This window comes from Acinetobacter sp. CFCC 11171 (genome assembly GCF_003268405.1).
GTDB lineage: Bacteria > Pseudomonadota > Gammaproteobacteria > Pseudomonadales > Moraxellaceae > Acinetobacter > Acinetobacter amyesii.
Genome location: NZ_LQXP01000002.1, coordinates 1 through 57,671 on the forward strand (window position 1 = coordinate 1; position 57,671 = coordinate 57,671).

Annotated in this window: 48 protein-coding genes, 4 tRNA genes, 1 other RNA gene and 2 pseudogenes; 27 read left to right on the forward strand and 28 right to left on the reverse strand. The window is 40.3% G+C overall.

The window, feature by feature from the left end:
- Nucleotides 1-12: 12 nt before the first annotated feature.
- Nucleotides 13-486, reverse strand: a complete 474-nt coding sequence (smpB, locus tag AVJ20_RS01425) for an SsrA-binding protein SmpB (RefSeq protein ID WP_078191351.1) — start codon at nucleotides 484-486, stop codon at nucleotides 13-15.
- A 137-nt stretch (nucleotides 487-623) separates the two neighbouring features.
- Between smpB and coaD the strand changes: the two genes are divergently transcribed.
- From coaD to AVJ20_RS01445, 4 genes are all read left to right on the forward strand, one after another.
- A complete protein-coding gene (gene coaD, locus AVJ20_RS01430; RefSeq protein WP_078191350.1) occupies nucleotides 624-1,115 on the forward strand; it encodes a pantetheine-phosphate adenylyltransferase in 492 nt (163 codons plus the stop codon).
- Between the two features lies 1 nt (nucleotide 1,116).
- Nucleotides 1,117-1,380 (forward strand): YfhL family 4Fe-4S dicluster ferredoxin, encoded by a 264-nt coding sequence (locus tag AVJ20_RS01435; RefSeq protein ID WP_078191349.1) that lies wholly within the window; start codon nucleotides 1,117-1,119, stop codon nucleotides 1,378-1,380.
- Between the two features lie 26 nt (nucleotides 1,381-1,406).
- Nucleotides 1,407-1,786, forward strand: an RNA gene (gene rnpB / locus AVJ20_RS01440) — RNase P RNA component class A.
- Nucleotides 1,787-1,859: 73 nt separating this feature from the next.
- Nucleotides 1,860-1,936: transfer RNA gene (locus AVJ20_RS01445), tRNA-Met, on the forward strand.
- A 67-nt stretch (nucleotides 1,937-2,003) separates the two neighbouring features.
- On the opposite strand, the gene AVJ20_RS01450 is transcribed toward AVJ20_RS01445, so the two are convergent.
- Complete coding sequence (locus AVJ20_RS01450; RefSeq protein WP_228157139.1) at nucleotides 2,004-2,501, reverse strand: hypothetical protein; 498 nt, start codon at nucleotides 2,499-2,501, stop codon at nucleotides 2,004-2,006.
- Between the two features lie 243 nt (nucleotides 2,502-2,744).
- Here AVJ20_RS01450 and AVJ20_RS01455 point away from each other — a divergent pair, with 243 nt between their 5' ends.
- On the forward strand, nucleotides 2,745-4,193 hold the full coding sequence (locus tag AVJ20_RS01455) for a KAP family P-loop NTPase fold protein (RefSeq protein ID WP_111883886.1): 1,449 nt from the start codon (nucleotides 2,745-2,747) through the stop codon (nucleotides 4,191-4,193).
- Here the strand turns inward: AVJ20_RS01455 and AVJ20_RS01460 are convergent.
- The 5 genes from AVJ20_RS01460 to carA all read right to left on the reverse strand — a co-directional run bounded on the left by AVJ20_RS01460 (nucleotide 4,171) and on the right by carA (nucleotide 10,901).
- The gene (locus tag AVJ20_RS01460; protein ID WP_111883887.1) at nucleotides 4,171-4,791 is read right to left on the reverse strand and encodes a CatB-related O-acetyltransferase; all 621 of its coding nucleotides are present in this window, start codon (nucleotides 4,789-4,791) and stop codon (nucleotides 4,171-4,173) included. The two genes, AVJ20_RS01455 and AVJ20_RS01460, sit on opposite strands and share 23 nt — an antisense overlap.
- A gap of 74 nt (nucleotides 4,792-4,865) precedes the next feature.
- Nucleotides 4,866-5,738, reverse strand: coding sequence for a class I SAM-dependent methyltransferase (locus tag AVJ20_RS01465; RefSeq protein ID WP_111883888.1), 873 nt, complete (start codon nucleotides 5,736-5,738; stop codon nucleotides 4,866-4,868).
- Between the two features lie 192 nt (nucleotides 5,739-5,930).
- Nucleotides 5,931-6,407 carry a transcription elongation factor GreA gene (gene greA, locus AVJ20_RS01470; protein ID WP_078192164.1) on the reverse strand — a complete coding sequence of 159 codons (477 nt, stop codon included), beginning with the start codon at nucleotides 6,405-6,407 and terminating at the stop codon, nucleotides 5,931-5,933.
- 107 nt (nucleotides 6,408-6,514) lie between these two features.
- Nucleotides 6,515-9,745, reverse strand: coding sequence for a carbamoyl-phosphate synthase large subunit (carB, locus tag AVJ20_RS01475; protein WP_111883889.1), 3,231 nt, complete (start codon nucleotides 9,743-9,745; stop codon nucleotides 6,515-6,517).
- A gap of 13 nt (nucleotides 9,746-9,758) precedes the next feature.
- Nucleotides 9,759-10,901, reverse strand: coding sequence for a glutamine-hydrolyzing carbamoyl-phosphate synthase small subunit (carA, locus tag AVJ20_RS01480; RefSeq protein ID WP_078192162.1), 1,143 nt, complete (start codon nucleotides 10,899-10,901; stop codon nucleotides 9,759-9,761).
- Between the two features lie 309 nt (nucleotides 10,902-11,210).
- Here carA and AVJ20_RS01485 point away from each other — a divergent pair, with 309 nt between their 5' ends.
- Complete coding sequence (locus AVJ20_RS01485; RefSeq protein ID WP_111883890.1) at nucleotides 11,211-11,696, forward strand: hypothetical protein; 486 nt, start codon at nucleotides 11,211-11,213, stop codon at nucleotides 11,694-11,696.
- A 234-nt stretch (nucleotides 11,697-11,930) separates the two neighbouring features.
- Here AVJ20_RS01485 and AVJ20_RS01490 read toward each other — a convergent pair whose 3' ends face one another.
- Both AVJ20_RS01490 and AVJ20_RS01495 read right to left on the reverse strand, forming a co-directional pair.
- The gene (locus AVJ20_RS01490; RefSeq protein WP_111883891.1) at nucleotides 11,931-12,470 is read right to left on the reverse strand and encodes a DOMON-like domain-containing protein; all 540 of its coding nucleotides are present in this window, start codon (nucleotides 12,468-12,470) and stop codon (nucleotides 11,931-11,933) included.
- Between the two features lie 6 nt (nucleotides 12,471-12,476).
- Entirely contained in the window at nucleotides 12,477-12,800 is a 324-nt protein-coding gene (locus AVJ20_RS01495; protein ID WP_078191340.1) for a YhbY family RNA-binding protein, read from the reverse strand.
- Between the two features lie 195 nt (nucleotides 12,801-12,995).
- Between AVJ20_RS01495 and rlmE the strand changes: the two genes are divergently transcribed.
- From rlmE to AVJ20_RS01515, 4 genes are all read left to right on the forward strand, one after another.
- Nucleotides 12,996-13,646, forward strand: a complete 651-nt coding sequence (rlmE, locus tag AVJ20_RS01500) for a 23S rRNA (uridine(2552)-2'-O)-methyltransferase RlmE (RefSeq protein WP_078192159.1) — start codon at nucleotides 12,996-12,998, stop codon at nucleotides 13,644-13,646.
- A 136-nt stretch (nucleotides 13,647-13,782) separates the two neighbouring features.
- On the forward strand, nucleotides 13,783-15,681 hold the full coding sequence (ftsH, locus tag AVJ20_RS01505) for an ATP-dependent zinc metalloprotease FtsH (RefSeq protein WP_078191443.1): 1,899 nt from the start codon (nucleotides 13,783-13,785) through the stop codon (nucleotides 15,679-15,681).
- Between the two features lie 111 nt (nucleotides 15,682-15,792).
- Nucleotides 15,793-16,647, forward strand: a complete 855-nt coding sequence (gene folP, locus AVJ20_RS01510; protein WP_078192158.1) for a dihydropteroate synthase — start codon at nucleotides 15,793-15,795, stop codon at nucleotides 16,645-16,647.
- 87 nt (nucleotides 16,648-16,734) lie between these two features.
- Nucleotides 16,735-17,049 (forward strand): DUF5713 family protein, encoded by a 315-nt coding sequence (locus AVJ20_RS01515; protein WP_078191338.1) that lies wholly within the window; start codon nucleotides 16,735-16,737, stop codon nucleotides 17,047-17,049.
- A gap of 60 nt (nucleotides 17,050-17,109) precedes the next feature.
- On the opposite strand, the gene AVJ20_RS01520 is transcribed toward AVJ20_RS01515, so the two are convergent.
- The 3 genes from AVJ20_RS01520 to AVJ20_RS01530 form a co-directional block, all read right to left on the reverse strand.
- Nucleotides 17,110-17,778: a hypothetical protein gene (locus tag AVJ20_RS01520; protein WP_111883892.1), complete on the reverse strand. Its 669-nt coding sequence runs from the start codon at nucleotides 17,776-17,778 to the stop codon at nucleotides 17,110-17,112.
- Nucleotides 17,779-17,866: 88 nt separating this feature from the next.
- Nucleotides 17,867-17,952: transfer RNA gene (locus AVJ20_RS01525), tRNA-Leu, on the reverse strand.
- A gap of 169 nt (nucleotides 17,953-18,121) precedes the next feature.
- Nucleotides 18,122-18,856, reverse strand: coding sequence for a hypothetical protein (locus AVJ20_RS01530; protein WP_111883893.1), 735 nt, complete (start codon nucleotides 18,854-18,856; stop codon nucleotides 18,122-18,124).
- 196 nt (nucleotides 18,857-19,052) lie between these two features.
- On the opposite strand from AVJ20_RS01530, the gene AVJ20_RS01535 reads away from it, so the two are divergent.
- Complete coding sequence (locus tag AVJ20_RS01535) at nucleotides 19,053-19,559, forward strand: hypothetical protein (protein WP_111883894.1); 507 nt, start codon at nucleotides 19,053-19,055, stop codon at nucleotides 19,557-19,559.
- A gap of 107 nt (nucleotides 19,560-19,666) precedes the next feature.
- Here the strand turns inward: AVJ20_RS01535 and AVJ20_RS01540 are convergent.
- The 4 genes and pseudogenes from AVJ20_RS01540 to AVJ20_RS01555 all read right to left on the reverse strand — a co-directional run bounded on the left by AVJ20_RS01540 (nucleotide 19,667) and on the right by AVJ20_RS01555 (nucleotide 24,058).
- Nucleotides 19,667-21,009 (reverse strand): annotated as a pseudogene (locus AVJ20_RS01540) (CitMHS family transporter).
- A gap of 265 nt (nucleotides 21,010-21,274) precedes the next feature.
- Nucleotides 21,275-21,553 (reverse strand): hypothetical protein, encoded by a 279-nt coding sequence (locus AVJ20_RS01545; protein WP_078191333.1) that lies wholly within the window; start codon nucleotides 21,551-21,553, stop codon nucleotides 21,275-21,277.
- A gap of 54 nt (nucleotides 21,554-21,607) precedes the next feature.
- Entirely contained in the window at nucleotides 21,608-22,936 is a 1,329-nt protein-coding gene (locus AVJ20_RS01550; RefSeq protein WP_078192153.1) for a hemolysin family protein, read from the reverse strand.
- A 129-nt stretch (nucleotides 22,937-23,065) separates the two neighbouring features.
- Nucleotides 23,066-24,058, reverse strand: a complete 993-nt coding sequence (locus AVJ20_RS01555) for a LysR family transcriptional regulator (RefSeq protein ID WP_078191331.1) — start codon at nucleotides 24,056-24,058, stop codon at nucleotides 23,066-23,068.
- Nucleotides 24,059-24,742: 684 nt separating this feature from the next.
- On the opposite strand from AVJ20_RS01555, the gene AVJ20_RS01560 reads away from it, so the two are divergent.
- Nucleotides 24,743-26,347: an isocitrate lyase gene (locus AVJ20_RS01560; RefSeq protein WP_078192152.1), complete on the forward strand. Its 1,605-nt coding sequence runs from the start codon at nucleotides 24,743-24,745 to the stop codon at nucleotides 26,345-26,347.
- A 139-nt stretch (nucleotides 26,348-26,486) separates the two neighbouring features.
- On the opposite strand, the gene AVJ20_RS01565 is transcribed toward AVJ20_RS01560, so the two are convergent.
- Nucleotides 26,487-26,861 carry a diacylglycerol kinase gene (locus tag AVJ20_RS01565; RefSeq protein ID WP_078192151.1) on the reverse strand — a complete coding sequence of 125 codons (375 nt, stop codon included), beginning with the start codon at nucleotides 26,859-26,861 and terminating at the stop codon, nucleotides 26,487-26,489.
- A gap of 261 nt (nucleotides 26,862-27,122) precedes the next feature.
- Here AVJ20_RS01565 and AVJ20_RS01570 point away from each other — a divergent pair, with 261 nt between their 5' ends.
- Nucleotides 27,123-28,214 (forward strand): MBL fold metallo-hydrolase, encoded by a 1,092-nt coding sequence (locus tag AVJ20_RS01570; protein ID WP_162689710.1) that lies wholly within the window; start codon nucleotides 27,123-27,125, stop codon nucleotides 28,212-28,214.
- Between the two features lie 56 nt (nucleotides 28,215-28,270).
- On the opposite strand, the gene AVJ20_RS01575 is transcribed toward AVJ20_RS01570, so the two are convergent.
- Nucleotides 28,271-29,458 (reverse strand): glycerophosphodiester phosphodiesterase family protein, encoded by a 1,188-nt coding sequence (locus AVJ20_RS01575; RefSeq protein WP_111883895.1) that lies wholly within the window; start codon nucleotides 29,456-29,458, stop codon nucleotides 28,271-28,273.
- A gap of 277 nt (nucleotides 29,459-29,735) precedes the next feature.
- Between AVJ20_RS01575 and AVJ20_RS01580 the strand changes: the two genes are divergently transcribed.
- The 3 genes from AVJ20_RS01580 to AVJ20_RS01590 all read left to right on the forward strand — a co-directional run bounded on the left by AVJ20_RS01580 (nucleotide 29,736) and on the right by AVJ20_RS01590 (nucleotide 35,087).
- Nucleotides 29,736-32,846, forward strand: a complete 3,111-nt coding sequence (locus tag AVJ20_RS01580; protein WP_111883896.1) for a multidrug efflux RND transporter permease subunit — start codon at nucleotides 29,736-29,738, stop codon at nucleotides 32,844-32,846.
- Nucleotides 32,847-33,075: 229 nt separating this feature from the next.
- Nucleotides 33,076-34,416: a magnesium transporter gene (gene mgtE / locus AVJ20_RS01585; RefSeq protein WP_111883897.1), complete on the forward strand. Its 1,341-nt coding sequence runs from the start codon at nucleotides 33,076-33,078 to the stop codon at nucleotides 34,414-34,416.
- A gap of 80 nt (nucleotides 34,417-34,496) precedes the next feature.
- Nucleotides 34,497-35,087, forward strand: a complete 591-nt coding sequence (locus AVJ20_RS01590) for a DUF4112 domain-containing protein (protein WP_111883898.1) — start codon at nucleotides 34,497-34,499, stop codon at nucleotides 35,085-35,087.
- 160 nt (nucleotides 35,088-35,247) lie between these two features.
- Here AVJ20_RS01590 and htpX read toward each other — a convergent pair whose 3' ends face one another.
- Together htpX and AVJ20_RS01600 are read right to left on the reverse strand one after the other, a co-directional pair.
- Nucleotides 35,248-36,153, reverse strand: coding sequence for a protease HtpX (gene htpX, locus AVJ20_RS01595; RefSeq protein WP_067763362.1), 906 nt, complete (start codon nucleotides 36,151-36,153; stop codon nucleotides 35,248-35,250).
- Nucleotides 36,154-36,286: 133 nt separating this feature from the next.
- Nucleotides 36,287-37,150, reverse strand: coding sequence for a lytic transglycosylase domain-containing protein (locus AVJ20_RS01600; protein WP_111883899.1), 864 nt, complete (start codon nucleotides 37,148-37,150; stop codon nucleotides 36,287-36,289).
- 497 nt (nucleotides 37,151-37,647) lie between these two features.
- Between AVJ20_RS01600 and ttcA the strand changes: the two genes are divergently transcribed.
- Together ttcA and AVJ20_RS01610 are read left to right on the forward strand one after the other, a co-directional pair.
- Nucleotides 37,648-38,577 carry a tRNA 2-thiocytidine(32) synthetase TtcA gene (gene ttcA, locus AVJ20_RS01605; RefSeq protein WP_078192144.1) on the forward strand — a complete coding sequence of 310 codons (930 nt, stop codon included), beginning with the start codon at nucleotides 37,648-37,650 and terminating at the stop codon, nucleotides 38,575-38,577.
- A gap of 222 nt (nucleotides 38,578-38,799) precedes the next feature.
- Nucleotides 38,800-39,183 (forward strand): SCP2 sterol-binding domain-containing protein, encoded by a 384-nt coding sequence (locus tag AVJ20_RS01610; RefSeq protein WP_078190434.1) that lies wholly within the window; start codon nucleotides 38,800-38,802, stop codon nucleotides 39,181-39,183.
- A 75-nt stretch (nucleotides 39,184-39,258) separates the two neighbouring features.
- Here the strand turns inward: AVJ20_RS01610 and AVJ20_RS01615 are convergent, their stop codons facing one another.
- Complete coding sequence (locus AVJ20_RS01615; RefSeq protein WP_078192143.1) at nucleotides 39,259-40,371, reverse strand: transglycosylase SLT domain-containing protein; 1,113 nt, start codon at nucleotides 40,369-40,371, stop codon at nucleotides 39,259-39,261.
- Between the two features lie 365 nt (nucleotides 40,372-40,736).
- Between AVJ20_RS01615 and greB the strand changes: the two genes are divergently transcribed.
- The 6 genes from greB to epmA all read left to right on the forward strand — a co-directional run bounded on the left by greB (nucleotide 40,737) and on the right by epmA (nucleotide 44,802).
- The gene (gene greB, locus AVJ20_RS01625) at nucleotides 40,737-41,234 is read left to right on the forward strand and encodes a transcription elongation factor GreB (protein ID WP_078192141.1); all 498 of its coding nucleotides are present in this window, start codon (nucleotides 40,737-40,739) and stop codon (nucleotides 41,232-41,234) included.
- An 83-nt stretch (nucleotides 41,235-41,317) separates the two neighbouring features.
- Nucleotides 41,318-41,407, forward strand: a tRNA-Ser gene (locus tag AVJ20_RS01630).
- A gap of 229 nt (nucleotides 41,408-41,636) precedes the next feature.
- Nucleotides 41,637-41,726 (forward strand) — tRNA-Ser (locus AVJ20_RS01635).
- Nucleotides 41,727-41,892: 166 nt separating this feature from the next.
- The gene (locus AVJ20_RS01640; protein ID WP_111883900.1) at nucleotides 41,893-42,645 is read left to right on the forward strand and encodes a class II aldolase/adducin family protein; all 753 of its coding nucleotides are present in this window, start codon (nucleotides 41,893-41,895) and stop codon (nucleotides 42,643-42,645) included.
- 115 nt (nucleotides 42,646-42,760) lie between these two features.
- The gene (locus tag AVJ20_RS01645) at nucleotides 42,761-43,828 is read left to right on the forward strand and encodes a 4-phosphoerythronate dehydrogenase (protein ID WP_111883901.1); all 1,068 of its coding nucleotides are present in this window, start codon (nucleotides 42,761-42,763) and stop codon (nucleotides 43,826-43,828) included.
- Between the two features lie 5 nt (nucleotides 43,829-43,833).
- A complete protein-coding gene (epmA, locus tag AVJ20_RS01650) occupies nucleotides 43,834-44,802 on the forward strand; it encodes an EF-P lysine aminoacylase EpmA (protein WP_373423834.1) in 969 nt (322 codons plus the stop codon).
- A gap of 135 nt (nucleotides 44,803-44,937) precedes the next feature.
- On the opposite strand, the gene AVJ20_RS01655 is transcribed toward epmA, so the two are convergent.
- The 7 genes and pseudogenes from AVJ20_RS01655 to ahcY all read right to left on the reverse strand — a co-directional run bounded on the left by AVJ20_RS01655 (nucleotide 44,938) and on the right by ahcY (nucleotide 55,534).
- Nucleotides 44,938-45,411, reverse strand: a complete 474-nt coding sequence (locus tag AVJ20_RS01655; protein WP_111883903.1) for a hypothetical protein — start codon at nucleotides 45,409-45,411, stop codon at nucleotides 44,938-44,940.
- A 161-nt stretch (nucleotides 45,412-45,572) separates the two neighbouring features.
- Entirely contained in the window at nucleotides 45,573-46,814 is a 1,242-nt protein-coding gene (locus AVJ20_RS01660; protein WP_111883904.1) for a multifunctional CCA addition/repair protein, read from the reverse strand.
- A gap of 81 nt (nucleotides 46,815-46,895) precedes the next feature.
- Nucleotides 46,896-49,175, reverse strand: a complete 2,280-nt coding sequence (locus tag AVJ20_RS01665; protein ID WP_111883905.1) for an NADP-dependent malic enzyme — start codon at nucleotides 49,173-49,175, stop codon at nucleotides 46,896-46,898.
- A gap of 140 nt (nucleotides 49,176-49,315) precedes the next feature.
- On the reverse strand, nucleotides 49,316-52,192 hold the full coding sequence (locus AVJ20_RS01670; protein WP_111883906.1) for an EAL domain-containing protein: 2,877 nt from the start codon (nucleotides 52,190-52,192) through the stop codon (nucleotides 49,316-49,318).
- 183 nt (nucleotides 52,193-52,375) lie between these two features.
- Nucleotides 52,376-53,089 carry a 16S rRNA (uracil(1498)-N(3))-methyltransferase gene (locus AVJ20_RS01675; RefSeq protein WP_111883907.1) on the reverse strand — a complete coding sequence of 238 codons (714 nt, stop codon included), beginning with the start codon at nucleotides 53,087-53,089 and terminating at the stop codon, nucleotides 52,376-52,378.
- 32 nt (nucleotides 53,090-53,121) lie between these two features.
- Nucleotides 53,122-53,959, reverse strand: a pseudogene (metF, locus tag AVJ20_RS01680) (methylenetetrahydrofolate reductase [NAD(P)H]).
- Nucleotides 53,960-54,151: 192 nt separating this feature from the next.
- Nucleotides 54,152-55,534: an adenosylhomocysteinase gene (gene ahcY / locus AVJ20_RS01685; RefSeq protein ID WP_078192086.1), complete on the reverse strand. Its 1,383-nt coding sequence runs from the start codon at nucleotides 55,532-55,534 to the stop codon at nucleotides 54,152-54,154.
- A 236-nt stretch (nucleotides 55,535-55,770) separates the two neighbouring features.
- Here ahcY and AVJ20_RS01690 point away from each other — a divergent pair, with 236 nt between their 5' ends.
- The 3 genes from AVJ20_RS01690 to AVJ20_RS01700 all read left to right on the forward strand — a co-directional run bounded on the left by AVJ20_RS01690 (nucleotide 55,771) and on the right by AVJ20_RS01700 (nucleotide 57,645).
- On the forward strand, nucleotides 55,771-56,073 hold the full coding sequence (locus AVJ20_RS01690; RefSeq protein ID WP_111883908.1) for a hypothetical protein: 303 nt from the start codon (nucleotides 55,771-55,773) through the stop codon (nucleotides 56,071-56,073).
- Between the two features lie 34 nt (nucleotides 56,074-56,107).
- Nucleotides 56,108-57,055, forward strand: a complete 948-nt coding sequence (locus AVJ20_RS01695; RefSeq protein ID WP_111883909.1) for a DUF4424 family protein — start codon at nucleotides 56,108-56,110, stop codon at nucleotides 57,053-57,055.
- Between the two features lie 65 nt (nucleotides 57,056-57,120).
- A complete protein-coding gene (locus AVJ20_RS01700) occupies nucleotides 57,121-57,645 on the forward strand; it encodes a cysteine peptidase family C39 domain-containing protein (RefSeq protein WP_078192083.1) in 525 nt (174 codons plus the stop codon).
- Nucleotides 57,646-57,671 lie beyond the last annotated feature (26 nt).

Below are 57,671 nucleotides of genomic sequence, written 5' to 3' on the forward strand. Positions count from 1 at the left end.
TTTTTATTGACCTTATTTATGAAAAATACGGGCTTTATCGCGCTGCCAATCACGGTCTTTTTCCGTTGCACGCTTGTCGTGAAGCTGTTTACCTTTTACTAGGGCAATTTCAAGTTTGGCATGAGGACCTTTCCAGTAACATGCCAAAGGCACACATGAATAACCTTTTTGGTTAATTGCACCTTGTAGTTTTTCAATTTCACGGCGGTTCAGCAATAATTTACGAGTACGTGTTGCTTCAGGCACCACATGTGTCGAAGCACTCAGTAAAGGTTGCACTTGAGCGCCGAATAAAAATGCTTCACCATTTTTAAACGTAATATAGCTCTCTACGATAGTCATTCGACCCGCACGCATTGATTTGACTTCCCAGCCTTGTAATGAAAGGCCCGCTTCAAATTTTTCTTCAATGAAATAATCGTGACGCGCACGCTTATTTAGGGCAATCGTACTGCTACTATTTTTTTTAACTACTGCTTTCGTCATAATCAAAAACTTCCAAACTTAGCACTATTGTACCCGAACTTTGAATAAGATGAAGTTTTTAAATTTACAAGCTGACTTCACCTATAAATCAAGATTTTGTTAAAATACCCATCTACAAAATAACAGAGTACAACTGGATGTCTAAAACTCGTGTAATTTATCCGGGCACATTCGATCCAATTACTAATGGTCATATCGACTTAGTGACACGTGCATCACGCATGTTTGACGAAGTTGTCGTGGCAATTGCAATTGGACATCACAAAAACCCTGTGTTTAGTCTGGAAGAACGTGTTGCACTAGCGCAAGAGTCTTTAAGTCATTTGTCAAATGTTGAGTTTGTAGGTTTTGATGGGCTGTTGGTCAACTTCTTTAACGAGCAAAAAGCAACAGCCGTGTTACGTGGTTTACGTGCAGTTTCAGATTTTGAATATGAATTTCAATTGGCAAATATGAATCGCCGTTTGGACAGTAAATTTGAAGCCGTGTTCTTAACCCCATCAGAGCAATATTCGTTTATTTCATCTACGCTCGTGCGTGAAATTGCACGTTTAAATGGTGATGTCACTCAGTTTGTACCACAAGCTGTTGTGGAAGCCTTTAAGCGTAAACAACAGCAAGGTTGGTAGAGTGTCTTTATATATCACTGATGAATGCATCAACTGCGATGTCTGTGAACCTGTATGCCCCAATGAGGCGATTTTCATGGGGGAACTCATTTATGAGATTAACCCTGATTTGTGTACGGAATGCGTTGGGCATCACGATAAACCGCAGTGTCAGTTGTTCTGTCCGGTAGATTGTATCCCATTGGATCCGGCACATCCTGAAACTCAGGAACAGCTTCAACAAAAGTACGAAAAACTAACTGCTCAAAAAACATCAAGCAATTAGTTGTCAGATTTGTTAGAATGCGCCCCGAAGTGAACCAGACGATCGCTGCTGTGTATAGGTCTCCGTGACTAAAGCAGGGGAGGAAAGTCCGGGCTTCATAGGGCAAGGTGCCAGGTAACGCCTGGGCGGTGTGAGCCGACGGAAAGTGCAGCAGAGAGCAGACCGCCTTCATTATGGTTTTGAGCAATCGAAATCGGAGGTAAGGGTGAAAGGGTGCGGTAAGAGCGCACCGCATGACTGGTAACAGTTCATGGCATGGTAAACCCCACCGGAAGCAAGACCAAATAGGGATCCTTTAGGCATGGCCCATGCTGGATCCGGGTAGGTCGCTTGAGCGTATGAGTGATTGTACGCCTAGAGGAATGATCGTCCTCGACAGAACCCGGCTTATCGGTTCACTTCAACAAATTTTGATCAAATACGCGCATTATGGGCTTGACGATATTTAAATATCCCTCCATAATGCGCGCACAGTTTAAGGCTATGTAGCTCAGTTGGTTAGAGCACCGCACTCATAATGCGGGGGTCACAAGTTCAAGTCTCGTCATAGCCACCATATTCAAAAAAAGACCACTCCGATTGAGTGGTCTTTTTTTATGTCTCAATTTTCCAAATTTAAAAAATTAACGATAAACAAAACGACGCATACCTGCACGTAAGGCAAATGCGCCATGCATATATACGCCACCGAGCCAATACGGCACATTAAAAACTTCTGAATAGCGATATTTAACTAAAGCAAACTCAGCCAATAGTCCTTCAAAGAACATCCCACCAATGGCAAGCATAATAGCTAATATCAGTAGCCATGTACGCTCATAGCTAAATAACCAGCGAATAAAAAAGCTAATATAGAAAATCCAACACAATGCTTTTGGGTGGAAGTTACCAAAACCACTGAGTATGTAGACAATCGCAAAGAGCACCAAAGCCTCAATCAATGGAGCTGTACCGTCGTGATGGCAACTGAGCTGAGTCATTACATAGTGTTTAAGTAGTTGTGTAAGTTGAATATAGCTTAATGCCATGAAAGCAAAGGCAATAAAAAAGCCAGGGAATACCCACCAAGCTTGATGGAAAAATAAATGGGTTGGGATAACTAAGCGTCTGGGTATAGACATGAATCGCATCGCAAAAAGTTGCGACGACTGCTGCCAGTAGGGCAAGTATAAATATGCCTGAGAATTGAGTGGTTCTCGTCATCATTCATCCTGAAAAGTGTTTTTTTTTATTTTGTGAGTTCTTTATAGTCTGTATTTAAGGAAAAGGCTATGACAAGTTGCGAGACGCTCATGTGTTAAATGTTAATTTATAGCGCTACTGCTATACTCAATGCATAGTTAACTTGATGAATATAAATAGAAATGATGAATAACCAATTAAACTGGGCTAAAGATAATTTTGAGAATATTGAAACTGCATGGGAGGGTGATCTTTGGGATCGCCGCCGTTTAGGGGAACAGCTTACAAGTTATGTTGATCGCTTAAATTGTGGAGCTGTCCTTGCTGTGGATGCACGATGGGGTGAGGGCAAAACGTGGTTTGTCCGACATTGGGCAAAGCATTTAATGGATACTGAGCATAACGTCATTTACCTAGATGCATTTGCTAATGATTATTTGGAAGATCCATTTCTTGTTATAGCCTCTGAAATTGCAGCGAAACTAGATAAAACTGCTGATAAGCGTTTGGTACATAAATTTAAGAAAGCTACTGCGGTTATGCAACAAGGTCTTTTAACAATAGCTCCTACACTGATTGCATCAATGATCAGTTGTGCATTAACTGGTGGCGTTATTCCTTTTATAAAAGTGGATAGTGAATCAATCAAAGATAAAATAGATGATGCTATTGATGATGTGGCTAATAACATTGGTGAAAAAGTCACAGAAGCTATTCAAAATAAAATTGATAGTTATGAAGAGGAAAAACAATCTTTGCAGGCTTTTAAAAGTACATTAACTGAGTTAGCTGCAAGTTTAGAAAATCCCTTAGTTTTTATTATTGATGAGTTGGATCGTTGTCGCCCTGATTTTGCGATACGATTAATTGAGAGGGTTAAACATTTCTTTGATATTCCTAAAATTGTTTTTGTTCTAGTTATGGATAAAACACAGTTTTCAAGGGTGGTTTGTCATAATTACGGTTATGATGAAAAAATTGGGGAAGAGTATTTAGATAAATTCATTGATTTTTTTATTAAGCTAAATCCTACAAAAATTGAAAATAGATTGAGTTTTATACAGGATAAATTGCAGGAACTAGGCATTAGCATAAGAGTCGGACAGTTTAACAAAATTGACTACTTATTTTCATTTATGGCTTTGCATTGTAAAACTACAACGCGATCATTAATTAAAATAATTCATAGTTTTAACTTATTAGCTTTAAATGATTCTCTTAAAAATCAAATATTAGTAATTTATTTGTTTTTAGGTAAAAACTTAAAAGATAGAAAATCAACGGTAGATGTATACGAATACATTGTGCAATGGTTTAAGGAAATTATTGATGCAGATTTAGCATTAACACAGCAGCTATTAGCGTTTAAAGATGACATGGAGTCTAGGGGGAGAGTAATTAATACACATCAGTTATATGGGCAGGTATTAAATGACTTTCGAAGTGTACATATAGCTAGCATATTTATGCGATATTTTGATGAATACCAAAAAAATCCTGACAGTGACTATTATTTACAGAAGATAAGTATGCAGCCAATGAGTTCATATGAAGATGAAGATTCAGTGGACTTCAAAAAAAGAATGGGAATTTTACATTTCGAGTGGATTATCCATTTAAATAGGTTATGAGATTTTTAGCGTCATCCGTTTGCAATTTTTCCCGCATCTTTAAAAACTGCTTTTCATCTAAGTCATAGAGCTTAAGGGAAAGCAGTTTTTTGATATTTTCTTCAGAAAAGCGATATTTAATAATTTTAGCAGGGACTCCGCCTACAACAGCATAAGGCGGTACATCTTTGGTTACCACCGCGCCTGTAGCCACCACAGCACCTTCACCAAGAGTCACACCTTGCATAATCATCGCACGTGAGCCGATCCAGCAGCCATCACCAATGATTGTGTCACCCGCAGGGACAAAACTCCGTGTATCAAATGGAAAGGCTGAAATCCAGTCTGTGCGGTGGAGTTGGTTACCGCCCATCATAATCACGCATTCTGCGCCAAAACAGACAAAATTACCGATATGTAGCTGGTCTATCGGCTTCTCAGCTGTTGCAGGTTTATCATGCAGATAACGCACCACACAGCGCTCAAAACCCTGATCCCAATATGCAGAATAATATGAATAATTACCTTTGATGTGAATATTAGGGTTCTTCACTGTTTTAGAGATGAACTCAAACTCACACCAATGATTTACAGGTGAATTAATCAATTTTTCAGACATAAGGTTTAATAGCAATAATGATTCGCATGACTATTTTAGCTGACTCATTATAAATGTCGACTATAGATAAATGCTTAAGCTTGTTTTAAATGCAGCAAATGCGTGGCTTGAGTATGTCGTATTCCATCTTTACGATTCGCAAAATAACGCTGTGTAATGTCATGTGCAGATAAATCTTCTAAGACTACATAACCCAGATTTGTCACGGCACGGTGTAACTCATTACTGTGAAATGTCCCAATAATGGGTTCACTTAAAAAATAGGTAAATTTGGAAACAGCAAATGATCCGACACGCTCTATACCAGTTAAATCTTGATAGGGAATGGAATAGTCTAAAACCAATTCGCTACCTGAGGCTGCAAATTCGGCAATGGTTTGCAAGGTGCTCATAGTTATTTCTGGTTTTAAATAATGCGTCGTTCCAAGCCAAGAAAAGAAAGTTGGTTGCTTTGTATCATAAGAACTCCGTTTTAAGGCATGCGCTAAATTTTCTTTTTCAAAATCAATAGAAACAAACTCAACATGGTCTGGAATATGTCCGAGTTTCTGTAAACTTCGTATTTTTAATGTTTGAGTATCTGGGTGATCAACCTCAAAAATTTTAATATCTGAGTATTTCTGCTCTAATCGGAGGACAAAAGAATCTAAACCTGCACCAATCAGCACATATTGTTTAATTCCTTGTTGTACTGCCTTTTCTAATTGATCTTCGGCATAGCGTGAACGTGCCACCACCTGTGCGGTGAGTAATCCAAATGTTTGGTTAGGAATTTTACTATTTAACGCTTTTATACATGCACGACTTGAAAGCAGTCGACGCCAAATTGGACTGGTGAAATGAAAGGCATAAGGGTCGGAAAAAACAGGTTGGTTCGCATATAAATAATGATTTGCGCGAATGGCAGCGGCAGCTTGTGCCGTTCGGCTTGCATGTCCAAATTTCATCGTGTGTTATGACTCTTTTTGTTTTAGATAACACTTTAATGAAATAAGCCATTTGAACAATGACGTATTCAGTCGACTATTGTTGCTGAACGTACATTTTGGTCACTCGATAGCATGCATTACCTAAGCGAAAAACATAGAACAATAAAAAACCCCTCAAAAGAGGGGCTTAAAATTGCTTATCTTAATGAATTAAAGATATTCAACTTTAGAAATTTCATACTCAACTTCACCTTGTGGTGTGTTGATTTTTACATCGTCGCCTTCGTTTTTACCCAAAAGACCACGCGCAATTGGTGAATTCACAGAGATTTTATTGATTTTAAAATCTGCTTCGTCATCACCAACGATTTTATAAGTCTTTTGTTCTTCAGTATCTAAGTTTTCAATGGTCACTGTCACACCGAAAACTACACGGCCATTTTGCTCAAGTGATTTAACATCAATCACTTGGCAAGCACCCAGTTTACCTTCGATATCTTGGATACGGCCTTCACAGAAACCTTGTTGCTCGCGAGCAGCGTGGTATTCTGCGTTTTCTTTCAAATCCCCATGTTCACGCGCTTCAGCAATTGCTGCAGTAATACGTGGACGATCAACACTTTTAAGTTGCTGTAATTCTTTCTCTAGGGCAATTTTGCCTTCGGGAGTCATAGGATAACGTTGCATTGTTGTCCCTCATGTTTGTAAAAAGAAAAAATCAGTAAAATTTTTACTGACCTAGAAATGAAAAAAAGCCCGCCACCGAGAGGTGGCGGGACTTCTCGGTAACTTAATTAACCTTTAGTAAGGTCTTGTAAGCGGTATACATCCATTGGCAATTTGATTGCTAAAGCTTGGCATACTGCATCAGCACCGTTAAGGGTAGTTGTGTAATACACTTTACCTTGTAATGCAGAGCGGCGGATCGAGAATGAATCTTCTTGAGCCTGTTTGCCTTCAGTTGTATTGATAATGAGGTGAACTTCGCCATTTTTCAAGCGGTCAACGATATTAGGACGGCCTTCAGTCACTTTGTTCACACGTTCACATTCAATACCAGCATCTTTAATCACATCATAAGTACCGCCAGTAGCGATCACTTTAAAGCCAAGATCTGTCAACTGTTTCGCAATACCAACAGCACGAGGCTTGTCAGAATGACGAACAGATAAGAATGCATGTTTAACTTCGCCTTCCGTTGGTAGGCCTGGTAAACGGTCATTAGAGCCTAACACAGCTTTATAGAACGCTTCACCAAATGTTTTACCTACACCCATCACTTCGCCTGTAGATTTCATTTCAGGGCCAAGAATTGGGTCAACACCAGGGAATTTGTTGAATGGGAACACAGCTTCTTTTACAGAGAAGTGTTCAGGAATAATCTCTGTAGTGAATCCTTGAGATTCTAGAGATTGACCTGCCATACAACGCGCAGCAACTTTCGCTAAAGATTCACCGATACACTTAGAAACGAACGGAACAGTACGTGATGCACGTGGGTTCACTTCTAGAATGTATACGTCAGTACCTTTAACCGCAAACTGTACGTTCATTAAACCAATTACGCCAAGCTCTTTTGCCATAGCGATGGTTTGACGACGCATTTCGTCCTGTACTTCTTGAGATAAAGAGTAAGGAGGAATAGAACATGCTGAGTCACCTGAGTGAATACCAGCTTGTTCGATATGCTGCATGATACCGCCGATCACAACGTCTTTACCGTCAGATACGCAGTCCACGTCAACTTCAATCGCATCGTCAAGGAAGTGGTCAAGAAGTACTGGCGCTTCGTTAGATGCTTGAACCGCATCACGTAAGTAACGTTTCAATTCTTCGTCGTTGTACACGATTTCCATCGCACGGCCACCAAGTACATAAGATGGACGTACCACAAGTGGGTAGCCAACTTTTGCTGCTTCAGCCATACCTTCTTCAGCAGATTTTACGATGCTGTTGTTTGGTTGACGAAGTTGTAGACGTTGAATCATTTGTTGGAAACGTTCACGGTCTTCTGCACGGTCAATCGCGTCAGGTGATGTACCAATAATTGGCGCACCAGCTTCTTCTAAAGCACGAGCCAATTTAAGCGGAGTTTGACCGCCGTACTGAACGATAATGCCTTTAGGCTTCTCGATACGCACGATTTCAAGTACATCTTCCAAAGTAATTGGTTCGAAGTACAAACGATCTGATGTGTCGTAATCTGTAGAAACCGTTTCAGGGTTACAGTTCACCATGATGGTTTCATAGCCGTCATCACGCATTGCAAGGGCAGCGTGTACACAGCAGTAATCGAACTCGATACCTTGACCAATACGGTTAGGACCACCACCGATGACCATGATTTTGTCACGGTTCGATGGGTTTGCTTCACATTCTTCATCGTAAGTTGAGTACATGTAAGCTGTATCAGATTCGAATTCAGCCGCACATGTATCTACACGTTTGTAAACTGGAGTTACGCCCAAGTTCCAGCGGTGTTTACGGAATTGTTTTTGTGAAATGCCCATCAAGTCCGCAATGCGAAGGTCAGATAAACCTTTGCGTTTGAACGAACGGATGTTGTCAGCGTTTAAGTCACCAAAACCTAAAGATTTGATTTTCTCTTCAGTTTTGATGATGTCTTCGATTTGGATCAAGAACCAACGGTCAATATTCGTCGCAGCGAACACTTCATCTAACGTGAAACCATGACGGAATGCATCGCCAACGTACCAAATACGCTCAGGACCAGGCACTTTAAGTTCTTGAAGGATTTTCTCTTTCGCACCTTCAGTACCCACTTCGATTTTTTCATCAAAGCCAGCAGCACCCACTTCAAGACCACGAAGCGCTTTTTGTACTGACTCTTGGAAGTTACGGCCAATTGCCATGACTTCACCCACAGATTTCATCTGTGTAGTTAAAGTTGCATCAGCTTGTGGGAATTTCTCGAAGTTGAAACGAGGAATCTTAGTCACAACATAGTCAATCGCAGGTTCGAATGATGCAGGAGTTGTACCGCCAGTGATGTCATTTTTCAATTCATCAAGGGTATAACCGACTGCCAATTTCGCTGCAATTTTTGCAATTGGGAAACCGGTTGCTTTAGATGCCAAAGCAGATGAACGAGAAACACGAGGGTTCATCTCGATCACAACCATACGGCCATCTTTCGGGTTAATACCGAACTGAACGTTCGAACCACCCGTTTCTACACCAATTTCACGAAGTACTGCTAAAGAGGCATTACGTAAAAGTTGGAATTCTTTGTCTGTTAATGTTTGTGCAGGGGCAACAGTGATTGAGTCACCTGTGTGCACGCCCATTGGGTCAAAGTTTTCAATGGTACATACAATGATACAGTTGTCGTTTTTGTCACGAACAACTTCCATTTCGTACTCTTTCCAACCAATCAATGATTCATCAATTAAAAGTTGGTGAGTAGGAGAAAGGTCGAAACCGCGTTCACAGATCTCGATAAATTCTTCTTTGTTGTATGCGATACCACCGCCTGAACCACCCATCGTAAATGATGGACGGATAATCACAGGGAAACCGAAGCGTGCTTGAATTTCTAACGCTTCTTCCATTGATTCAGCGATGTCAGCTTTTGGACATTCAAGACCAATTTTACGCATTGCTTGGTCGAAGAGTTTACGGTCTTCGGCTTTTTCAATTGCTTCTTTCGTCGCGCCAATCAATTCAACATTGTATTTTTCTAAAATGCCGTGCTCATCAAGGGCGAGGGCACAGTTCAATGCAGTTTGACCACCCATTGTTGGAAGAACTGCATCTGGGCGTTCTTTCTCAATGATCGCTGCAACAGTTTGCCACGTAATCGGTTCGATATACGTTGCATCTGCCATTGCAGGGTCAGTCATAATCGTTGCAGGGTTAGAGTTAACAAGAATAACTCGGTAACCTTCTTCACGAAGCGCTTTACACGCTTGCGCGCCTGAATAGTCAAACTCACACGCCTGACCAATCACAATCGGACCAGCACCAATAATTAAGATGCTTTTAATGTCTGTACGTTTAGCCATGATGCTTCCTTAATTACTTCTTAGATGCTTCGATAAGTTCGATGAAATGATCGAACAATGGTGCGCAGTCATGTGGACCAGGGCTTGCTTCTGGGTGACCTTGGAAACTGAACGCAGGTTTGTCTGTACGATGAATCCCTTGCAGGGTTTGGTCGAACAGTGATTTGTGCGTAGCTTTCAAGTTTGCAGGCAAAGTTTCTGCATCCACTGCGAAGCCGTGGTTTTGAGAAGTAATCATCACTGTACCATTTTCTAAGTTTTGTACAGGATGGTTAGCACCGTGGTGACCGTGAGGCATTTTCACAGTTTTTGCACCTGATGCAAGTGCAAGAATTTGGTGACCTAAGCAAATACCGAATACAGGTACATTACGTGCGTCTTCTACAATTGTTTTTACAGCTTCAATTGCATAATCACATGCTGCTGGATCGCCGGGGCCGTTCGATAAGAACACGCCATCTGGATTCAGCGCAAGTACATCAGCAGCAGGAGTTTGCGCAGGCACGACAGTCAATTTACAACCGCGGTCTGCGAGCATACGTAAGATGTTGGTTTTGACACCGTAGTCGTATGCTACAACATGGAATTTAAGTTCTGGTTGAGCGAAACCTTTACCAAGCGCCCAAGAGCCTTCAGTCCACTCGAAACCGGTCGGATCACAGCATTCTTTTGCAAGGTCTAAACCATTAAGACCACCAAAAGCACGTGCTTTAGCTAACGCTTCTTCTTCAGTCGCGTTTTCACCAGCAAGGATACAACCGTTTTGCGCACCTTTTGATCGCAGAATACGCGTTAATTTACGAGTATCAATATCTGCGATAGCAACAACATTGTGTTGTTTAAGGTAATCACTTAGTGATTGCTCAGCACGGAAGTTGCTATGCAATAAAGGTAGGTCACGAATGATCAATCCGTTGGCCCATACTTTATGAATTCGACCTGACTCAGCGTCTTCATCATTACAACCTGTGTTACCGATATGTGGGTAAGTTAGGGTCACAAGTTGTTGTGCATAACTTGGGTCAGTCAAAATTTCTTGATAGCCAGTCATGGCAGTGTTGAAAACGACTTCACCAGTCGTACTACCCGATGCGCCAATTGAAGTACCTTTAAAAATAGTACCATCGGCAAGGGCTAAAATTGCTGGGGTGCTCAAACCAAAGCTCCTGAAATTTAGGCTGTAAAAAAGCGAGAAGACGAAAAAAAAGGAAGGCTGCTTAAAAACCTACCCTCCTTACATCTGCTCGCTTGAACTTAACACGGCATTATACGCAGAAAGCCACTGAAAGTCCATTGTAAATATTAGGAATAAAGCAGATAAAGCGCTTGCATTTTAGAATAAAGTTTGGTTTTGCAAAATCGTAGAAAAATGTAAGCAATTAATTATTGTCAGACAAATCATAAATTAAAATTTATCAATAAGCGCTATTGTGGTTCGGTCAGCAAAAACTATAGGTACAAAGTCATGGCAACACAACAAAAACAAACAGCGGCTAAATCCTCCCTGAAAGAAGTCGTTATCGAAGGTGCTGAAAAGCTTGAACAAGTTGCAAAAGAAGCGAGTGTCCAAGCCACAGAAGCGGTCACTGAAAGCAAAGAAAAGATCGGAGCAGAGGCAAAGCAGTTGAATGCCAGTGTGCAAGATCAATTGCGTCAGTTGAAGCAAGATGTGTTGAATAAACTTGATCAGCTAAAAGTTCAATTTGGTTCATCGCAAAAAGATTTTAGTGAACTCAAAGAATTTGTGAAAACTGAGTTTAATGCGGTTATTGATGATCTTTCAAAACTTGGAAAAGAGCTGAAAGAAGATGTGACCCAAATTTCAGGAAAACACAAAGATCATCTAACAGAAACATTTAAGCGTTCTAAGGAACATACTTTAGAAGCGTGGAAAAAAGTTTCACCACTGAAAGCTGATGTTACGGATCAAACCACAGATCTTAAAAGTTAATTGTGAATGACATGAATTTTAAAACGCTTAAGTTAAATCTAGTCATTCCAAGGAGCTGGATTGGGTGAGAGCGAATTAAACATCAAGTTAGCACTATGCATAAGGGAGTCATTAATGGCTCCCTTATTGTGAATGGTACATTTAAGTCCAAAGCAGTTATTTAAAAATAGACAGGCAATAAAAAAACAAAAGATCGTACTTTTGCTTTTTATCGAAGATCAAAACATTAAAAATTTAGAACTGATGTAGCCAATCACGTTTGTTGTGAAAGTCAGCATTTGGACTACTATGCTGCATGGCATAGTACTGTTCACCTTGAGGGGTTTTCAGTACTGCAGTTAGACCAATATAGAGATCTTCCCATTTAAGTTTGTACTTCAGCATAAATTCTGTTAGATCAAGACTGACATTTAAGCCATAGTGCGTCCGTTTCAACTGATTCAGTTCGATATCGTAAGCAGCTTGTGGCGGCATATCTTCTGGATAGCGATATTCTTCAAACTGGTAAACCTGCCAAGCTTGTGAAGGGGAGAGGTTGATTTCACGATAAAAGTCTTCGTTGCGTACACCAATAAAAACTTCTAAGCAGGTCTGTTCCCACAAAAAATCGATTCGTGGGTGAGATGATACCAATTCAGGCCATTGAATCAGTTGGTTTGGGTCTCGAATCCAATAACCCACATTTAAAGTATATGGGCTTTGTTGTTCGATAGCACCAACGACTGATACAGCCTGAAAGCGACGATCAAAAGCGCTGAGTTCGAAACTTGCCATAAATGCTTAGTTAGACAGGTGTGCGTAGCGAACAAGGTTAGACAGTTTTGCATTTTGTTTTGCCGCTTTGCGGTAAATCAAAGCAATCTTACCAATCGTTTGAACAACTTCAGAACCTGAAACAGTCGCAATTTCAGTAATCATTGCAGCACGAGCTTCACGGTCTTCTGCCACAACTTTCACTTTAATTAACTCATGGTCGTTTAACGCACGGTTTAATTCTTCAACAACGCTTTCTGATAAGCCTTTGTCCGCAACCATTACAACTGGGTTTAGGGTGTGACCAATTTGACGTAAGCGTTTACGTTCTTGAATAGATAAAGCCGCCATAAATATAACCTAATTTTAAAAACGACCTAGTATAGCAAAATCAAAGTTGAAGCGCTGTATTTAATCGGCATTTTCTCGATGAAGATTATTGAAAAAAACATGATTTAAGATGCTTTTTAGATACACATGTCTACTGCAAAAGTGCTGAATTTCACGTACAATCAAGACTGAGAAGTTTTTTTTATTTAGAGAGTTATGGCTACCCGCATTACTAACCAGAAATTATCCAAAAGTAGTCGTGACTGGATGCGCGAGCATCTTGATGACCCCTTTGTGAAAAAAGCACAAAAGGAAGGATATCGTGCGCGTGCCGCTTATAAATTGCTTGAAATTCAAGAAAAATACAAATTGATCAAGCCAGGCATGACCGTTGTCGACTTAGGTGCTGCACCAGGTAGTTGGTCGCAAATTGCCGGAAAACTTGTTGGCGACAAAGGTTTGGTAATTGCTTCTGATATTTTACCCATGGATGCTTTACCCGATGTGACCTTCTTGCAAGGTGACTTTCGTGAACAAGAAGTGTTCGATGAATTGTTAAAAATTTTAGATGGACGTACTGTAGACGTTGTAATTTCAGATATGGCCCCCAATACATCAGGTAATAAGGCTGTAGATCAACCGCGTCAGATCTATCTTTGTGAATTAGCAATCGACTTTGCTCAAAAGGTTCTTGGACCAAATGGACAATTTGTTGTTAAAGTGTTCCAAGGTGTTGGATTTGATGAATACCGTAAGCAAGTTGTAGACACATTTGATGTGCTGAAAACAGCAAAACCGGCGGCTTCACGTGCTCGATCTAAAGAAGTGTTTTTAATCGGGCAGGGACGTAAGAAAGCTTTCAAGTAAAGTTTACTTGCCAACTCGTTAAAAATTGTGCATTTTGTACGTTTTTAAATTATTGCGAAGCTACTCTGCAGCGTAAGTATTAGAGTCACCCATATAAATGGGATTGAACGAATTAGATAGAAATGGGAATAAAGCTTTGAGCGATCTTTTTAAGAATGCCGTGTTGTGGCTGGTTATCCTAGGCGTGCTGGTTTTAATCTTCAGCAACGTCAGTGACCGCAATCAACCGACCGCGATGAACTATTCTGAGTTCGTGGCAGCCGTAAATGCGGGTCAGATTAAACAAGTCACCATTGATGGCGAAAGAATTCGTGGCGAAAAATCAAACGGTTCTGAGTTTGAAAGTATCCGTCCTGCGGTTCAAGATCCTGAACTTATGCCGAACCTGATCAAGAACAATGTTGTTGTTGAAGGTACAGCGCCACAGCGTCAAAGTATTTTGATGCAACTTCTGATTGCAAGTTTCCCTGTTCTTTTAATCATTCTGTTATTCATGTTCTTTATGCGCAACATGGGTGGTGGAGCTGGTGGTAAGAATGGCCCAATGAGTTTTGGTAAGTCAAAAGCAAAAATGCTGTCTGAAGACCAAATCAAAGTGACATTTACTGATGTTGCGGGCTGTGATGAAGCTAAACAAGAAGTTGTTGAAATCGTTGACTTCCTAAAAGATCCATCTAAGTTCAAACGACTTGGTGCAAGCATTCCGAAAGGCGTGCTCATGGTTGGTCCTCCGGGTACGGGTAAAACTTTACTTGCTAAAGCGATTGCGGGTGAAGCGAAAGTACCGTTCTTTAGTATTTCGGGTTCTGACTTTGTTGAAATGTTCGTGGGTGTGGGTGCGTCTCGTGTCCGTGATATGTTTGAACAAGCGAAGCGTCATGCACCATGTATCATTTTCATCGATGAGATCGATGCCGTTGGTCGTCACCGTGGTTCAGGTACAGGTGGTGGTAATGATGAGCGTGAGCAAACATTAAACCAAATGTTGGTTGAAATGGATGGTTTTGAAGGCAACGAAGGTATTATCGTCATTGCTGCAACAAACCGTGCTGACGTATTGGATAAAGCTTTACTTCGTCCAGGTCGTTTTGACCGTCAAGTGATGGTATCTCTACCAGACATTAAAGGCCGTGAACAAATCCTGAATGTACATTTGAAAAAATTACCTTCTGTGACTGGTGTAGACGTGAAAGTTTTGGCACGTGGTACACCGGGCTTCTCGGGTGCTCAGTTGGCTAACCTTGTAAACGAAGCGGCACTGTTTGCTGCACGTCGTAACAAGAATACGGTCGATATGCATGACTTTGAAGATGCAAAAGATAAGCTTTACATGGGTCCTGAACGTAAATCGATGGTGATTCGCGAAGAAGAACGTCGTGCGACGGCTTATCATGAAGCAGGTCATGCAATTGTTGCTGAAATATTGCCGGGTACAGACCCTGTGCATAAAGTGACAATTATGCCGCGTGGTTGGGCACTGGGTGTGACTTGGCAGTTGCCTGAACATGACCAAACCAGCCATTACAAAGACAAAATGTTGAATGAACTTTCAATTTTGTTTGGTGGTCGTATTGCAGAAGAAGTCTTCATTAACCAAATGTCGACTGGTGCTTCAAATGACTTTGAACGTGCAACGAAAATGGCACGAGCAATGGTTACTAAATACGGTATGTCCGATAAAATGGGCGTCATGGTTTACGAAGATGATTCACAGCAGTCATTCATGGGTGGTTTAGGAAGTCGTGTGATTTCTGAAGCAACGCAGCTTGAAGTTGACCGTGAAGTTCGCCGCATTTTAGATGAACAATATAAAGTTGCACGCGATATTCTTGAAAATAACAAAGATATCGCACATGCCATGGTGAAAGCATTGCTTGAATGGGAAACCATTGATCGTGATCAAATCCGTGACATTATGGAAGGTCGTGAACCTCAACCACCAAAAGTGTACATCGCTGAGAATCCAGTGATTGATGTCACACCAACGGATGGTCCAGATGTTCCACCACCATTACCGTCATTGCCAAAAGCATAAAATTTTAAAACCACCTTCGGGTGGTTTTTTATATGAAAATAAATGCATGTGAGCGCAATGCTGAGCAAACTTAGCGTTAAAATAAGCGCAGCAAAATCTGGGATGTGTAATATGAAGTTGGTGTCTTTGCCTAATAAAATTTTAAACTGTGGTAATTTGCAATTAGATTTGTCAGAGCCACATGTGATGGGGATTTTAAATGTCACACCGGACTCTTTTAGTGATGGTGGCAAACATAATGGTAAAGACCAAGCTATAGCACATGCCTTACAAATGATAGTGGATGGCGCGACAGTGATTGATGTCGGTGGTGAGTCAACACGTCCGGGTGCATCTGTTGTTGAGGTTGAAGAAGAAATTCGACGGGTCGTACCCGTCGTTGAAGCATTATCCAAACACAATGTGGTGATTTCTATCGATACCTCGCAACCTGAGGTGATTGAGGCAGCGGTTCAAGCAGGTGCGCATATCTGGAATGATGTACGTGCATTAACTCGGCCGAATGCCTTAGAAACCGCTGCAAAACTGGATATTCCAGTGATCATTATGCATATGCGTGGAGAACCCACCACGATGAATAATCTAGATCAGTATCAAGATGTCGTTGCTGACGTCATCGATGAATTAAAGCAACGTGTGCAAGATGCATTGGACGCAGGCGTCCGTGCAGAAAATATTATGATTGATCCGGGTTTTGGTTTTGCTAAAAATGCGCAGCAAAACTTAAAGCTTTTACAGCAATTCTATCAATTGAATAACATGGGCTATCCGATCCTGTCTGCATTATCACGTAAGCGTTTTATCGGTGAAGCACTTGGCGGTGCAGATGCACAAAATCGCGCTGTAGGCTCGGTTGCAGCGCATTTACTCAGCATTCAACAAGGTGCATGTATGGTTCGCGCACATGATGTCAAAGCGACGGTAAATGCGATTCGTGTTTGGCAAGCCATGCAGAATGCAGTGTGATTTGAAAATACTGAATCCCAATAAATTTGGTGAATTGTAGTATTTGTGTTATATAAGCGCCCTGAATGTTTTGTGATAGAGTTTCGTATGTTTGCAGATTTACTGCTACCCATGTTTGATGATGAATATTACCCAGATGTGTTGGTTGCAGAGGTGAAGTTATTGGTTGTTCAATTTGCGAAGAAAATCGCAAAAGCAGATTTAAGTTCAACTGATATCTACCATTTTGCCAATGAAACGGTTGCACAGCTCAATAAGATGAAACCTCAATTTGAAGATTTAGATTCGTCTTTGGATGATACGGCTGCAGATTATATTGCAGAAGCCATGATGATGGTGCTGCAAGACGAAGGCCATATGGATATTGAAATGGAAGAGTTAGTTGCTAACCGAGAATGGTAATTGAACTTTAAAAAAAGCCCTGTAGTGACAGGGCTTTTTTGTGTCTAGGGATTTAAAAAATTATTTAGCTTTGTCTATAAAATCTTTAAACGATGATTTGATCGATGCTGATAGTTTCTGTTCTTCTTGCATGGCTTGTAAGTGTAGGGCGTAGAAATACGTTTGATGCTCTTTTTGTTTTAAGGATTGTTGATAAGACCAAAATGCCAGTTGGCGAAGCTTTTGTAGTTTTACTCGTTCAATGGCACTGCTATCACGTTTATAAAACAATTCAGTAAATACACATAAAAAAAGACTGAAAAAAAGTCCACAGAGACTGATGAGGTTTAATACATCTGTTTGTAGATATTTAAAGTTAGTAGCGAGGATAAGTGTGAATCCCCCAAGGAGATACAGCTGTATTTGCAGACGTTGAACTGCAAACTTACTGCTAAAACGTGCTTGATAATGTGCATACCAAACATAGCAATAGATCAAAGGAAGAATAATCAATACACCAAGATTGAACGCCATTTTGGGGGCGTGAATTGAAAGTGCCGTTGAAAGTATATGCCCAAGTGCGGCGCTGCCAAGTGAGATAAAAAGTATCAGGCAAAAGCTAAAGATTAAAACGGGTGCAGTGGGCGTTAGACTGATAATTTTGAAATGCGCAAACAGCAGCCGTTGATAAAAGGCATCGGGATGCTTGAGTTGTAGTGTAGGGAGATCAAAATCTGAAGATATTGGCATTGAATAATAATAGATTTATAAATTTTAGGCATAAAAAAACCAGCAAATTGCTAGATCTTTTATTGCACCAATCTTAAAAGTATAAGAATGGTGCCCGAGGCCAGACTCGAACTGGCACGCTTTGTGGGCGGGGGATTTTAAATCCCCTGTGTCTACCGATTTCACCACTCGGGCATGTGCGCAATAATAGAGGACGAAATGGACCTTGGCAAGTGTATTTGATGGTGTTTGTTTTAAAATCAATCAATTCATGCATATAAGTTGAAAATATTCAAAAATATTGATGTATTGAATGACTTTTTGAGCAGTAATTGAAAGTTTTTTGCACTATATCAATGCTAACTTATTTCATTAGCTCATCAAGATAATGTTCAACATTTTGGTGCTTTAGCTTTTTACACAGCTGATTTTCCTGGTGCAGCATTTGTATGTGTAAATTTTGGAAATGGGTAAAGCGCTCAGATAACTGTTTATGTTTTACTTGATTTGGATTACTGAGTGTCAAACGTAATTTTGCTTTAAGCATTTGTTTATACGACCAATAAGCAATACGACGTGTCTCTTGTAGAAAATAGTATTCTTGCGTGTTACTTCCATCTTTGAATAGATTTTCTTTATAAAAACGCACAAAGCCGAAACTCATGGCGAAAAAGAACAATACAGATTGAACGAAGGTACTTTGTAAAAAGGCGATATTGAGTAACTGTAATAAAATCACGATCGCAAGTCTGAACGGCGTATTCTTCAAACTTTGATACAGTGACATCGAACTGTGTTTGATTTGCTTGATAACTAAAGGCACAACCAGCATGAAAAACAGCATAATACTTAATACAGCAATACCATGAGCTCGAAACTCACTCATTTCTGGAAAATACAGTTGCACTGCATGACCAATACTCATGCTCAAAGAAATAAAAATCATCGCCGCCAAAACCCAAGGAATGAGTTCTTTGAGTTCGTCTAAAATGCCTTGAGTTTTCAGTTGGCTATAAAATAAATAATTATGTTTAAAGGCTGCTGGATATTGCTGTTTCAGTTGTTGAAGGTAAAGCGCAGCCTGTTTCTTTTGAGCCATATTGTGACGTTAATATTAAAGCGTGAAAGTAATATAGTTGATTTCGATATTTTTGACAGAATTTTTTTTCTAAATCATGTTGTATATCTGAACATTATAAGAGAAAACGCAATTTCTATAGCGAAGGTCGCAGTTTTCATGCTGCTTTTATGCGAAAATACATACTTATTGAATATTAAGTTTTTATAGGCAGTTTATGACTGATCATTCTCCTGAAACATTAAGCGATATCGAAATTCTAGACATTCTTCAGTCGATGAAATCAGATGTTTTAAATACTGAAGCAAATGAAGTGATTCGTAGTGGGGGGAAAGCTGGTCGTCAAGAGGCTCATAAACAAGCTTTGGTGAAATTAAATCAAGCATTTGAATATAAATTTGTTGAAGCTGTGACTTTGGCTTTAGGCTTAAATGAAGGCCAAAGTAAAAAAATTCGCTATAAGAAAGACCGTATCCGTATTTTGAAAGTTCGTGGTATCGATTATTTAGCGATTGATGGTGCTGAAACTGCACAAGTATTGTCACAAGTTGCACAAGCAATTGTACGTGAAGACGCAACGGTGACTCATGACCTGCATAATATTTTCCCATTTTGGAAAGAAGGATGGCCAATGGTGCAATTCGACAATGTCTATAAAATTTTAGAAGATGACATTCGTATTCATTATGAAGCAGTTCTAGAAGCATTAATTTCAAAGCATTAATTTCAAAGCATTAATCGCTACAAATGAACCTGTGAGTGTAAAGCACTGGCTAGTTCTATTGTTAAGCATAAAAAAGCACCTGATGGTGCTTTTTTATCTTTAAAATTTTAAGTTAAGCTCGAATAAAACGGAAGAAACATCCCAAAGATCAGGCCTGCTGCTAACATGACAAAACACGTGATTACAGCCCAGATAATGGTAAATTTCTGATGTTGTCCAAACTCGATACCTACAAGTCCACAGAGTAAATAGGTCGAAGGAACAAGCGGAGAGAGTAGGTGTACAGGTTGCCCTACGATGGAGGCACGTGCCATTTCTACAGGTGCAATTCCATAATGAGCGGCAGCATCGGAAAGAATCGGCAAAACCCCAAAATAGAAAGCATCATTCGACATAAAGAAAGTCATCGGCATACTGATGACAGCGGTGATCGGTGCTAAATAGGGGCCCATACTTTCAGGGATAATTGCCACAAGTTGTTTGGACATGGCTTCTACCATGCCTGTTCCAGCTAAAATTCCGGTAAAAATACCTGCAGCAAAAATGATGCCGACCACGTTTAAAGCACTACCTGCATGATGTGCGATTAACTTTTTCTGCAAGTCGACATTTTTGTAGTTGACGACTAGTGCAATACACAAAGCCACCATGAATAAAATAGGCATAGGTAAAATACTAAAAACCAGACAAATCATCAGAACGACAGTTAACAGTGCATTAAACCAACGTAGATCTGCGCGGTTGGCTTCTGGATTATCTGAGATTTGAATGTTTTCACCATGGCTGATATCCAATTGGACAATTCCTAGACGCTTTCTTTCCATTCGACCATACATGGTTCCCAAAAAGTACAACCAGCCGATGGCAAATAACATCGGTAAAACCATCGGAACAAATACATCACTTGGGTCGACATGAAGCGCGCTGGCGGCGCGGGCAGTAGGCCCACCCCAAGGTGTAAGATTCATAATTCCACTAGAGAGCATAATCAAACATGCCATAATCAATGGGCTCATACCTAAGCGCTTATAGAGTGGCAGCATGGCCGCAACACAGATCATATAGGTTGTAAACCATCTCCATCCAAAGAGACAATTAACGTCAGGGTAATGGTTCCAAGGACAACTTTTAAGGGATCACCTTTGACCATTTTTAAAATAAATTTCACCGAAGGGTCGAACAAACCTGTATCAATCATGATGGCAAAATACAGAATCGCAAAAAGCAACATGATGCCGGTCGGTGCAAGTTTTTTTACACCTTCAATCATCATATTGCCAATTTCATTTATTTGTATGTGTGACAAGCTGTCAAAATAAAAACCAAGTAACCACGCAATCAAGGCAAAAAGTAGGGGAGTTAAAGTCAGTGCGACAAGTGGGCTTAAGCGTTTCGACATGATCAAATACATAAAACACAAGATCATGCCCAAACCGAGTACGGTTAACATGGTTCATTCCTTTGAAATATAAAGCTGTTTTTAAATCCAAGGGCAGAGCATAAAGAGAAATTTCATCAGTCAAAACAAAGGTGAGAAAATGTGAAATACATCACTATTTTGATGAAAAATAGTCATTAATAATGAAGGTATTAGGGAAGCGGGATTTTTTGATTTATTTTAATTTTTATTCAAAAAAGTGGTCTGTTTACATATATTCAATATCTGTAGAGAACTGTAAGTGCGTTTAGATCCAGTTTGATCACAATAAGTGCGCTTAAGCAAAAATAGACAGTAGCGTCCGAATCGGCCAACTAAAAAATCGGAACCAAAAAATTAAGGGATTATAAAAGAACAGACCAAAACGCATGGTTTCGTCATATTGTTGTCGACCGCGTTCATAAGGATAAGGCGTTAAAAACCAAGCAGTGACGATCAGTGCAACACCGAGCAATAGAAATAAAGGTTGTGGATGAGCTTTGAAAAAATAATAGATCAGATAAGCCCCAGTATAAAAACTAAAGCAAGTCAAAATCGCTTTAAGTGAAAAAGACATCTTCGTATTCCATCGTATTTATATTTTATTGTTTTAGAAAAAAGAAGAATCGAATTAATCTGATTCTTCTGGTGTATCAAGTTCAGTTTCAGCCTGTTGTAAGCGGGTCACTAACAATTGGTCAATTTTAAAGTGGTCTACATCCACAACTTCAAATTTGTAGCCATGATAAGTAACAAAGTCAGCTGGACGTGGAATTTTACGCAGTTTAAACATCATAAAACCCGCAAGGGTTTCATAGTTTTCTTCATCGGGCATTTCATCTAAAGCGAGTGCATGTTTTAGATCTTCGATTGGTGTACTGCCATCGATAAGCCAAGAATCCGCATCACGTTTAATAATTTGTTGTTCTGCTTCAATCGGTGTTACCCAGTCGCCCATCACGGTAATCATAATGTCGGAGAGGGTAATAACGCCGACAACCAACGCGTATTCGTTAATTACTACGGCAAATTTTTCTTTGGTTGAACGAAAGCGATCGAGTAACTCGGACAGTGTTAAGGTATCTGGAATCGTGAGAACATTACGAATAGTATTTTCGTTGAGTTGTAAAAGTGACTGATTGTTGAGGATTCGCACCAAAATATCTTTGGCATCCACATAGCCAATCACGTCATCAATATTTTCACTACAGACCAAAAACTTCGAATATGGGAATTCAGCGAGTTTTTGACGAATACTGGCTTCAGATTCTTTGAGGGTAAAGTACACCACGTTTTCACGTGTGGTCATACTTGAAGGGACGTTACGTTCTTCCAGCTCAAATACGTTTTCAATAAAGTGGTGTTCTTGCTTTTGAAGTACACCAGCTTGAGCACCGGCATCCATCACGGCTGAAATGTCGTCAAAGGTAATATTGTCATCACGTGTTGTATTCACTTTGAATAAACGAAACAACAAATTGGCAATGGCATTAATCACCCACGCCATTGGCTTACACACCTTAATAAAGATTTGAATCGGGTCAACAACAGCAACGGCAATTTTTTCAGGTGCGATCATCGCCAAACGTTTTGGCATCAAATCAGCAAATAGAATGAATAAGGATGTGACTAAAGTAAACGACAGGGTGAAACCGATAGTTTCAGTCCACGGGCCCTGATAAAAACGAGTGACTAAGCTAATGAAATAAGGACGAAATGCACCTTCACCCAAAATACCGCCAAGAATTGCCACGGCATTTAAGCCAATTTGTGATGCGGCGAAAAAGTCTGCTGAGTTGGCTTGTAAGTCAAGCACACGTTGTGCACGTGAATCTCCAGATTCAGCCAAAATTTTAAGTTTTACTTTTCGTGCACCCGCAAGGGCAATTTCTGTTAATGAAAGAAAACCCGCACCGACGATCAGGAGAATAATAATGACAATATTTTGGAAAAGGCTCACGAATACACCTGTTTGTGATTCATTCTATTTTTCTGTATTTCTAACACAAAAATGGGCAAGGTAGTAGTCTTAACTACTACCTATATAGTGACAGTATACGTTTGAATTAATAAGGAATTAAAGAATTAATTACTGATACTGTGAAAACTGAGAGTTATTCATTAAGTATTCGCGGTTTTCTTCTTCAATCATTTGACGTGCAACATACAAGATAAGTTGACGTAACCAGCGATGAGCAGGGTGATGATGAAGTAATGGACACCAAGCCATTTTTAATTCAAATTCAGGAATATAGAATGGTGGATCGCGAAGTAACAGGTTTTGACTTTTGGCTTGAAGGCGAGCGATACGGCTTGGCAGAGTCGCAACCAAATCAACATTCGAGGCCAATAAGCCAGGCATTTGATAATGACGAGTAAAAACTGAAATTTTACGTTTTTGGCCAATACGTTCTAGAGCCTGATCAATCCAACCTAGACCCGCTTGTTTTTCAGGATTGACACCAAAACCGACACCCATACCTGTTTTAGATACCCAAATGTGTTGTGCATCTAGATAGCTTTTCAGGTTTAAATTATTTGCAGCAGGGTGCTTGGCATTTAAAAGGCATGAAAAACTGTCACGCCAGACCAAAACTTGGTGGAAACTTTGCGGAATTTCATTAAAGCGGTTAATCGCCAAGTCGACTTTACCTTGTTCCATATCTCGATAAGACACATCACTAGGCGTTAAAAAATCGAGAACCACATTGGGTGCTTCTGAGCGCAAAGCTTTTACTAGGCGCGGCACCAGTGTTGCTTCAGCATAATCTGAAGTCATGATGCGGAAGACACGATTTGAGGTATAAGGGCGGAACTCGGTACGGGGTTCCAAAATCATCGAAAGGTCAGAAAGTGCATCACGGATACGTGGCTGTAATTCAAGCGCACGCTCTGTAGGTGTCATACCTTCTGAAGAACGAATAAGAAGTGGATCATTAAATAAGTTGCGTAGACGACGTAAAATATTACTCATCGCGGGCTGAGTTACACCCAGTTGCTCGGCAGCACGAGTCACATTTTTTTCACGAAGAAGTACATCAAGATAAATTAATAGATTGAGATCGACCCGCTCCAGATTCATAAAATAAATACCGACAATAAAATCATGAAATTTATCTGATTATGCCATAACTACTAAGGCTTGTGTAAAAAATGGATGAAAAAATGACGTGTACTTTTGTACTAAAATTCAGCAGTTTTAAGACAAATTTGCTGAAGTCGTAGCACATACTTCTTAAATACTTATTACCTGTTTAGACCGATATTTTCAAAGTGAATGAAATAAAAATACGGAGCAATTTTGTTTATGTGATGCGATGTTCATAAAACAAAAAAATTAGATGAAATATCTCATTTGCATGATCATTTGAAGACAGAATAACCAAGTATTTAGCTCGGTAAATTTGGGCAAAAATGGCGTAAAAAATGCTGTTTTTTTTAAAAGTGAATGCTCAGTCGACTTAAGTCTAATGAAGAATAATTCATCAAAATGTTTGAAAAACAGACAAAAAAATTAGAAAAATATATTAATAAAAGTATTTAAATACAAATACTTATAAATATTGGTTAATTATTATAATACGACTTTAATCTACATATTTTTTAAATAAATACTGAAAATTAATGCAGAATATTGGATTAATTTTTTTAGTCAATCTACTCTGTGTCTATCGCAACGAAGTGTTCTAAATCTGAACAATCATTCGAGGGTATGATTTTAGCCTTACGTTGCAGAAAAATCCTAATATTATTACAGGAACATATCATGTCTACATACTTAACAGCGATTGATGCAATCCGTGAATTAAAAGCAAAATTCGGAAGCACTTGGCGCGATATTAGCCCAGAAGATGCTGCACGTATGCAAATGCAAAACCGTTTCAAAACTGGTTTAGACATTGCGAAATATACAGCTGCAATTATGCGTCGTGATATGGCTGCTTATGATGCTGATTCTAGCAAATACACTCAATCATTAGGTTGCTGGCACGGTTTTATCGCACAACAAAAAATGATTGCGAACAAAAAATACTTCGGTACAACTGAACGTCGTTATATCTACCTTTCTGGTTGGATGGTTGCAGCTCTTCGTTCAGAATTCGGTCCACTTCCTGACCAATCTATGCACGAAAAAACTTCAGTTCCTGCATTGATCGAAGAAATCTACACTTTCCTTCGCCAAGCTGATGCGAAAGAATTAAACGACTTATTCCGTGCGCTTAAAAAAGCAAACGAAGCAGGTGATACTGCTAAAGCTGCAGAAATCACTGCTCAAATCGACAACTTCCAAACTCACGTTGTGCCAATTATTGCGGACATCGACGCTGGTTTCGGTAACGAAGAAGCGACTTACTTACTAGCTAAGAAAATGATCGAAGCGGGTGCTTGTGCACTACAAATCGAAAACCAAGTATCTGACGCTAAACAATGTGGTCACCAAGCTGGTAAAGTTACAGTTCCACACGAAGACTTCATCGCGAAAATCCACGCTCTTCGCTATGCATTCTTAGAAATGGGTCTTGATGACGGTATCATCGTTGCTCGTACTGACTCTGAAGGCGCTGACTTGACTCAAAAAATCCCAGTGGTTAAAGAGCCAGGCGACATCGCTTCTCAATACATCAGCTACTTAGACACAACTGAAATTGACATTTCAGAAGCTCAAGAAGACGAAATCCTAATCAAACGTAACGGTAAACTTCACCGTCCAAAACGTCTTGCTTCTGGCTTGTACCAGTTCCGTCCAGACACGCAAATCGACCGCGTTGTACTTGACTGTGTATCTAGCCTTCAAAATGGTGCTGACCTTCTTTGGATCGAAACTGCGACTCCAAACGTTGAAGAAATTGCTCACATGGTTAACCGTGTACGTGAAGTTGTTCCAAATGCGAAACTTGTTTATAACAACTCTCCATCATTCAACTGGACTTTAAACTTCCGTCAACAAGCGTACGATCGTTGGGTTGCTGAAGGTAAAGACGTATCTGCATACGACCGCGCTAAATTAATGAGCGCTGAGTACGATAACTCTGAATTAGCTGCTGAAGCTGACGAAAAAGTTCGTACATTCCAAGCAGATGCTTCTCGTGAAGCGGGTGTATTCCATCACTTGATCACACTTCCGACTTACCACACTGCAGCACTTTCTACGCATGAACTTGCTCAAGGTTACTTCGGTTCTGAAGGTATGTTGGCTTATGTTGCTGGCGTACAACGTAAAGAAATCCGTGGCGGTATCGCTTGTGTGAAACACCAAGCAATGGCGGGTTCTGACATCGGTGACGACCACAAAGAAATCTTCGCTGGTGACAACGCGCTTAAAGCGGGTGACGATGCGAAAAACACAATGAACCAATTCGCTGCTCACTAAGCATTGAACTGATTCGAAAAAAAACCCAGCGAAAGCTGGGTTTTTTATGGCTTTAAAATCTTCTTAAATCCATTTCTTGAAGTGTGTCGATATAAAAAAGCAGGGCATAACTCTGCAAATATAATGAGACCCCCTTTATTTAAGGCAAAAGGATAATTAACCAAGTAAAAAAAATAATTGCTAAAGCGACAAATTGAGCTGCACTTCCCATATCTTTGGCAATTTTAGAAAGTGGATGCTTGTCTAAAGATACCCGGTCGACCACGGCTTCAATAGCAGAATTGAATAACTCAACAATTAAGGCAAATAAACACACCACTACCATAAGGACATGTTCAACACGACTCACATCGAGTAAGCAACTGGTGGGAATAAGCACAATATTCATCCAGACAATTTGTCGAAATGCAGCTTCATTTTGATAAGCAGCTTTGAATCCGTCGAGGGAATATTGTGTTGCATTAAAAATTCGTTTAAGTCCAGATTTACCTTTAAACGGGGAAATTTCACTCATAGTACTGTACAGACGTATAGATTTAAAAACTGGCGAAAATATAGCATGCCAAGCTTAAAGTTTTCTTGCATTCAGCTTTTATTTTATTAGGCCTAAAAGTTTAGGATGATTTACATGTGCCTGTATCAAGTTAGTGCTATGTTTATCCAGTATGAGACTTAAAATTTGCCTGAATTTCAGGCACAATACAGACGTTTAAAATTTTTAATTTTGAAGCCTTTGCTTCATTGCATGAAATAATAAAAGTGATATAGGTCAACAATGAAAAACTTTAGTTTTGCTGTGCTTGCAGCAACACTTTTAACCAGCCAGTTTGTCAGTGCAGAGCCGGCATTTATTCAAACGGAAATCAAAACGAATGTGACTCAGCCCGTGGGATTTTATTCTTTCCAAGTGGGTGCGTATAAAGTCATTGCTTTAAAAGATGGGACACTCGAATTAAGTCCTGATTTGTTTAAACAAAACTTAACTCCAGAAGAAGTCAGTGCCTTATTTCAAAAGCTTGCGGTTGATCAGAGCAAAGGCATACAAACCAGTGTCAATGCCTACCTGATTGATGATGGACAAGGCGGCATCAGTCTTGTCGATAGTGGTGCAGCTAGTTGTTTTGGTCCGAACTTAGGTTCTATTGCACAAAACATTGAAGCAGCTGGCTATAAGCTTAATCGTGTACGCAGTGTATTCTTAACCCATTTACATCCAGATCATGCATGTGGCATTGCGAAACAAGGCAAAGCCGTGTTTCCAAATGCAACGGTTTACGTCAATGAACAAGAAAGTCAGTATTGGTTAAGTGAAAACACCGTTGACACTTTAGCTGCCGAAAAACGTGACGGTTATTTAGCAACTGTTGCAAAAATTAAAGCTGCGATTGCGCCTTATCAGACCATGCGGAGTTTTAAGACTTTTAGCGTTGGTTCTGTGATTAATGGATTAGAAGTACTACCGAGTGTTGGGCATACACCAGGGCATTATTCTTTTATCTTAAAGTCGCAAGCTAAAAGTTTTGCTATCCTCGGGGATGTGGTTCATTCGTATCATTTACAGTTTGAACAACCCAAGTTATCTGTTGATTTTGATGTCGATCCGGTCAAAGCCAGTGAAACTCGTTTAGCAATTTTTAAACGTTTTGCTCAAGAGCAAACCTTCGTTGCATTTGCACATTTACCATTTCCGGGTATTGGTAAAATTAGTGAAATGAATGATGGTCAGTTCCGTTGGAACCCGCTAAATTTAGCTCCGACAGCTCCGACAGCTCCGACAGCTCCGACAGCTCCGACAGCTCCGACAGCTCCAGCACCTCAGCCAGTGGCAACGCAGTCAGCCGCAGAATATTTGGCAAACCCGCTTTAAGGTTTCCATTGAACAATAAAAAAGACGCCTCGGCGTCTTTTTTCATTTTAGAAAAATTAGGGTTTTTGCAGTTGCGTTAAGGTTTTGCGCGCCAGTCCCGGATCATCTGCAAATACACCATCTACACCAGCTTTATAGAAGTTTTCAAATTCTTTAGCCGCACCGGTATCACAACGTTCGGTTGCCACTGAGCTACATTTTAAATAGTCAGGTAAAAAACCATTTTCAGGTCTGAGCGTATAAGGATGAACTTTCAAACCAGCAGCATGGGCATCTTTGACAAAATTGGTTTGTTTAAATTCAGTGTTTGAAAAAATATAGGTTTTACTTGGACCTACACCATCTGCATATTTTGCCACTGATTTTAGGCCTTCTGCAGTGGCTAAACTTGCATAATTTTGAGGTGAGCTTTGTTGCTGTAAGTCACCCGGTATGGCAGTTGGGCTATCTAATAATTGAATAATTTTGCCATGTTTGAGGGTTTTCTTTTGCGTGAGTTGATCACGTAAGTATTTAAGATTGGTGGTTTCAAAGGACTGTAAATATACAGGCGCGATATCACGTGTATAACTGTATTTAGCAAGCGTGGAGAGTAAACGATCTTCCATGGCTAGATTTTGCTGTTGGAAAAATGTTGGGTGCTTGGTTTCAATATATAAACCAACAATTTTCCCAGTTTTTTTATAGTGAGCATCGGCAAGTTCAATGATTTGTTCGAGCGTTGGGATGCTGTATTGATCATTATATTGAGTGTTATTAGGGCGATATTGAGCAATACGCTCACGTGCTTTTACATTTTGAGTCAGTTCATTCAAATTAAAGTCTTCCGTAAACCATCCTGTATGGTCGATACCATCGATTTTTTTGGTGGTTTTTCGATCCGCAAATTGTGACAGCGTACTAATATTGGTAGTCCCTGAAATTTCACTTTCATGGCGCGCAACCAGATAGCCATCCTTGGTTGGCACTAAATCGGGTTCGATAAAATCCGCACCATCATCAATCGCTTTTTGATATGCGGCAAGAGTATGCTCAGGTCGCAAAGCACTGGCACCACGATGCCCAACAATGACAAAACCTGTATCAGGCAAAATAGGGGGCTTGGTGACATGGGTTTTATCGTCATCCGAATTACATGCAGATAAACCAAAAACGCTAAAAAGGAGCAGTGAAGACACGCCCCATGAGGATTTCACTTTGCTAGTTATGGCTAGATTTAACTGTTTTGTTAATTGTTTTTGCATGGCTGCCTCTGCATCTTTTTATATAAATGAATGATGTTGCAGGCATACATTGCAGGGCAGTGGCTAAGGCTTCATGACAGAGGCGGTTTTGTCACATAAATTTACTAAAATAGCTGAAGTGGAGGCTCTCCATATTTTCTACATATTTCGCTTCAAGCAAGGTTTTTATGTAGTCTAGGCTTGTAATCAAGCTCATTGTGATTGATTATCAATAAGATTTTTTGAAAAAATTCAATCTATATTTTTTATTTCTTCAATTGAAAAGTGACATGGACTGATGCTGTCTAAGTTTTTTATTTATCGACCGATTTTTGCAGGTGTCTTGGCGATCATCGTCATGGCGCTCGGGCTATTTGCTGTGCTCAATTTACCGGTAGAGCGCTATCCAGATATTGCACCACCACGAATTACGGTCAGTGCAAGTTATAGCGGTGCGTCAGCAGAAACAGTCGAGGAAAGTGTCACACAAGTTCTTGAGCAACAAATTAAAGGAATTGATCATCTTTTATATTTTAGTTCAAGCAGCGACTCTTCAGGTCGAAGCCGGATCAGCATCAGTTTTGAAAATGGCACTGACCCAGATACCGCTCAAGTACAAGTACAAAATGCCATAAATGGAGTAATCAATCGGCTGCCTGAAGATGTGCAGCGCCAAGGGGTAAATGTCTATAAATCTTTGGGTGATACCCATATGGTTATCGGCCTCTATGATGAGACTGGCAAGAGTTCGAATATCGAACTTGGTGACTATATGATGACTCATCTAGAACAGGACATTGCTCGAATTGAGGGTATTGGTGAAGTCGATGTTTTTGGTTCGCAATTTGCCATGCGCATTTGGCTCAACCCACTGAAGTTAAAGCAATATAGCCTTATGCCCAGTGATATCCGTGCGGCTGTTGAATCACAAAATACGCAGGTTGCAGCCGGAGCCGTAGGTGAATTGCCCAGTGTTTCGGATCAATATTTCAATGCAAAAGTCACTTCAGGTTCACGTTTAAAGTCAGTTGAAGAATTTGAAAATATTATTGTCAAATCTGCACGAGACGGCAGTTTTGTCTATTTAAAAGACGTTGCACGTGTTGAATTGGGTGCGGAAAATTATTCAGGGGTCAATACCATTAACGGGTATCCATCTTCAGGGATGGGGATCTCATTGGCTTCTGGGGCGAATGCACTTGAAACCTCAGCCTTAATTAAGCAAGAAATTGAACAGTTAGCGAAGCAATTACCAGCCGGTTATAAAATTGTTTATCCACGGGATAACACGCCATTTGTACAAGAATCGATTAAAGAAGTGGTGAAAACATTATTCGAAGCCGTTTTATTGGTGGTTTTGGTGATGTTTATCTTCTTACAAAATTGGCGAGCAACGCTGATTCCTGCGATTACGGTGCCTGTGGTGATTCTTGGGACTTTAGCGATTTTATATACTTTGGGCATGACCATTAATACGCTCACATTGTTTGCATTGGTACTGGCCATCGGTCTGTTGGTCGATGATGCGATTGTTGTGGTGGAAAACGTTGAACGTTTAATGCATGAACAACAGTTAACAGCAAAACAAGCGGCCATCGAGTCGATGCATGAAATTAGCGGGGCATTAATCGGAATTACTTTGGTATTAACCGCTGTATTTATTCCCATGGCGTTCTTTGGTGGCTCAACGGGCGTGATCTATAGACAATTTTCCATCACACTTGTGGCTGCAATGGGCTTGTCACTGATGGTTGCGCTGATTTTAACCCCTGCATTATGTGCCTTAATTTTAAAACCCAATCCGAAACCGCAGCGCTGGGCGATTTGGTTTAACGCCAAATTAGAGACTTTAAAAACCAAATATCTAGCACTTGCACAAGCCACGGTTCGTTATCGCTTATGGACGGTGGTTTTGTTTGCGGGGCTCATTACGGTATTTGCTTTGTTTTATCGTGCTTTGCCGACCAGTTTTATTCCTAGTGAAGACCAAGGTATTTTGAGTGTGCAACTTAAATTACAAGAAGGTGCACCGATGTCGAAAAGTCGTGAGGTCGGTGAACAAATTCGGCAGTACTTTTTAACTGAAGAAAAGCAAAATGTTGATTTGGTGATGATTCGTTATGGACGAAATTTTTCTGGTACGGGTCAAAACTTAGGGCAAGGTTTTATTGCACTGAAGCATTGGGATGAACGTTCAGGACAACACAATTCAGCGCAAGCGATTCGTGAACGTGCTATGAAACATTTTAAAAAATTTAACAATGCACAAATCAATGTCAGCATGCCGTCCTCTGTCAGTGGCCTTGGGCAAACCGATGGTCTGGAATTTTGGCTGCGAGATATGAATGGTGAAGGCCGTGCTTATCTCGATGCGCAATTTAAAAGCTTGCAAGAAAAATCTTCACAATTCAGCAGTTTCGAAAATTTAGACAAACGCTCTAACCCAGACAAAGCTGAACTAAAAGTGGATATTGATCAAAAACAAGCAATGGCCTTGGGGTTAACTCAAAATGCGATTAATAGCACCATGAGTAGCGCATGGGGCGGTAGCTATATCAACGATTTTATCGACCGTGGGCGCATTAAACGCGTCATGATGCAGGCAGATGCCGAATTCCGTTCTAAACCAGAAGATTTAGCTTATTGGCATGTACGTAATGACCAAAATGAAATGATTCCATTTAGTAATTTTTCAACCATTGGTTGGAGTGGTGGTCCAGAAGTTGTTAATCGTTTCATGGGCTATACCGCATTACAAATGGAAGCGGATACAGCCAAAAATGTCTCAAGTGGACAAGCCATGCAGGATGTTAAAGCTTTAGTTGACCAAGTGCCGGGTGTGGACGTGGCATGGAGTGGGTTATCCTTTGAAGAGCAAAAATCAAGTCATCAAGCGATTTGGCTATATTTGGTCTCGATAGGATTTATTTTCCTTTGTCTTGCCGCCCTATATGAAAGTTGGAGTATTCCAACTGCAGTCATGAGTGCGATTCCACTTGGGATAGGTGGTAATATTTTGTTTAGCTACATGGTCGGTTTTCCAAATGACATCTATTTCCAAATTGCTCTACTGACAACAATTGGTTTGTCCTGTAAAAACGCGATCTTGATTGTAGAGTTTGCAGCGATGGCACAAGAAAAAGGCAAACATGTAATCGAAGCTGCAATGGAAGGCGCAGCACTTCGTTTACGTCCTATTTTGATGACCTCTTTGGCTTTTGGTGCGGGAGTGGTTCCTTTAGTTCTTGCTTTTGGTGCAGGTGCAGCCAGTCGCCAAGAGATTGGGGTGAGCGTACTCGGTGGGGTAATATTCGGTACGGTTTTGGTGCTGATCTTTATTCCGTTTATGTATGTATTGATAAGGACTCTATTTAAGCCCAAGTCTGTTAAAAGAAACATAAGTGATTAAATTGTTTAGGTTTCGTTGTAAAGGTTGAGAAATGTAACAGTTTTTCGTAGTATTGCTGCGCGTATAAGCGGTTTGATGAGGATTAAATCCCTAAATGGACAGGCACAGTTGTCAGATACACCAAATTTCAAACATATATATTTACCAACATTATTATGTGGGTTCATTCGGCAAATAAAATAAGAGCCGTTGCGGCCCTATTACATAGGTTGGGTAATAGGGGGCGAGCATGAGCTACAACAACTTTTTATATCTTTTAAATGATGCATTAAGCAATCAAGATATTGCATTGGCATTAGACTCTGTTAAAACGTTTAAAGCCGCAGATTTGGCTGATATTTTGGCACAATTACCTTTAGAGAATAGTCAAAAGCTGCTACTGCATCTTCCTGCACGCGCCTATGTATTTTCATATCTCAAACCCGAAGAACAAGTAAAATTTGCACGCGGTTTAACGCGAACAGACTTGGCTGAAATTATGGGCGAAATGCCTTCGGACAAGCGTGTCGATTTATTTAAATGTTTAGATCACGAGCAGCAAAATACTTTATTGCCTGCATTGGCACAGGCCGAGCGTGAAGATATTCGGCAGCTCTCTTCTTATGTAGAAGGTACGGCAGGGGCCATCATGAGCTCCGAATATGCCACCCTAAAACCGAATATGTCGGTAAAAGATGCCATTAAAATGTTGCGTTATGAGGCGCCCGATTCGGAAACCATTTATTTGGCCTATGTACTTGATGAAGCAAGAAAGCTGCTGGGTGTTTTATCGCTCAAACAATTAATACTTGCCGAAGAACAAAGCAATATTAGTGATTTAATGGCGACCGATATTATTTTTGCATATTTTGACAGCGATCAGAATGAAGTAGCCAAAACCATTGCTCGTTATGACTTACTGGCATTACCCATTATAGATCATGCCGGTGTGATGGTGGGTATTGTGACATATGATGATGCAATGGATGTGGCCAGTGAAGAGGCAACAGAAGATTTTTTAAAATCTGGTGCTGTCGATGCATCATCTAAATTGAGTCTTAAATCTGCCCCGATATTGCAACTCTATCAAAAACGGGTGTATTGGCTGGTATTTCTTGTTTTTGGCAGTTTGTTATCCGGGATTGGCATTGCACATTTTGAAGACATTATTGCCGCAAATATTGTATTGGTTTTCTTTTTGCCCTTATTGGTCGGCAGTGGTGGAAATGCCGGCTCTCAATCTGCAACGCTGATGGTGCGTGCATTGGCAACGGGCGATGTACATTTTAGGGACTGGTTTTACTTGCTGGGACGTGAAAGTTTGGTTGCCCTGTGTCTGGGCGGAACCATGGCCATTGCTGTATCTATTTTAGGCTACTACCGTGGTGATGCAACCGTGGCCTTGGTCTTGGCACTGAGTATGATGGGTATCGTATTGCTCGGTTGTTTAATTGGCATGAGTTTGCCTTTCATACTCAATAAGTTAAAGTTCGATCCTGCAAGTGCTTCTGCACCCTTGGTAACCTCGATTTGTGATGCGACAGGCGTGGTGGTGTATTTGATGATTGCTTCACAATTGCTCAATTTATAGAGATTAGCATTTTGCTACAGATTGAAGACTTCTAATATGTTTTAATCTCAGTGATTTACACGGTTTTTATTGGATAAAACATGACTGAACCATTAAAACAAAAAATGTCAAAGCAAGAAGTCATTCGTCTTGAACGCGATCTCGCAAAGTTTGCCAATATGATGGACTCCGTGGTTCGGATTCCATTTACTCGACAAGGGGTAGGTGCGGACGCAGCGTTGAGTACCATTCCCGTAGCTGGTGATATCGCAGGATTTGTCTTGACCTGTTATGCCGTCTATAAAGCCAAACAGATTGGCGTACCACAAGCCAAATTAAATGGTGTGATGAAACTCGCAGTTATAGATGCTGTCGTGGGGTTTATTCCTGTTGCAGGGACGATCTTTGATGTGTTTATTCGACCGAGCCGTAAAGCTTTAGATGTTGTACATACGCACATTCGTGAAGAATATCAAATCAGTACAGATCAACATGTGGTACATCCGTTTTTACATGAAAAATTAGAACAGAAACAACAGCAATCTGCTTTTTGGCGCAACCCTGTGGTTGCATGGATATGGATCCATATCCCAGATATACTCGGAATGATTTTCTTATTAGTCTTTATCTTTGCAATTTATATGGGTGGTTCATTGCTTTGGCAATGGTTAAAGGCCAATGGAGTATTGTAGATAGAAATGCCTTGTTGCTTGAACGCGATCACTGAGAGGCTATTCAATTGAAAGATCGTTCAACTGAAAGATTATTGATAAGACAGTAAATGTTCGGAAAAAATTAGACTTAAAAAAGCTCCATAGGGAGGCTTTTTTACCACATACATTAGATGCTCGATTATGGGCAATCTAATTGTTGTAATGCCGCAACACGTTGTTCAATCGTTGGGTGTGTTTGGAACAAAGCAGCTAAACTGAAACCTTGTTCTTGACCCGCAGAAATTGCAAAGGCTTTCATTTCTTTTGGCATTTGATCTGGCATTTCAGATTCTGCTTGTAAACGTAACAGGGCAGAAATCATCGCTTGTTTACCTGCTAAACGCGCACCAGCTTCATCGGCACGGTATTCACGGTAGCGAGAGAACCACATCACAATGGCAGACGCTGCGATACCAAAAACAATATCTAATACAATCGTAATGACAAAATATGCGATACCCGGTGCTTCACCTTCTTCACGACCAAAAACATTACGGTCAATGAAATCACCTGCTACACGCGCAAAGAACATCACAAAGGCGTTGACTACACCTTGCACCAATGCAAGGGTTACCATATCACCATTGGCTACGTGACCAATTTCGTGAGCGAGTACGGCACGGAGCTCGTCTTTGTTCATACGCTCAAGTAGACCGGTAGAAACCGCCACTAAAGCATCATTTTTGTTCCAGCCTGTTGCAAAGGCATTTGACTGGTACGATGGGAAAATACCCACTTCTGGCATTTTGATACCAGAACGTTGTGCCAGTTGCGCAACTTCGTTAAGTAACCATGCTTCAGCTTGGTTACGTGGTGCATTAGGGTCAATCAGCTCTGTACCCGTGGTTTTCTTCGCCATCCATTTTGACATGAATAGTGAGATCATTGAACCCACCATACCGAACACAAAACAGATTACGAGCAAGTTGCCTAAGTTTAAGCCGCCTGCACCGTGGTAACTACCGACACCGAAGAGTGACAAGATTATGCCAGCTACAACCAGTACCGCGAGGTTGGTTAGCAAGAACAAACCAATCCGCATCATTGGGTAAATCCTCTTATTATAGAAAAATGATCTGATTTACAAATAAAAATCATTAAACTCAATATGAGGTGAAAGTCTTAAAATTTCAAGGAAAAATTAGTAAAACAGATGCAATTTTACAAAATCAGTGAATTTATTCATTGAAATAAATACGCGCTGAAGCAGACGCATTTGCTGTGGCAAATGAACCTGAAGGTGCGTCGGTAAAACTAGCATTGTCTGTTTGAATAATTTGACGTGCTGATGATTTAGCAACCGTAGGGGCAGCAGCATGATAATTATCCGAACTGGCAATAATCCGACCACTATTTGAAGCGATATTGGAATTACTCGAACCTGATACACTTAAACTACCAGCATATAGGTTATTGTAGCGGCTAGTGACACGGCGGACATAATCTTGTGTTTCGCGAAAAGGTGGGATACCACCATATTTTGCGACATTGCCTTCACCTGCGTTATAACCTGCTAAAGCAAGAGACGTATTGCCATTAAAACGTTTCAGTAGCCAAGATAAATATCGAGCACCAGCCATAATGTTCTGATGAGGATCATAAGCATTTGTTACATTGAAGCGACGTGCTGTGGCAGGCATGAGCTGCATTAAACCTTGAGCCCCAACAGGTGAACGAGCATTAGTGTTAAAGCCTGATTCGGTATGCATCACCGCTTTGATTAGACCTTCGGAAACACCATGTTGGGCCGCTGCTTGTTTAATAATATTGTCAAAGGCATTTTTATTCCGACTATAACTGGGTAAGACAGACGCTTCATTTGAGCCCCAGTTACTATAACTATGGATATTACTGTCCGGATAGTAGGTTTTTTTTTCAACTTTTAGATTGCTATAGCGGCCTTGTTTATTGGTCAGTAACGTTGTGCCATTACTTTCACGCAATTGATAAATCGTTTGGCCGGCAAAAATGTTTGGTGCAGCTAAACTGATAGCCACACTTCCACCTAATAACAGCCCCAAAGTCCAAGTAATGTTTTTCATTTTATTGTGAAGAAAAATTCTGTCCCCAAACAGTTAAAGAGAGTTTATCAAAAAAAAATTAGATGAAAAGGCTTCATAGACTGATTTCTTCTTTACTTTGTAAAAATCAAGTCATTTTGATGATTCAATAATCAAAAAAAATATTTATTTTTTTTTATTGATCTTAACTTGACACACTTAAGTCATTGATAATTAAATTTATTTAAATTGATCAAAAAATGATCAATTTAAATAAAAGCCTTAAAATAAGGGCGGCTCACCTTGTCAAGTCATTTAGAATCCACAAAGTTATCCACAGCTTTTGTGGACAACTGTGGAAAAGTCCAAAAGATAAGCATTTGGGCTAAAAAATGAACTGTACCGTATAGAATATTGCACTGAAGATTACGTGATCATGACAGTATTTCTACTTTTTTCGGAAATTACATTCTTTTGATGCGAGAAGTCTGCGAATCGGATAAAATTGCGCGGTATTTTTTTTTAGGTTTAACTCGTCTATGTTCTCGCCAGTTGAGTCCGAACAAGGATTTAATTTCAAACCAGAACTACCAACTAGCTCTGCGTATTATCGTCTATTGAAAAAGCTACGCCGTCAGGTCGGTCATGCCATTCGTGATTTTAAAATGATCGAAGAGGGTGACAAAGTGATGGTCTGTATTTCAGGCGGTAAAGACAGTTATACCTTGCTCGACATTTTGTTGCAGTTTAAGCGTATTGCGCCGATTAATTTTGATGTGGTTGCGGTTAACCTTGACCAAAAACAGCCGGGTTTCCCTGAAGACGTATTGCCACGTTATTTAGAAGAAAACAAAATTCCGTATTACATCTTAGAAAAAGATACTTACAGCATTACCAAACGTTTAACACCAGAAGGTAAAACGTATTGTGCAGTATGCTCACGTCTACGTCGTGGTTCGTTATACGGCTTTGCTCAAGAAATTGGGGCGACGAAAGTGGCTTTAGGTCATCATCGTGATGATATTTTGGCGACGTTCTTCTTGAACTTGTTCCATGGCGGCAGCTTAAAAGCCATGCCACCGAAATTATTGTCTTCTGACAAAAAGAACATTTTGATTCGTCCACTGGCTTATGTGGAAGAAAAAGACATCATCAAATATGCAGAAATGCGTAAGTTCCCAATTATCCCGTGTAATTTGTGTGGTTCTCAGGAAAACTTACAACGTGCGATGCTAAATGACATGCTGCGTACTTGGGATAAAGAATTTCCAAAACGTTTACACAGTATTTTTGGTGCGTTGCAAAATGTATCACCTTCACAACTGGCTGACCGTGAGTTATTCGACTTTGAAGCCCTAGATGAACAACGCGAATTTGACTTTAAAAATAGCGAAAGTTGTTCAACTGAAGAAGGTGAGTCAGAAAGCAAACGCATTAATATGGTGAACTTAGGGTTTATGGCAGATTAAGCCGAAAACCTTATCACGCAAAAGGCATTCTACGGAATGCCTTTTTTATGCTTATGATTTTTCACATTTTGTTGTTAACCAGTTAAATATTGAACGGCGCGTACAAAAAACTTTAGCCTTTTCACAAATGATCATGCTATAACAAACCTCAAGCAAAATATGCTTGCACTGATGTTGTCCGGAACGGCAACACACACGAACAAAATAAATTGAGGAAAGATCATGCCTGCTTTTTTAACTGATGATTGGTTTTCAACTGTAGAAACTCTGACAGCTCAAGCTGGTGATTTAAACTTACCACCTGCATTGGCTAATCTTGCAATTAACCTTGTGGTTGCTGACGCTGCAGGCAATACTGAATTGTCATTAGACGGTGGTGCAATTAAAAAAGGTTTATCTTCAAACGCGAAAACAACTTTGAACATGGATGCTGAAACTTTACGTAAAGTATTCCTTGAGTTTGATATGGCTGCAGCGATGCAAGCGTTTATGACGGGCAAAATAAAAGTACAAGGTGATATGTCACAATTGATGGCATTGCAAACAGCAAAACCAAGTACTGAGCAAAAAGATTTATTCAAAAAAGTACTTGAGCAAACTGCTTAAGTTTAAAACGAAAAAAGCTTACCCGAAGGTAAGCTTTTTTTGTGCGCTCACATGTAAATGTTAGGTGGACGCATATTAGATATTCACAAGTTGAGGTGTGGTTTTAATATGTTCCAAATACGCACGAATACGCGTGACATATTGCACAGCTTGACGATAACGACCATTGCTGGCCTTGTTACGGTCTAGATAAGCATATAAATTCACCCACTTATTTGGGTTTTTACCCTGAGATTGGATGCGCTTTTGAATCTGACTTACAGCACCAGGACCCATGTTATAAGCCACTAAGGCATACCAATTACGATCTGGGTATGGAATGTTACTATAACGGTTTAGCATTTGGTCATAGTACTTTGCACCACCTTGAATGCTTTGAGTCGCATCTGTACGGTTGCTCACACCCATGGCTTTTGCTGTACTGTTGGTCAGCATCATAATGCCACGAACACCCGTTGGGGATACCGAGTCAGGTTTGAGGTAAGACTCTTGATAACCAATCGCTGCCAATAAATGCCAGTCTAGATCGTATTGCTTGGCTGTGTTTTTAAAACTTGCCTTATAGATCGGCATACGTTTACTTAAATCACGTTGAATCACATTCCAAGAATCTTGTTTGACCACATTACGGTTGTAGAATGATGCCAACTGTCCAATTGCGCCATTTTGTTTGGCACGGCAAATAAAACCACTCGCGGTTTGGCTTAGTGGATCATCTGCATTTTTAAATACCCAGTTTAAGTTGCTGTTTAAACCATTCTTTTTTAAAGAAACGGTATCACCACAACTGGCTGAAAATGACGTCAAATGCTTGGCTTCAATAGTACTCATTTCGGCAGTGGTCATAGCAAAATTGGCTTGACCTTTGGCAACCATTTTTAAAGCAGTGGCATTGTCATTCACTGTTTTAAAATCTAATTGGACATTTAAACTTTCTGCATAGTTACGTGCAAGGTCGTAACCAAAACCATGTCGATGTTTACCATCCTGAAAAACAATGGCAGGATTGGCAACTGCAACAACAGTGAGTTTATTACTGTTGACGACAGCATCATATTGATGTGCTGTTTTGCTGGCATTAATACTGTGAAAAGGAATTAAGATAGTACTAAGTGCAAGCGCTTTAAATGGGAGAGAGTTAAAAGAGTTAAGGCAAAGCCTCGACCCAGAAGTTGAACTACTGTGCATGTTGTCTCCGCTACAAGTAATTTATGCCCTAAAAAGCAAAGGCAAACAGGCCTCAGACTTTTTCAAGTTTGATAAATTCAATAAGGGTTGGGCAGTCATGACGTCATTCAAAAATGACTAGGGGGTTTCGGGAAATATGTAGAAAATCTACACTGGATAAAAATTAAACAAGCCTAAAAGATGTGCGCATAATAATGAGCAAAAAAATACTTGTCAAATTTTGTACGAAAAAATATTAAAATATGTGACATAAACAATTGATTTTGTTTGGGAATAAATTTTATATACTTTGCCTGTGTAGAAATGGAGGATAAAATAGGCATGTTTTGTAAAAATCAGCACTTGCTCAAGGCCTAAAAATCATCATGAAATCTAACTTAATTACCCGTGGTGGACACGATTTATTGGTCGCTGAACTTCAACATTTATGGCATGAAGAGCGACCTGAAATTACCAAAAAAGTGAACTGGGCGGCTAGTCTTGGTGATCGTTCGGAAAACGCGGATTATCAATATAATAAGCAATTGTTACGCAAAATTGATCGACGTGTACGCTACTTGGGAAAACGTTTGGAAGAGCTTCGTATTATCGATTACTCACCCGAACAAAAAGGGAAAGTCTATTTTGGGGCATGGGTTGATATTGAAAATGATGACGGTGAACAAAAAACGCTAAGGATTGTGGGGGTAGATGAAATTTATGATCATCATCCGCAACATATCTCAATTGATTCACCTATGGCTCGGGCACTCTTATCCAAGCAAGTGGATGATGAAGTCGAAGTCCTAACCCCGCTGGGGAAAAAATGTTGGTATATCAATTCAATTCGTTATGAAATGGGCGAAAGCACTGAAAAACAATAAACTGCTTTTATTTTGTTCAATTGGACGTGTTTTTTACAAAATAATTTGCCATTGCTGAATTTTATTTATATGATGGCGGCCATGGAAGCGTGGCAGAGCGGTTTAATGCACCGGTCTTGAAAACCGACGAGGGCGCGAGTCCTCCGTGAGTTCGAATCTCACCGCTTCCGCCATATTCAAAAACCCTGATGTTTTTAGCATCAGGGTTTTTTTATGTGCGTAAATTGAGGTAATGCAATTAGCCTTGACCTCAATTCAATAAATTTTGATTGAGCTTCTATTTTTCAGCTCGAAGCCAAAATTTTACAATCGCCTAAATTTTGTATGAACGATTTGCCAAGTGTTCAAAATAAGGCAAAATAATTTGCCAATCTGAATTTTTATTTATATGATAGCGGCCATGGAAGCGTGGCAGAGCGGTTTAATGCACCGGTCTTGAAAACCGACGAGGGCGCGAGTCCTCCGTGAGTTCGAATCTCACCGCTTCCGCCATATTCAAAAACCCCCAATGTTTTACATTGGGGTTTTTTTATTGCCTAAATTTTTGAATAGTTTTTTTCTACAGGCGAAGTTGATATACAGCATGGATATGACGTGCTATTAATTATTCACAATAAACAGAAAACATAATTAATCGATTTAGAAAAGGAATTCATCCATGCAAAAACCAGAGCTTATTCATGAACTGGAATGGCAAGCGCGTTGTCAATTGGCGGCACTGTATCGCTTAGTGGCTTATTATAAAATGACCGACTTAATTGATACTCATATCAGCCTGCGTTTAAGTCATGAACCGGAGCATTTTTTGATTAATCGTTATGGTGTGACCTTTGACAAAATGACAGCTTCTGATTTGGTCAAAATTGATCATGAAGGTAAAATTGTGGAAACCTATGATGCAGGGAAGATGGTGAATGTCGCAGGATTTGTGATTCATTCGGCCTTACATCATGCGCGTGCAAATATTAATTGCGTTATTCATACGCATACTGCAGATGGCGTGGCAGTTTCTGCCCAGGAACATGGATTATTGCCAATCTCACAACATGCGTTAAAGTTCTATCAGAACATTGCTTATCATGAATATGAGGGTATTGCCTTTTCAACTGAAGAGCGTGAAAGACTGGTACAAGATATGGGGCATTATCGCTGCATGATTTTACGCAATCACGGCTTGCTTGCGACTGGAGAGAGTGTAGCACGGGTATTTCATGAAATTTACTTTTTAGAACGGGCTTGTCAAATTCAAGTAAAAGCGTTGTCGAGTGCTACATTGCATTATCCGAGTCCTAAGGTTTGTGAACATACGTTGCAGCAGTTTGAAAATCCGATGGCCGAGCCAATTATTCAAGCGGCTTGGCAGGCGGCTTTGTCTTTAATTAAAGATCAGCAGTCAGATTATTGTCGCTAATATAATTTTCTATCATCTAGCTTATAAATAAATGGCGCTGTGGCTTATGTGCAGAAGAATAGTCATGGCATGAGCAACGCGTTATCATATTCATAGTGGAACTATGAGATGAACTATGAAAATCGTTGCAGATGAAAATCTGGCATTTACTGAGTATTTTTTTGCCGAATTTGGTGAAATAAAGCAAGCGGCAGGTCGAACATTGACCCATGCAGATGTCAAAGATGCCGATGCATTATTGGTGCGATCGGTGACTCAGGTAAATGCAGACTTTATTCAACAGACCGCACTCAAATTTGTCGGTAGTGCTACGATTGGAACAGATCATTTAGATATTAATGCTCTAGAAAAGCAGGGCATTGCTTGGTCAAATGCCACAGGTTGTAATGCACAAGCGGTTGCTGAATATGTGATTACTGCATTGCTCTACATTAAACCTCAACTGTTGAATGCAAATGAACAATTTACCTTGGGTATCGTTGGTTTAGGTAATGTCGGTTCACGTTTGGCTGTCATGGCAGAATTATTAGGTTGGAATGTCATTGGCTATGATCCATTTGTGCAATCTGATCAGGTGAAACAAGTTGAATTTGCAGAACTGTTAAAAAATGCAGATGCGATTAGTACCCATGTGCCACTAACTAAAGTGGGGGAATATCCAACCTATCATTTAATTAATGCTGCTGCACTTGCCGCTATGAAGCCTTCAGCGATTTTGATTAATTCCGCGCGTGGGCCAGTGGTCGAAGAAGCTGCCTTAATTGCCGATATTCAACAAACTCAGCGTAAAGTGGTCTTAGATGTTTTTGAACATGAGCCAGAGATTTCAGCAGCGTTGTTGGATTTAATTTACGTGGTGACACCCCATATTGCCGGCTATAGCTTGGAAGGTAAAGCACGTGGCACACAGATGATCTATGAAGCATTCTGTCAAACTTTCAATCAAGCTATAAATAAAGCCTTTGAAAGTCAGTTGCCCGTCTGTGAGCAGTATTTTACTGGTGCTGACTTTAAGATGGTATTACAGCGATACTTAAAAGATATTTATGACATCGCTCGTGATGATGCCAACTTACGTGCTTGCCTAAAAGACGGTAAAGTGGATCAAAAAGCTTTTGATTATTTACGTAAAACCTATCCTTTACGCCGTGAATGGGCTGCACATGGAGGCCCAGCAGCATGAGTCAAATGAACTTTCAACCGAGTTGTGAACTCACTGCACTTCGTGCACGTGCCACGATGTATGCTCAAATTCGCCAGTTTTTTGCTGCACGTGATGTACTTGAAGTGGAAACACCTGTGCTTTCACAAGCGGGTGTCACCGATGTGCATTTAGCATCGGTACAAGCTCAGCGTCATGTGAATGGTCAAAAGCAAACGCATTATTTGCAAACTTCACCTGAATTTGCCATGAAGCGTCTGTTGGCAAGTGGCAGTGGGCCTATCTACCAAATTTGTAAAGTTTTCCGTGATGATGAACATGGACGTAAACACAACAGTGAATTCACCATGTTGGAATGGTACCGTCCGGGTTTTAGCTTAAAAGACTTGATGTTTGAAGTGACGGATTTATTGAATGAAACCTTGAAACAACGCTTTGGTGAAATTCGTCCGACTATTTTGAGCTATAAGCATGCCTTTATGGATCGTTTGGATTTGAACCCGTTACAAGCTTCTTTACAAGATCTAAAAGATTGCTGTCGTCGTGTGGGGCTAAGCTTAGATTTGGGTGAAGACCGTTTAGGCTATATGGATTTATTGTTCTCACATTATGTTGAGCCGAGTCTCGGTTTTGATACGCCAGTGTTCCTGACAGATTTTCCACCGGAAATGGCTTCTTTGGCGAAAACCCGTGTGGACGAAGATGGTGAATTGGTTGCAGCACGATTTGAGCTCTATATCGAAGGTTTGGAGTTAGCGAATGCTTATGACGAACTGATTGACGCAGACGTTTTACGAAGTCGTTTTGAGGCAGATAATGCAGAGCGCGCAAAACTTGGGTTGCATGTGATGCCGATTGATGAATATTTGCTTGCTGCATTACCGCATATGAGTGAGTGTGCAGGTATAGCCTTAGGCATTGATCGATTGCTAATGGTGGCTATGAATCAGCTAAAGCTTGAAAAAGTCATTAGTTTTCCAGCAGCTGTGTCATAAGTGAACTGAATAGCTGCTGTCTATAAATGCTTATACATTTTAGACAGCAGCATAGCTTTCAAATTTAAAAAGGCCTATCAACGTATAGATTGTGATTTAGCGATAATATGTCTAAATATGTATAAAAGATGCAATTTAATTACAGCAGAGTAGCTCAAATTTTATATAAATTATCAATGTCACAATAATAAAAAGAGTAATAAAGGCTATTTCAAGACCTTTATTTCTTTGAATTTTTTTATGATAGAAAACAATGCTGAGTGGGGAAAGAAAAAAGGAGACAATTATCGCCCACAGCCAGTTTAAATTTGGGCTTCTATCAATACTCCCGTCATTCTGTGTAGTCCAGTCTTGATGTGGATGAATAAAATCCACAGCAGCGCTCGCCAATAGAAAAATATTAATATAAAACATAACTCCCAAAACTATATAAAAAGGAATAGAGCTTATAAATGAACGCTTAATTATTAAGGAGCCTAAGGCTAACATTCCAAAAAATATCATGATGAGCTGTGGCAAACTTTTTAAAAGGGTTTGGGTAAAGCCCATCCCTACTAGGAGTCCGCAAAAGACAATAGCAATCAATATATTGGAAAGTTGTTTCTTCATTATTTTTATTCTTTTTACCAGTCTTAAATTGGGTTGAGTATCAGTATTTAATTTTCAGAGATGACACTAGAATATTTCAATTTTTCATTTATTTCAAAATACTTCGGCAGGCTTAACAGCAATGATGAAAGTCAATCCTCTCATTTCTGAGAGGATTTATTTTAAGCTGTAGGCGTGTTATGGCCGAGTTCATGCTTGAATTGTCCGATAGCTTCAATTCGTTTCTGAATCAACATTTCACCAATATCAGGGCCTTTCACATCTGAAGGTAAGTCAGCAGCCTTAATATTACGAACCACCTGCATGGCATCTAAAACGTATTTAGCTTGCGGATAGGCACGATCCTCTAAACCTAAGCGACCACGTGAATCACATTCACAGGCTTGTACAAAGGCCTCTACGCGTTCAGGACGGCGTAGCACATCCATACGTTGTAACAGACGCCACAATGTCCCCGGTTTTAAGCTCAAGGCTTGATGGCATTTTAAATGCTCTTTACAGACTGAGATAGCCAATTGTTTGGTATTGGTGGGAACACGCATACGGTCACAGACATCAGTAACTGGTTTTACACCACGCTCTTCATGCATGATATGGCGCGGTAACTCATCTACTGGAGTGAGTGCTTTGCCCAAGTCGTGTACCAGTACAGCAAAACGAACATCCAAAGAATAATTCGCACGACAGGCTTGCTGTAGCGACATCATGGTGTGAATACCACAGTCTATTTCAGGATGATATTCAGGACGCTGTGGAATACCGTATAACGCATCAATTTCAGGGAACAAGACTTTTAAAGCGCCACAGGCTCTTAATACCTCAAAATATTCATCTGCGTGGTCTTCCATTAATGCACGAGACGTTTCCTTCCATACACGTTCAGGTGTAAGGGCTTTAAGCTCGCCAGATTTGGCAAGCTCTTGCATCAGTTCCAATGTTTCATCAGCCACTGTAAAACCTAAAGCTTTATAACGTGCCGCAAAACGTGCAATCCGCAGAACTCGCAAAGGATCTTCGACGAAGGCATTAGAAACATGGCGAAGGACACGCTGTTCTAGATCACGTTGACCGCCATAGGGGTCATAGACATTACCTGCATCATCCATAGCAATCGCATTGATCGTGAGGTCACGTCGAATGAGATCTTGTTCGAGTGTGACATTGACGTCGGTATAAAATTCAAAGCCATGATACCCATGTCCAGACTTACGTTCTGTACGGGCTAAGGCATATTCGTCTTTGGTCTCTGGATGAAGAAAAACAGGGAAATCTTTACCCACAGGTTGATAACCTTGAGCAAGTAATTGTTCCGGCGTTGCACCGACAACGACATAATCTTTTTCGTGATAGGGGTGCCCGAGCAAGTGATCTCGAACTGCACCGCCTACTAAATAAACTTGCATGAAAAAACCTCTATTCTTAGAGCAATCATGCTACAGAACAGAGGTTTTCTCAAGTCACAAAGTGTGTTCACGTCAACTAAATTAGAGTGCTAATTTTTCGTTTTCTTGAATCTCTGCAACAGTTAATGCAGTCATATTCACTAAACGGCGAGTTGTCGCTGTTGGTGTTAAAATATGAACAGGTTTTGCAGCACCCAAAAGAATTGGGCCAATCGTCACGTTACTACCCGATGTTGATTTCAACAAGTTGAACGAAATGTTCGCTGCATCCAGATTCGGCATAATCAGCAAGTTCGCAGAACCTTTAAAACGTGAGTTCGGGTATGCGAAATGACGAATATTTTCATCCAATGCAGCATCACCATGCATTTCACCTTCAACTTCAAGTTCAGGTGCAATTTCTGACAAAATATCATAAACCTTACGCATTTTTTGTGCGCTAGGATCATTTTGGTCAGAACCGAAACTTGAGTGAGAAAGCAATGCTACACGCGGCGTAATACCAAAACGGCGTACTTCTTCAGCCGCTAAAATAGTCATTTCAGCAAGTTGTTCAGCTGTTGGATTACGGTTAATGTAAGTATCAGCAATAAACAAGTTACGATCTTCAAGCATCAATGCATTCAGCGTGAAGAAGTTATTACGGCCTTCTTTTAGCCCAATCACATTGCTGACGAAGTCTAAGTGAATGTCATAGCTAGAATAAGTACCACACAGCATACCGTCAGCCACACCATGACGAACCAGCATTGCAGCGATCAGGGTAGAGCGACGACGTGCTTCACGCTGTGCGTATTCAGGTGTTACGCCTTTACGCTGCATGATGCTGTAGTAATCATCTGCAAACTTATCGTAATCAGGGTTTTTCTCTTGATCAACGATAGTGATGTTCACGCCGTCTTCAAGACGTAGACCTAATTTCTTGATGTTTGCTTCAATGACTGCTGGACGACCGACAAGAATTGGTTTTGCCAAACCTTCATCAACAGCAATTTGTACTGCGCGAAGTACACGTAAATCTTCACCTTCAGCATAGGCAATGCGTTTTGGATCAGTTTTTGCTTGCGCAAAAATTGGTTTCATCATGAATGCAGAGTTATAAACAAACTCAGACAAACGTTGACGATACGCAGAGAAGTCTTGAATTGGACGAGTTGCAACACCTGAATCCATTGCTGCTTGTGCAATTGCAGGTGCAATCTCAAGAATCAAACGTTGATCTAATGGGCGTGGAATGAGGTAATCACGACCAAATGAAGCAGATTTTTCACCATACGATGCAGCGTCTGCTTCAATGTGCGCCATGCGAGCAATCGCATGTACACAAGCAATCTTCATCTCTTCATTAATTGTAGTTGCGCCCACATCTAGTGCACCACGGAAGATATACGGGAAGCAGAGCGCATTGTTCACTTGGTTTGGATAGTCTGAACGGCCTGTTGCCATAATCACGTCAGGACGTGCTTCATGTGCATGTTCAGGAAGAATTTCAGGGTCTGGGTTAGCAAGGGCAAAGATAATCGGATCTTTCGCCATGACTTTAACCATTTCTTTGGTCAAAATACCTGCTGCTGAAAGACCAAGGAACATGTCCGCACCTTCCATTACATCAGCAAGCTGAGAGCCTTCGATGTCTTGAACATATGCCTTTTTCGATTCATCCAAGCCTTCACGTTTAGTCGTCAATAAACCACGTGAATCTGCCACAACGATGTTTTCTTTTTTCGCGCCAAGTGCACAAAGTAAGTTCAAACACGAAAGCGCAGCAGCACCTGCACCAGAAGCGACAATTTTGATTTCTTCAATTTTTTTACCATTGAGTTGAAGTGCATTCAGTAATGCAGAACCCACAATGATCGATGTACCGTGTTGGTCATCATGGAACACAGGAATATTCATGCGTTCACGAAGTTTTTGCTCGATGTAGAAACACTCTGGGGCCTTGATGTCTTCAAGGTTGATACCACCGAAAGTTGGTTCCAATGCTGCAACGATATCTACGATTTTGTCTGGATCGTTTTCAGCAATTTCAATGTCAAAAACATCAACACCAGCGAATTTTTTGAATAGAACGCCTTTACCTTCCATAACTGGTTTTGACGCTAAAGGACCAATGTTACCTAAGCCCAGTACGGCTGTACCGTTACTGACTACAGCAACAAGATTACCGCGCGCTGTGTAAAGTGCAGCAGTAGATGGGTCGCGTTCAATTTCTAAACAAGGTGCAGCGACACCTGGCGAGTATGCGAGGGCTAAATCGTGTTGGTTGACCAATTGTTTGCTTGGTGTAACGCTGATTTTCCCCGGAGTTGGAAATTCGTGATAATACAAAGCCTGCTGTTTTAAAGATTGATCGTCCATCTGTATCTCGATTGTGTTTTGTTTATCCAATATAAAGCTGCAATGCTTGCTTTATCCGCTTGAATATAACATTAGTTGCACAGTTGGGACAGTCGAAGTCGCGTCTTTTTCAGACAATCTTATAGCTCAGGCATAGTGACTTATATTAAGTAAGTATAAGCAGGCGAAGAGATATAATTTTCAAGGAACACGGTTGCCTCTTCTTGTGGCAGTGGCTTAGAGAAAAAATAGCCTTGAGCAATGTCACATTCTAAGTCTTGTAGATACTGTAACTGCTGTTCAGTTTCAATCCCTTCAGCGACTACCGTCATGCCCATCGCTTTACCCATGGCAATCATGGCACTAACGATGGCCAATTGTTTATTTTCACCAATTTTAGAGATAAAACTGCGGTCTATTTTTAAGATATCAATTGGAAAATCAGCTAGATAGGATAGAGAAGAATAGCCCGTACCAAAGTCATCAAGTGAAATATTGATCTTACGTTTTTTTATTTCATTTAACAGTTCACGTACTGAATCTAGATTTTCGACCAAAGAAGATTCTGTAATTTCTAGTTCCAGACTGGCACCATCAATTTGATTGGCATCTATCGCTTCATCTAGATCATTTAATAATTGTCCACGGCGCAGTTGCTGCGCAACAATATTGACGGATACACAAATATTTTGATAACCCAAATTATTCCAAAAGCGAATTTGCTGCGCGGTTTTTTGCAGGACAAAACGCCCGATATCGGAAATTAAACTGGTTTGTTCTGCTAAAGGAATAAATAAGCCCGGTGGTATTAAGCCTTTTTCAGGATGATTCCAGCGCACCAAGGCTTCAAAACCGTAAATATTTTTATCACGAAAATTGATCTTCGGTTGGTAATACACAACCAGCTCATTATTTTGAATGGCTTTACGTAAGTCTCGTTCCAAGAAGATCCCTTGCTCTAATAATGCGGTATTTTCATTGGAATAATAACGTGTAGTATTGCCTCCCAAATTTTTGGCTTCACTCAGCGCTTGTTCTGCACAGTTATTTAGATAATCTAGCTGACGGCCATGCTCAGGGTAGAACGCTACACCCATAGATAAGGTGATGACATGATCTTGGCCAAAAATATTAAAGGGAATACTAAAGGCTTTATTGATGCGATCACAATGCTCTTGCACAGAAGGGCGGATGTGTGAAATTTCATACACAATCGCAAAATCATCGCCATTTAAATGTGCAACAAACAGAGCTTCGGCATTGGTCAGACGCAAACGCTGTGCGACTTGGCGTAACAATTCGTCACCACCATTATTGCTGAGATATTCATTTAATGGACGGAAACGGTCGATGTTTAAACGTATGACGGCCAACTGTTTAATCGAATCTTGTTGCGAAACTAAATACTGATGCAGTTGATAGTTGTAATAAAAACGGTTCGGCAAATCCGTTAAGGTGTCATAGTTTTCTAAATAAGATAAACGTTGTTCTTGCAATTTACGTTCGGTCAGGTCTGAAACGATCCCGATATAATGGGTGACACGGTTTTGATCATCGGTAATGGCATTAATATGCATCCATAGTGTCAGTTCTTTACCTGAAAGAAATTTTTCGTGCAATTCACCATCATACTCACCAATTTTCAGCACTTGTTTAATGATCGAATAGTGCATACTACGTTGAATAGATTTGTAATTTGCTGTGATATCAAATAGATGTTTGCCAATAATTTGGTCGTAGTTAAATCCAGTTAATTGTTCGTAAAACGGATTGACTTCGATATAGCACAGCTCTTCATTTAAAATGAAAATCCCTTCAGCGGCTTGTTCGAGTACGCTGGCTGCAAGTTTTAAACGTTCTTGAGACGTCCGTTCTTGATGGATATCACGACGAATACCGACCATGCGCAAGGGCTTGCGGTTATCAGGATCGCGTTGAATGACTCGCCCAATATCATGTACCCAACTCCATTTTCCTTGACTGTTTTGAATCCGATAGGTGGCCTCATAACGGTCTTTAAATCCACGAAGATGTTGAATCATCGCTGATTTAAAATGAGGGATATCATCAGGATGGATCACATGTTGTAATTGTTGCTGATGCTCTTTCGAATGTCTAAGGGTTTTTTCTTGCTTATAGTTGGTGACAACGATTTTACGGTCTTTGATATTCCAATCCCAAGGACGTAAACCGGCGATTTCATGCGCAAGGACTAAATTGGCTTGTTGGTTTTCTAAATCCTTGTTCATTTGCTCAATGTCGAAGGTCCGCTCTTTAACTTTCTGTTCAAGGATTTGGTTACCCAGTTGTAGCTGTAATTCGATGTTTCGTGATTTGTTGACTTCATCTTGGAGCTGCTGACACAGTTCATCAGTCCATTTGACTTGTTGCTTGGCACTATCGACCAGTAGGTTATTTTTAGCATGTAAAGTCGATACACGACGATGAATTCGATATGACGTCATGGCGCACATTAGAATCACAATGAGCCCAAAATTAATACTCAGGCTAAATAAGTGATTTGAACCATCTAAGAAAAAGAACTGTGCAATCAGATAAGGCACGATAGACGGGATAAAGGCTAAACAAAAATAATTAAGTTTTTGCGTCAAATAGGTCAAACCAAAGGTTTGCGTCACGATCAAGAGTAGGGCAGAGAGTGTCAGGGCTTGAATTGGTTCAAAGCTTTGATTGGTCGCAGGTAAATAATAAAAAATTAAAAAAATACCGCTCGCAATCAGTGTGCCGACAGAAAAACACTGAAATTGTAGCCAACGATGCGCAATCATCAGTGAATATTGTTCAGGTTTAAAATAAACGGTGCTGATCAGCCAGCATAAACTGACAAAAACTTCGGTAAAAATAAACCAAATATTAAAATACAAAGATGGCGATTTATAAAAAATTTGATATATCGAAAAAATATATAAGCAAATAATCAGGATACTGACTAAAAAATAGCGGCTATGGCGAATCGTGTTCGCAATTTGAGCAGTATGATTGTACTGCTTGATATATTCATCTTGTTTATACGTCATGAATATAAAAACCCTGCCTTAACTAAATCTAGATCGTTGTATTTGTATTGTTCCTGAGAGTATTTGTTTGTTCTTGGTAACAAATCATTTGTTTTTATTGACTCTAGGGTAATTGCGTTACAAATAAAAAGCAATATCAAGGATGCCATCATTGATGCTTTCAGATGAACTATCGAGTAAAAATTAAATAAATTTATAATTTAAAATTGAAAGTGCAACTACAGGTGCAGTTTCTGTGCGAAGGACACGTTCACCGATACACCAGTTCACGAAACCTTTCTCATTTGCTGCGCTGATCTCTGCTTCGCTCAAGCCACCTTCAGGGCCAATCAGTAAGGCAACGTGCGGGTCAGCATCATCTAATACATCAACTTCATCTTTATTGGGTGCGAGCACCAATTTTGTTGTCGGTAGGTCACTTTCCAACCATTTTTCAAGGGAAAGAGGCGGAAGTACTTTAGGAACAATGTTGAGTCCACACTGTTCGCAAGCAGCAATAGCGATGCCTTGCCAATGGTCAAGTTTCTTTTGATCACGATCGTACTTCAAACGCATCTCACAACGTTCTGAAGTGAGTAGTTGAATTTCAGAAACACCGAGTTCCACCGCTTTTTGAATCGCATAATCCATGCGGTCGCCTTTGCTCATCACTTGACCCAATAGTGCCGTAAAATGTGGTGTGCGATTGCTTGGATTGAATTGCAAAACTTGGACGGCAGCCGACTTTTTAGCGATTTCAACCAATTCAACATGGTATTCGCCACCTTGCCCATTGAACAAAGTGGCTGTTTCGCCCACTTGAGCACGTAAAACTTTTACCCAGTGATGAAACACTGTTTCCGTTAATTCAACAGTCGTATCAACAGTTAAATCAGCTTCAATATAAAAACGTGGCATTAAAGTTTTACTCTCAAAAAGGTCGAAATGTCTTATGCAAGACCGAGGTCTTTCACAAGTTGACGTGTAGGGTCAGTGGTGTTCATGGTGTAGAAGTGCAGGCTTGGCGCACCACCAGCAATCAGGCGTTCGCAAAGTTTTACAATCACTTCATGACCAAAGGCTTTGATTGACGCTGTATCGTCGCCATAAGTCGCAAGCTGTTTGCGAATCCAACGTGGAATTTCTGCACCTGTACCATCAGCAAAGCGAATTAAATTACTTGCATTGGTAATAGGCATGATGCCTGGAGCGACAGGAATGTTCACGCCTTCTTTTTGAATGCGCTCTACAAAGTAGAAGTATGCATCTGGGTTAAAGAAGAACTGTGTCAAAGCTGCGTTTGCGCCTGCATTGGCTTTGTCGCAGAAACGTTTGATGTCGAGATCAAAGCTGTCTGCTTGCGGGTGCATTTCTGGGTATGCTGCAACTTCAATTTTGAAGTGATCGCCAGTGTGCTCACGGATGAAACGCACAAGATCTGTTGCATAAGGCAATTCGCCCAAGCCCACTTGACCAGACGGCAAGTCGCCGCGCAGCGCAACAATACGGTCAATGCCTTGCGATTTATACAAATCTAGCAATTCAGCAATACGTTCTTTGCTGTCACCAATACAAGACAGGTGAGGGGCAACCGGTGTGCCTTTACCGTTGAAATCATTCAATGTAGACAAAGTGCGTTCACGGGTAGAACCGCCTGCACCGTATGTTACAGAGAAAAATTCAGGATTTAATAATTGAAGTTCTTGGTGTACAACTTTTAAGTTTTTCCGCGCCCGCATCAGTTTTGGTCGGGAAGAACTCAAAGGAAATAGGAATCTGTTTTGACATGTTCAAATCCTTTTTTATAAATACTATTTGTTTACCCTCTCCCTGACCTCTCCCAAAGGGAGAGGAGTATTCATTACTGAATTATGCAGGGTTAAACACCCAGCTTATTAAATTGATAAGATTTTAATCCTGAATACAATTTAACGAAGCTGTCACCCTCTCCCTCTGGGAGAGGGATGGGGTGAGGGTCAATTAATATTTATAAGCCTCAGCTTTGAACGGGCCTTCAACTTGAACACCTAGGTAGTCAGCTTGTTCTTGAGTTAAAGTCGTCAATACGCCACCGAAACCTGCAACCATTGCTGCAGCTACTTCTTCATCTAATTTCTTAGGAATAAGTTCTACGCGGATTGCAGCTTGTTTTTGATCTTCAGGAAGATCAGCAAATTTTTCAGCGAATAGGTGCATTTGACCCAATACTTGGTTAGCAAAAGAACCATCCATAATACGTGATGGGTGACCAGTTGCATTACCAAGGTTCACCAAACGGCCTTCTGAAAGAAGAATAAGGTAATCATTTTCATTTTCTGAACGATACACTTGGTGAACTTGTGGCTTAACTTCAACCCACTTATAACCACGTAAGTAATTTGTGTCGATTTCAGTATCGAAATGACCGATGTTACAAACTACAGCGCCAGCTTTTAATGAATCAAGCATTGCAGCGTCACATACGTGGTAGTTACCAGTTGTTGTTACGATCAAGTCAGTATTTTGAAGAAGATCAAGGTTGATGTCTTCTTTCTTACCCGTTTGAATGCCATTTTTATACGGAGCAACAACTTCGAAACCGTCCATGCATGCTTGCATTGCACAGATAGGGTCAACTTCAGTGACACGTACAATCATGCCTTCTTGACGAAGTGATTGAGCAGAACCTTTACCTACGTCACCATAACCGATTACAAGCGCACGACGACCAGATAAAAGCATATCTGTACCACGTTTGATTGCATCGTTAAGTGAGTGACGGCAGCCGTATTTGTTGTCGTTTTTAGACTTAGTGACAGAGTCATTTACGTTAATCGCTGGAACTTTTAAAGTACCGTCGCGGTGCATTTCGTAAAGACGTTGAACACCTGTAGTGGTTTCTTCAGTAATACCGTGGATTTTAGCAATCACTTCAGGATATTTTTCGTGAACAAGCGCAGTTAAGTCACCGCCATCATCCAGAATCATGTTGGCATCCCAAGGTGTACCGTTCACATTGATTTGCTGTTCAAGACACCACATATATTCTTCTTCAGTTTCGCCTTTCCAAGCAAATACAGGAATACCCGCAGCAGCGATTGCAGCAGCAGCGTGGTCTTGAGTAGAGAAGATGTTGCAAGAAGTCCAGCGAACTTCTGCACCTAATTCAACTAGAGTTTCAATTAAAACTGCAGTTTGAATGGTCATGTGGATACAGCCAAGGATTTTCGCGCCAGCAAGCGGTTTAGCCGCTGCATAGCGTTTGCGAAGACCCATTAGGGCTGGCATTTCTGCTTCTGCAAGTTTGATTTCTTTACGGCCGTAGTCAGCTAGTGAAATGTCGGCAACTTTATAATCTGTAAATGAAGCATTAACCGCGTTCATCACGATCTCCTTAATAAAAACAATTGATCATTATGTTCGCGGATGCCGTTGTTGATTGGAGCGAGTGTCCAACCGAATCGTCGAGCCTAGCGATCTTATATTTAGTGCCTATAAGAAAGTCGCAGCATCCCTCGACTAGGGCAGTATTGTACTTGGAAATAGAGTGAGTTCCAATCAAAAATTGGTTAATATGTAGATGAATAATCTGATAATAAAAAGATAATAACGTACATATCATGAATATATTAAAATTTAATATTTTCCTAGTTTTACTCGTATCTTCACAAGCTGTCTCAGCAAGGCGAGGCGACTTTTCACCACAAGATATTTTTTTTCTGCCTTTAATTTTGATTGGGGTTTTATCCTTATTTAAATTTTCAGGCTTTATTGAAAATTATACGAAAGGCTTAAATTTAACCCTTAGAGTAGTCATAAAAGCAGTGAGTTTTATTATTTTGATTGGCATCATTGCCCTTATAATTATCGGGATAGGGCTAATTTCTGAGTATATTCCTGAAAAATGGTCGATGATATTCTAGTGCAATTTTAAATATAAAAAATTGGAAGCTAATAATGAAAAAATTAACTGCATTCATATGCTTGTGTTTTTCAGCACTAACATATGCCAACGATTCAACAGGCTATGTGGCAACAGGCGGTGTGCAATACCTGAAAAATAAAGACATTCAAATGTTCAGTGAAGACCTGTTTATTAGTAAAAAAATCATCAAGGTCGATTACCAGTTCAAAAATTTAAGCAATAAAGATGTGACTGAAACGGTCTTATTTCCGCTGCCAAAAGTTGAAAACTTCTTTGAATCTGATTTTGCCAATACTGAAAAATTGCTAAAAAGTTTTAAAGTTCAGGTGAATGGAAAAACGATTCAGCCTGAAATGCATGTGCGCACTTTTATTCAAAAAGATGAAAAAACAGCCCCGATTGATATGACGGAGAGTTTTAAGCAATGCGGGTTTACGGAAAAAGACATGCTGAATCCGTGGAGCAGGCAAGATGATGAATATGAAACACTCGAGACAAAGCTCAGAAACTGTAAAAATGCAGCACTGCAAAAAATCTTGCCCAAAGATCTGAGTGAAGTCATTTCATGGTCATCTCAGGTAATTTACAGCTGGAAGCAAACCTTTAAAGCCAAAGCATTTACTCGCGTACAGCATCAATATGCACCGCTGGTGGGTGGCTCTGTGGCGTTATATCCAGATGAGTATAATCAACAATTTTGTATGGATAAAAACTTTAAGGCAGGACTCAGAAAGGCCAAATCACAGCATGCACCATTTCAAGCTTTGGGTTATATCTTAAAAACAGGTGCCAATTGGGCAAAACCTATTCAAGATTTTAAACTGACTATTGAGCGTGATGCAGGAGAGCTGGTTTCTTTTTGCTGGGCAGGAAAAGTGAAGAAAATCAGCGCTACGCAGTTTCAAATGGTTGAAAAGAATTTTGTACCTAAACAAGATTTGGACATTATTTTTGTACATGTGAAATCAGGTCTGGATTAAAACTTGCAGGCAAAACCACTTTGATTTGTTTATCATCGTCCATAAGCAATTTTGAGTTTTGATATATGTCGATGGAAATACCTGATGAATTGGCAAATTTAGAAGCCAATGGTGGCATTTATGCGGTGTGGATGTTGCTGCAGCACTTAGGTATAGATGCAGATATTCAGCAACTCATCGAAGTTTGCGCTTATGACGCTGACCATGGCACAACAACCATTGGTTTAGCTGTAGGACTGAAAAAGTTTGGTTTTCAAGTAAAGTTTTACACAGAGCATGATCCTGAGCTGCAGGACAGTGAAAAACGCAGTTATGCAGAAGCAGACCAATTGGAACTGCCTATATTGCCTGCAATTGGCTATGCACAAATTCAGCAGGCTTTTGAACAAAATCAGTTTGTGATTGTGTATTACGATACTCTAGAGGGCGTGGGGAACCATTCTTTGGTGTATGACATTGACGAAACTGAAATTAGTTTCTTTGACAGCTTTGATGCCATGCCAGCAGATGTATTTGAACAGCAGCGTGGGGCAGAGGGCATTTGCCGACAAGTGATTACTGTAGATGTAAATGACTATGTGGCGAGCTGAGCCATTTTGTTAAAAGCAAAAAGCCC

Coding starts and splice junctions, on each gene's coding strand:
- smpB (WP_078191351.1), bottom strand. CDS start 486: ATGACGAAAGCAGTAGTTAAAAAAAATAGTAGCAGTACGATTGCCCTA.
- coaD (WP_078191350.1), top strand. CDS start 624: ATGTCTAAAACTCGTGTAATTTATCCGGGCACATTCGATCCAATTACT.
- AVJ20_RS01450 (WP_228157139.1), bottom strand. CDS start 2,501: ATGTCTATACCCAGACGCTTAGTTATCCCAACCCATTTATTTTTCCAT.
- AVJ20_RS01455 (WP_111883886.1), top strand. CDS start 2,745: ATGATGAATAACCAATTAAACTGGGCTAAAGATAATTTTGAGAATATT.
- AVJ20_RS01460 (WP_111883887.1), bottom strand. CDS start 4,791: ATGTCTGAAAAATTGATTAATTCACCTGTAAATCATTGGTGTGAGTTT.
- AVJ20_RS01465 (WP_111883888.1), bottom strand. CDS start 5,738: ATGAAATTTGGACATGCAAGCCGAACGGCACAAGCTGCCGCTGCCATT.
- greA (WP_078192164.1), bottom strand. CDS start 6,407: ATGCAACGTTATCCTATGACTCCCGAAGGCAAAATTGCCCTAGAGAAA.
- carB (WP_111883889.1), bottom strand. CDS start 9,745: ATGGCTAAACGTACAGACATTAAAAGCATCTTAATTATTGGTGCTGGT.
- AVJ20_RS01485 (WP_111883890.1), top strand. CDS start 11,211: ATGGCAACACAACAAAAACAAACAGCGGCTAAATCCTCCCTGAAAGAA.
- AVJ20_RS01490 (WP_111883891.1), bottom strand. CDS start 12,470: ATGGCAAGTTTCGAACTCAGCGCTTTTGATCGTCGCTTTCAGGCTGTA.
- AVJ20_RS01495 (WP_078191340.1), bottom strand. CDS start 12,800: ATGGCGGCTTTATCTATTCAAGAACGTAAACGCTTACGTCAAATTGGT.
- rlmE (WP_078192159.1), top strand. CDS start 12,996: ATGGCTACCCGCATTACTAACCAGAAATTATCCAAAAGTAGTCGTGAC.
- folP (WP_078192158.1), top strand. CDS start 15,793: ATGAAGTTGGTGTCTTTGCCTAATAAAATTTTAAACTGTGGTAATTTG.
- AVJ20_RS01515 (WP_078191338.1), top strand. CDS start 16,735: ATGTTTGCAGATTTACTGCTACCCATGTTTGATGATGAATATTACCCA.
- AVJ20_RS01520 (WP_111883892.1), bottom strand. CDS start 17,778: ATGCCAATATCTTCAGATTTTGATCTCCCTACACTACAACTCAAGCAT.
- AVJ20_RS01530 (WP_111883893.1), bottom strand. CDS start 18,856: ATGGCTCAAAAGAAACAGGCTGCGCTTTACCTTCAACAACTGAAACAG.
- AVJ20_RS01535 (WP_111883894.1), top strand. CDS start 19,053: ATGACTGATCATTCTCCTGAAACATTAAGCGATATCGAAATTCTAGAC.
- AVJ20_RS01545 (WP_078191333.1), bottom strand. CDS start 21,553: ATGTCTTTTTCACTTAAAGCGATTTTGACTTGCTTTAGTTTTTATACT.
- AVJ20_RS01555 (WP_078191331.1), bottom strand. CDS start 24,058: ATGAATCTGGAGCGGGTCGATCTCAATCTATTAATTTATCTTGATGTA.
- AVJ20_RS01560 (WP_078192152.1), top strand. CDS start 24,743: ATGTCTACATACTTAACAGCGATTGATGCAATCCGTGAATTAAAAGCA.
- AVJ20_RS01565 (WP_078192151.1), bottom strand. CDS start 26,861: ATGAGTGAAATTTCCCCGTTTAAAGGTAAATCTGGACTTAAACGAATT.
- AVJ20_RS01570 (WP_162689710.1), top strand. CDS start 27,123: ATGAAAAACTTTAGTTTTGCTGTGCTTGCAGCAACACTTTTAACCAGC.
- AVJ20_RS01575 (WP_111883895.1), bottom strand. CDS start 29,458: ATGCAAAAACAATTAACAAAACAGTTAAATCTAGCCATAACTAGCAAA.
- AVJ20_RS01580 (WP_111883896.1), top strand. CDS start 29,736: ATGCTGTCTAAGTTTTTTATTTATCGACCGATTTTTGCAGGTGTCTTG.
- mgtE (WP_111883897.1), top strand. CDS start 33,076: ATGAGCTACAACAACTTTTTATATCTTTTAAATGATGCATTAAGCAAT.
- AVJ20_RS01590 (WP_111883898.1), top strand. CDS start 34,497: ATGACTGAACCATTAAAACAAAAAATGTCAAAGCAAGAAGTCATTCGT.
- htpX (WP_067763362.1), bottom strand. CDS start 36,153: ATGATGCGGATTGGTTTGTTCTTGCTAACCAACCTCGCGGTACTGGTT.
- AVJ20_RS01600 (WP_111883899.1), bottom strand. CDS start 37,150: ATGAAAAACATTACTTGGACTTTGGGGCTGTTATTAGGTGGAAGTGTG.
- ttcA (WP_078192144.1), top strand. CDS start 37,648: ATGTTCTCGCCAGTTGAGTCCGAACAAGGATTTAATTTCAAACCAGAA.
- AVJ20_RS01610 (WP_078190434.1), top strand. CDS start 38,800: ATGCCTGCTTTTTTAACTGATGATTGGTTTTCAACTGTAGAAACTCTG.
- AVJ20_RS01615 (WP_078192143.1), bottom strand. CDS start 40,371: ATGCACAGTAGTTCAACTTCTGGGTCGAGGCTTTGCCTTAACTCTTTT.
- greB (WP_078192141.1), top strand. CDS start 40,737: ATGAAATCTAACTTAATTACCCGTGGTGGACACGATTTATTGGTCGCT.
- AVJ20_RS01640 (WP_111883900.1), top strand. CDS start 41,893: ATGCAAAAACCAGAGCTTATTCATGAACTGGAATGGCAAGCGCGTTGT.
- AVJ20_RS01645 (WP_111883901.1), top strand. CDS start 42,761: ATGAAAATCGTTGCAGATGAAAATCTGGCATTTACTGAGTATTTTTTT.
- epmA (WP_373423834.1), top strand. CDS start 43,834: ATGAACTTTCAACCGAGTTGTGAACTCACTGCACTTCGTGCACGTGCC.
- AVJ20_RS01655 (WP_111883903.1), bottom strand. CDS start 45,411: ATGAAGAAACAACTTTCCAATATATTGATTGCTATTGTCTTTTGCGGA.
- AVJ20_RS01660 (WP_111883904.1), bottom strand. CDS start 46,814: ATGCAAGTTTATTTAGTAGGCGGTGCAGTTCGAGATCACTTGCTCGGG.
- AVJ20_RS01665 (WP_111883905.1), bottom strand. CDS start 49,175: ATGGACGATCAATCTTTAAAACAGCAGGCTTTGTATTATCACGAATTT.
- AVJ20_RS01670 (WP_111883906.1), bottom strand. CDS start 52,192: ATGACGTATAAACAAGATGAATATATCAAGCAGTACAATCATACTGCT.
- AVJ20_RS01675 (WP_111883907.1), bottom strand. CDS start 53,089: ATGCCACGTTTTTATATTGAAGCTGATTTAACTGTTGATACGACTGTT.
- ahcY (WP_078192086.1), bottom strand. CDS start 55,534: ATGAACGCGGTTAATGCTTCATTTACAGATTATAAAGTTGCCGACATT.
- AVJ20_RS01690 (WP_111883908.1), top strand. CDS start 55,771: ATGAATATATTAAAATTTAATATTTTCCTAGTTTTACTCGTATCTTCA.
- AVJ20_RS01695 (WP_111883909.1), top strand. CDS start 56,108: ATGAAAAAATTAACTGCATTCATATGCTTGTGTTTTTCAGCACTAACA.
- AVJ20_RS01700 (WP_078192083.1), top strand. CDS start 57,121: ATGTCGATGGAAATACCTGATGAATTGGCAAATTTAGAAGCCAATGGT.